We start from the raw sequence: 57,671 nt of genomic DNA on the forward strand, positions 1-57,671 counted from the left end.
GAGTCGACCGGCCGCCCGGAGCTGACCGAGGCCGCGATCGTGGTCTCCGGCGGCCGTGGCGTGAACGGCGCGGAGAACTTCGCGATCATCGAGGCGCTCGCCGACTCCCTCGGCGCGGCCGTGGGCGCCTCGCGCGCCGCGGTGGACGCGGGCTGGTACCCGCACTCCAACCAGGTCGGCCAGACCGGCAAGACCGTCTCGCCGCAGCTGTACATCGCCAACGGCATCTCGGGCGCGATCCAGCACCGGGCCGGTATGCAGACCTCGAAGACGATCGTCGCGGTCAACAAGGACGCCGAGGCGCCGATCTTCGATCTGGTCGACTACGGCATCGTCGGCGACCTGTTCGACGTCGTGCCGCAGCTCACCGAAGAGGTCAAGACCCGCAAGGGCTGAACCTGTTCGGCCGACGACGGCCACCGACGGGGCCGCGTGGTGTTCTGCACCGCGCGGCCCCGTCCGCGTACCGGGACCCGGGAAGATGACCATTGACCTGGACTACGGCGACGGATAACTTCGCTATACGGATTGTTGATTCCGTGAAGTGGAAACATCGAGCGTATGGAGGGTGCACGAATGGGTCAGCAGGAGAAGGTGTCGACGAGCCTCGCGGGCGCGGTCAGCGAGGGCATCAGCGCCTCACTCGCCCCGGTCGACGCGGAGCTCGCGCGCCGGTACCCGGGAGACCCCGGCACCCGTCAGCCGGTCCACACCGTCTACGTCCCCGGTGACGCCTTCGATGCGGGCACCCTGCGCTCCTGGGGCGACCAGGCGCTCGCCCAGCTCGACGAGCACGCCCCGGACGCCGCCTCGTTCGCCGCCGTCCTCGGTCTCTCCGACGAGCTCGCCGAGCCCGTCCACAGCCGCGTACGCGCGAAGCTGGAGCGGGAGCCCATCGAGGACCTGCGCGTGGACTTCGAGGACGGCTACCGGCCCGCCTCCGCCGCCGACGAGGACGAGACGGCCGCGCGGGCCGCGCGCGTCATCGCCGACGCCTACAAGAACGGTACGGCGGCCCCGTACATGGGCATCCGCATGAAGTGCATGGAGGAGGCCGTCCGCGACCGCGGCATCCGCACCCTCGACATCTTCCTCACCGGCCTCATGGAGCACGGCGGCCTGCCCGACGGCCTGGTGCTGACGCTGCCCAAGGTCACGTACCCGGAGCAGGTCACGGCCATGGTCCGGCTCCTCGAAGCATTCGAGAAGCAGCACGGCCTCGACGCAGGACGGCTCGGGTTCGAGATCCAGATCGAGACCAGCCAGTCCATCCTCGCCGCCGACGGCACCGCCGCCGTGGCCCGCATGATCGACGCCGCCGAGGGCCGCGCGACCGGGCTGCACTACGGCACCTTCGACTACAGCGCCTGCCTCGGCGTCTCCGCCGCGTACCAGGCGAGCGACCACCCCGCCGCCGACCACGCGAAGGCCGTCATGCAGGTCGCCGCCGCCGGTACCGGCGTCCGGGTCTCCGACGGCTCCACGAACGTCCTGCCGGTCGGGTCCACCGCGAAGGTCCACGACGCCTGGCGCCTGCACTACGGCCTCACCCGCCGCGCCCTCGCCCGCGCCTACTACCAGGGCTGGGACATGCACCCGGGCCACATCCCGACCCGCTACGCGGCCGTGTTCGCCTTCTACCGCGAGGGCTTCGAGCAGGCCGCCGCGCGCCTCGCCGCCTACGCCAACCAGTCCACCGGCGACATCGCCGACGAGCCCGCCACCGCCAAGGCCCTCGCCGGGTACCTGCTGCGCGGCCTCGACTGCGGCGCTCTCGACAACGGCGAGGTCGCCCGGCGGGCCGGCCTGACCCGGGCCGACCTGGAGGGCTACGCGGCACCGCGCCGCGGCGACCTCACGGTGACGGCCGAGTAGTACGCGCCCACGCCCGCACCCTCACTGCCCTTTCCCGATACCTCCGGGGGAGGGCAGTGGTGCGTGCAGGGTTCAGCGGCGGGCGCCGATCAGGGCGGGCAGTTCGCGCATGTGGTGGAAGACCACGGTGTCCTGGCCCGCGAGCTGTTCGGCCGGGGTGAGTCCACCGGCGTAGCCGAAGGCGCGCATCCCGGCGGAACGCGCGGCCCGGACGCCGTTGCCGCTGTCCTCGACCACCGCGCAGGCCGCAGGGTCGACGCCCATCCGCCGGGCGGCGTGCAGGAAGACGTCGGGGGCGGGCTTGGCGCGCGCGACCTCCGAGGCGCTGAAGATCCGGCCCGCGAAGCGCTCGTACAGGCCGGTGCGGCCCAGGGTGTGGCGCATCTTGTCGTGGGAGCCGCTGGAGGCCACGCAGGTCGGCAGCGTGAGGGCGTCGAGCGCGTCGCCTATCCCCTCGACGGCGACGAGGCGGGCGTCCACTTCCTCGCGGTGGCGTTCCTCGAACCGCTTCGACCACATCGAGGCGGTCTCCTCGCCCAGCCGGTCGGCCACCAGCGCGCGGATGTCGGCGTGCGAGCGCCCGATGAACGTGGCGACGACCTCCTCCGCCGTCAGCGGCCAGCCCAACGCGGCGCCGAGCTCCACCTGTACGCCGACCGCGATGCGCTCGCTGTCGACCAGCACGCCGTCACAGTCGAATATCACCAGTTCGAAGGGTCTGATCATCCCCGCAGCATAGGAGCGGGATCGTCCGCCGGCACCGGCAACGCTCAGACCGCGGGCGGCAGTTCGCCCGAGCCGCGGCGGATCAGGCGCGTCGGCAGCTCGATGCGCTCCGGCAGCAGCGTCGCCCCGTCCAGCTGCCGGAACAGCCGCTCGGCCGCGGTGCGGCCCAACTGCGCGGCGTCCTGCGCCACCACCGTCACGCCCGGCTGGAGCAGATCGCCGAGCTCGATGTCGTCGAAGCCCACCAGGGCCACGGCCCGGTCCAGCTCGGCGAGGACACGGATCACGGTGACGGTCACCCGGTTGTTGCCCGCGAAGATCGCCGTGACCGGGTCGGGACCCTTGAGCATCTCCTCCGCGGCCCGGCGCACGCGCTCGGGATCGGTGACACCCAGGGACATCCAACGGTCCGCCACCGATATCCCGGCGTCCTCCATCGCCGCCCGGTAGCCCCGCAGTCGCTCGGCCGCCGTGTGGATGCGCGGCTGGTCGCCGATGAAGCCGATCCGGCGGTGACCGCCCGCGATCAGATGCGCCACACCGTCACGAGCGCCGCCGAAGCTGTCGGAGAGGACACAGTCCGCGTCGATCCGCCCCGCGGGACGGTCCACGAACACCGTCGCCACCCCGGCCGCGATCTCCGGCTCCAGATACCGGTGGTCGTCCCCGGCCGGGATCACGACCAGACCGTCGACCCGGCGCGCGCACAGGGCGAGCACCAACTCCTGCTCGCGGTCCGGGTCCTCGGCACTCGACCCGTTGATGAGCAGCGCGCCGTGCGCCCGCGCGACCTCCTCCACGGCCCGGCTGAGCGGTCCGTAGAACGGGTCCGCCAGATCCTCCAGGACCAGCCCGATGCTCGCCGTACGACCCTTGCGCAGCACGCGCGCGCTGTCGTTGCGCCGGAAGCCGAGGGCCGCGATGGCCTCCTGCACGCGCCGCTCGGTGTCGGGCGTGACGCCGGCCTCACCATTGACGACACGGGACACCGTCTTGAGGCCCACTCCGGCGCGCGCGGCGACGTCCTTCATGGTCGGGCGATTGCCGTAGCGGTTCTCGGTGCGGCGGGCGGTGCGGTCCACTATGCGCTGTCCTGTCCTGTCGTCGCTGCCGTCGGGGCGGTGGCCCGGAACGGGCGAAGGGCGACCGCTCATCGGGTTCATCATGCTGTACCGGCTGCCGTACGAGCATGTGGCGTCGAGCATAGGGCCTGGACAACGTTGTCAGATGCGGGAGAGACTGTCCACCGCTTTCCTGAGCCTTCCTACAGTGGGCTTCTGTGAACTGCCCCTTCTCCCCTTTCCCGCAGGAGACCAGACTCTGATGCACATGGACCTCGTCGCCGCGCTCGACATCGGCGGCACCAAGATCGCCGGCGCCCTGGTGGACCACCAGGGCCGCATCCTCGCGCGGACCCAGCGACCGACCCCCGCGCAGGAGAACGGCGAGACGGTGATGGGCGCGGTCGAGGCGGTGCTCGCCGAGCTGACGGCGTCCGAGCTGTGGCCGAGGACCGGGGCCGTCGGCATCGGCAGCGCGGGGCCCGTGGACCGCTCGGCGGGCACGGTCAGCCCGGTCAACGTGCCCGGCTGGCGCGAGTTCCCCCTCGTCGAGCGGGTCGCCGCCGCCACCGGCGGGCTGCCCGTCGAGCTGGTCGGCGACGGTGTGGCGATCACGGCGGCGGAACACTGGCAGGGCGCGGCGCGCGGCCACGACAACGCGCTGTGCATGGTCGTGTCCACCGGTGTCGGCGGCGGCCTGATCCTCAACGGCGAACTCCACCCCGGCCCCACCGGCAACGCGGGCCACATCGGCCACATCAGCGTCGACCTTGACGGCGACCCGTGCCCGTGCGGCGCGCGCGGCTGCGTCGAGCGCATCGCCTCGGGCCCCAACATCGCGCGGCGCGCCCTGGCCGACGGCTGGCAGCCTGGGCCGGACGGCGACACGACCGCGGCGGCCGTGGCCGCCGCCGCGAGGGCGGGCGACCCGATCGCGGCGGCCTCCTTCGCGCGCGCCGCGCAGGCCCTCGCGGCCGGGATCGCCGCGACCGCGACGCTCGTCGAGGTGGACATCGCGGTGATCGGCGGAGGCGTGGCGAAGGCGGGCGACGTCCTGTTCGACCCGCTGCGCCGAGCCCTGCGCGACTACGCCACCCTCTCGTTCGTCCAGCGGCTCACCGTCGTCCCCGCCTCGACCGGCACGGACGCCGGGCTCGTGGGGGCCGCCGCGGCGGCGCTGCGGGGCGGGAGCGCGGTCGACGAGGCGCGGCGGCAGGCCGTCTGACCGCAGAGGGGGAGCGGGGCTCTCCGCGCGCCGCTCTACGGGCAGGACTCGCCGAACTTGACGGCCTTGAACGTCACGGGCTGCCCCGTCAGCCTGGTCCCGGCGGCCGGGGTCTGCGAGCACACCTGCCAGTTGGAGTCCAGGAAGACGAAGCGGTCGCTCCCGCCCGCGTCCTTGACGTCGATCGAAGTGGCGGCGTCCAGCGAGGCGCGGGCCGCCTTCACGCTCTTGCCCTTGAAGTCGGGCATCGTGCCGTCGGGCTTGGCCGGAGCCTGTTCGTCCTTCGCCGGGCAGGACTCGTCCGTCTTCACGGCGCCGAGGTCGAGCATCGTCGTCGTGGCCACCGTCGTGCCCGCCGCGACCGACTGGCTGCACACCTTCCAGTTCCGGTCGAACGCCTGCATGCGGCCACGGCCGAGAGCGTCGTGCGAGGTCAGGATGGCGAACCCCGCCGCCTGCGCCTTGTCCTGCGCGGACTGCAGGCCCATGCCGACGAACGTCGGCACGGCCTTTTCCTCACCGGCCGCGGAAGCGCTCGTCGAGGGTGACGCGGGGGCCGAGGCGCTCGGCGAGCGCGTCGGCCCGGAGCTTGCCGTGTCCGAACCGCCGCAGGCGACCAGAGTCGCCGCGGCGGCGGAACATAGCATGACGGTGCTGATGACGCGGGTGCGCACGGATTTCCCCCCGAGTGATGCCGGTACAGGCGGAACACGTTAAGCGGGGGCGTCCCCGAGCGTCATCTCAGGGCCTCCTCCACCGTCGCCGCCGGGCACAGCACCTCGGTGAGCCGGGACATCGCCATGATGCGCAGCGTCAGCCGGTGACGGCACACGACGGTGACCCGCCCGCCCCGTTCCAGCGCTCGGCGATGCGTCCTGACCAGCAGGGTGAGGCCCGAGCAGTCGAAGAACGTGGTCGCGGTGAGGTCGACCGCGACGATCCGGTACGGGCCGGCCGCCACCGCGTCGAGAAGCGGAGCCAGCCGGTGGAGGGCCAGCAGGTCGATGTCCCCGCTGAGTTCGACGACGGCGCAGTCGCCGGTCGTGTGGACCACGGCGGGATGTACGGCGTTGTCGGGATCGGCCGTACCCGCCAGAACGCCACAGCATCCGAGGAGTCCGCAGTGCTCGGAATCTCCGAAGTCGTCGGACAGAAAGTCCTGTTGATTACCTTGCCGCATCGGGCCCCCCGGGCCTGAGCACCTGTCCGATCCCGTGGGGGAGTCGGCCACTCCGGCGCGAACGAAACATCGGTGTGCGAACGAACCACATGGTCGCCGGGGGCTGGGGCGCCTGGTCGGACACCGTATCGGGAGGAGTGAGGTCACGTCGTGCCGTAACGATTCCCGACAGCTCGCATCACTTGATGAGGTGAATTAAATACAAAACGCTTGACACAGAAGGTGTGAGACTGAGGGAAAGTGGGCGACTGGAGGGGTGCTTTGGAGACAGCGCGGGACATGCCGGGGGCGGGGGACGGGGAGGCCGACGAGCGGCCGTTCATCGACACCGCACTCGTACGGAACCTACTCGACCGTCAATTCCCGCAGTGGTCCCGACTGCCGCTCACGCCCGTCGTTCCCGGGGGCTCCGACCACGTCGTCCACCGGCTCGGCGAGGAACTGGCCGTGCGACTGCCCCGGCACTCCGGAGCCATCGGGCAGGCGGAGAAGGAGCGCGACCGGCTGCCCGGCCTCGCGCCGCGCCTGCCGCTCGCCGTGCCCGTCCCCGTGGCGGTGGGACGGCCCGCGCTCGGGTATCCCTGGCCGTGGGCGGTGACCCGGTGGCTGGGCGGCGAGGTCGCGACGGTCGAGGGACTCGGAGACTCCACCGAGGCGGCGCGTGAACTCGCCGCATTCCTGCGGGCGTTGCGGGCGGTGGACCCGCACGCCGCCGGGCCGGCCGAGGCGCGGGAGGCGCTCGCCGACCGGGACACCGCGACCCGGGCCGCCATCGCCCGGGCGGCCCACGCCTTCGACGCCGGGGCGATGACCGCGCTGTGGGACGCGGCCCTCGCCGCCCCGGCCTGGCCCGGGCCGCCCGTGCTGTGCCACGGCGACTTCCACACCGGGAATCTGCTCACCACCGACGGACGGCTCAGCGCGGTCATCGACTTCGGCAGCCTCGGAGCGGGAGACCCCGCCGTCGACCTGATGATCGCCTTCACGCTGCTGTCGCCGCGCTGTGCCGCCGTGTTCCGGTCCGCGCTCGGCGTCGACGACGCGAGCTGGCTGCGCGGGCGCGGCTGGGCCCTGACGACCGGCCTGATCGCATACACGGCGTACGCCGCGGACAGCCCCCGGATCGCCGCCGCCACGACCCGGCAGATCCGGGCGGCGCTGGCGGACGGGCGGCCCTGAGCACGCGCGGGGCCCGCGCCGCAGCGGTGCGCGACGCGCACACCCCGTGTGAATTCCGCGCCGCGACAGCGTGCGCGCACACGGCTGCGCCGACCGTCCGACTGCGCTTGACTGCGAGGGCAGGAAAGACAGCGGAAGGCCGGAAGCGGGGCCGGACGCCGGCCGTCGGGCAGCGGTCGGCGCGACGCCCCCGGTCCTTCCGCGGGCGACTCCGGAGTCTCCCCCCGATGTCCGGAGGCGCACGGGCGACGCGGCTTCGGCCTCCGCCCCTTACGGATGACCCGCCCGCCGTGAGTCGCCGAGACACCCGAGGCGGCGGGCGGGCGCCGTTCGTTCGGCGGACGTTGCCGGGACGGGGGAACCCGTCCGAGGTCCCGCCGATGGCTCCCGTGGGGCCTTCGCGATCGTCGGACCGGCGGACACCGCCACCGGGGCGCGCCCGATATTCGCTGCCGCTGCGGACGATCACAGTGCAGACTCGCCCCATGGAAGACCTGGAGGCGTTCAGAGACGCGGTGGCGCGGTGGGCGGCCGGTGGGCCGGGTGAGCCGGCGCACGAGCTGAGCCGCCGCCTCGGTCTGCGGACGGCGGTGCTGGTCGAGGGGGCCAGCGATCTCGCCGCGGTGGAGACCCTCGCCGCCCGGCGCGGCCGGGACCTGGCCGTCGACGGGGTGTGCGTCGTCGCGATGGGCGGTGCCATGAGCGTCGCCCGCTACGCGGAACTCCTCGGGCCGCCCGGCCTCGGACTGCGTCTGACGGGCCTGTGCGACGAGGGGGAGCGGGACTTCTTCACGCGCGGCCTGGAACGGGCCGGAGCGCCGCCCCGGGACTTCTTCGTGTGCGCCGCCGACCTGGAGGACGAACTGATCCGCGCGCTCGGCACCGGCGCCGTGGAGGACGTCTTCCGGGCCGAGGGCGAACTGCGGTCCTGGCAGATCTTCCTGACCCAGCCCGCCCAGCGCGGCCGCCCCCGCGAGCAGCAGGTCCGGCGCTTCCTCAGCACCAAAAAGGGCCGCAAGATCCGCTACGGCGGACTCCTGGTGGCCGCCCTCGACCCGGCCCGTGTCCCCGCACCGCTCGACGGCCTGCTGACAAGCGTCTGACCAACCGTGCGACCTCCCTCATCAGCGCCGGGTTTCCCCGGCAGGGTGTTGCGGGCAAGCCTCAGGGGGCCGACGGAAGAGGGGGAACCGTGATCGTCTGGGTCAACGGGGCGTCCCGCGCGGGCAAGACCACGGCCGCGCGCGCATTGCTCGACCTGATCCCCAACTGCACGCTCTTCGACCCCGAGGAGATCGACGCCGAGCTGGAGCGGCTGCTGCCGCCCAAGCGGCTCGCCGAGGTCAGCGACCATCAGGACCTGCCGATCTGGCGGCGGCTCGTCGTCGACACGGCGGCGGCCCTCCTCGCCGAACTCGGCGGGGTCCTCGTGGTGCCGATGGGGCTCATGCGCCAGGAGTACCGCGACGAGATCTTCGGTGGGCTCGCCGCCCGGCGGATCCCCGTGTGCCATGTGGTCCTTGCTCCAGGTGAAACGATCCTGCGCAGCCGTGACCCGAGCGGCGAGGCGCCCGCCGACATCGAGCCCTACCGTGCCGCGCTCGCGGGCTGGCTCGCGGCGGACGCCTACCTCGTCGACAACGGCGCGCTGTCCCCGTACGACACCGCCGTGCGCATCGCGGCCGCCGTGCGGACCGGTGAGGCGGCCCCCTGCGACATCGTGCAGACCGCCGAGCCCACCGCCGAGACGGTCGCCGCGGGCGTGCTCCTCTTCGACGACCAGGACCGGGTCCTGCTCGTCGATCCCACCTACAAGCCGGGCTGGGAGTTTCCCGGCGGAGTCGTCGAGCCGGGCGAGGCGCCCGCGCGGGCGGGTATGCGGGAGGTCCTGGAGGAGACCGGCATCCAACTCATCGACGTGCCGAGCCTGTTGGTCATCGACTGGGAGCGGCCGGTGCCTCCGGGCTTCGGCGGTCTGCGGCTGCTCTTCGACGGCGGCCGTCTCGACAGTGACGTGGCGGCTCATGTGCTGCTGCCCGGACCGGAGTTGAGAGGCTGGCGGTTCGTCGACGAGGCCGAGGCGGCCGGACTGCTGCCGCCCGTGCGGTACGAACGGCTGCGCTGGGCCCTCCGCGCCCGCGAGCGCGGCGCGGCGCACTACCTGGAGGCCGGAGTCCCACTCGGCTGAGAGGGTCAGCCGGGCCGGTACATCGCCGCGGCCTCTCTGAGTGCCGTACCCGCACCCTCCGTCAGCGGATCGCCGTGCCCGAAGCAGGCCACCTCGCTCGGCAGCGCGGCGAGCCGGGCGAACGAGGCGACGGCCCGCTTCCGGTCCAGGTTCAGCACGCCCAGGATGATCTGCCCGTCGACCGGGGACGCGGCGATCGCGTCGCCGGTGAACAGCACGCCGTGCCGGGGCAGATGCACCGCGATCGACCCGTCCGTGTGTCCCGGCGAGCCGACGATCCGTGCCCCGTCACCGAAGTCGAGGGTGTCGTCGTCCTCCAACTCCCGCACCACGGACGGCAGATCGGGCTCCGGGAGCGGGGCGGGGAGCTGCGCCAGGGCCTGGGCGTGGAGGGGCCGCTCCCAGTCCTCGTACACCGGCGGCGGCCCCGGCGCCTCACCCCGGACGAACGGCGCGTCCAGCCGGTGCGCGTACACCTCGGCGCCGCTGAGCCGGGCGAACTCGGCGGCGCCGCCCACGTGGTCCTCGTGGAAGTGGGTCAGCACGATGCGCCGCACGTCCTCGGGAGCATGCCCCCACGCACGTACGGCATCGGCGATCGGCAGCCCCGCGCCGGGCGCACCCGCGTCGATCAGGGTGAGCCCGGCGTCGTCCCGCCACAGATAGGCCTGCCCCACGGGGAAGCGCAGCAGCCGCAGCCGCGGGGTGACGTCGAAGGCGTCGATGAGGTCGTAGGTCGTCATGCGGCGACCGTACGAACCCCGGCGGCCGGACCGCGCGCGTCTCGGCCCAGAGCAGATACCCGTTCCGGGCCGGTCAGTTCGCGGCGGCGTACTTCTGGAGGAACAGCGCCTCCGCCACCGAGAGCCGCTCCAACTCCTGCGGCGACACCGACTCGTTGGCCGCGTGGATCTGCGCCTCCGGCTCGCTCAGGCCGATCAGCAGGATCTCCGCCTCCGGGTAGAGCGAGGCGAGCGTGTTGCACAGCGGGATCGAGCCGCCCTGACCGGCGTACTGCATCTCTTGGCCGTCGTACGCCTCCGCCATCGCGTCCGCCAGCGCGGCGTACGCGGGGCTCTCGGTGTTCGCCCGGAACGGCTGGCCCTGGCCGACCTGCTCCACCGACACACGGGCGCCCCACGGCGTGTGCGACTCGATGTGCGCCATCAGCAGCTTCGTCGCCTCGGCGGCGTCCACGCCCGGCGGCACCCGCAGGCTGACCAGCGCGCGGGCGCCGGCCTGCACGGACGGCGTCGCGCCGACGACCGGCGGGCAGTCGATGCCCAGCACGGTCACGGCCGGCCGCGCCCAGATCCGGTCCGCGACCGTGCCGGAGCCGATCAGCTCCACCCCGTCGAGCACCTTGGCGTCGCTGCGGAACGCGTCCTCCTCGTACTGCAGACCGGGCCACGTCTCCGCGGACTCGAGACCGTCGATCGTCGTGGAACCGTCGGCCGCCCGCAGCGAGTCCAGTACGCGGACCAGCGCGGCCAGCGCGTCGGGCGCGGCCCCGCCGAACTGGCCCGAGTGCAGGTTCCCTTCGAGCGTGTCGACCTGGACGCGGACCAGTGTCATCCCGCGCAGCGTCGCCGTCGCCGTCGGCAGGCCCACCCGGAAGTTGCCCGCGTCACCGATGACGATGGTGTCGGCGGTCAGCAGCTCCGGGTGCTGCTCGGCGTAGCGCTCCAGACCGCCGGTGCCCATCTCCTCCGAGCCCTCGGCGATCACCTTGACGCCCACCGGCACCCCGCCGTTCGCCTTCAGCGCGCGGATCGCCAGCAGGTGCAGCAGCACACCGCCCTTGCAGTCGGCGCTGCCACGCCCGTACCAGCGGCCGTCCTCGCGCTCGGTCAGCTCGAAGGGCGGCGTCTCCCACGCCGCCTCGTCCAGCGGCGGCTGCACGTCGTAGTGCGCGTAGAGCAGCACCGTGGGCGCGCCCTCGGGTCCGGGCAGATGGCCGTAGACCGACTGCGTGCCGTCCGGGGTGTCGAGCAGTGCCACGTCCTGGAAGCCCTCGGCGCGCAGGGCGTCCGCGACCCAGTCGGCCGCGCCCTCGCTCTCGCTCTTCGGATACTGCTCGAAGTCCGCCACCGACTTGAAGGCCACCAGCTCGGCCAGCTCCGCCTTGGCGCGGGGCAGCAGGGAGGCGACGGTTCCGGCGATCGGATGCGGCGACATGGGCACGCTCCTCGTAGGTGCGACGTTGTACAGGGGGTATCGAAGATCCTCCCACAGAGGGTCACGGCGCCGCCCGCCGTAGGATGCCTGGGAAACATGCGGCAGGCGGCTGAAAACGGAGCATTGGACCATCGTGAGCAGCGAGAATCCCGAGAACGCGACGGGCAACGACATGGGCGACGAGCGGGACATGAGCGTGTGGGACGTCGTGGTCGTGGGCGCGGGCCCCGCCGGCGCCTCCGCCGCGTACGCGGCCGCGGTCGCCGGACGCCGCGTGCTGCTGTTGGAGAAGGCGGAACTGCCGCGCTACAAGACGTGCGGCGGCGGCATCATCGGCCCGTCCCGCGACTCCCTGCCGCCCGGCTTCGACCTGCCGTTCAAGGACCGGATCAACGCGGTCACGTTCTCGCTGAACGGCAAGTACGCGCGGACGCGCCGCTCGCGCAGCATGCTCTTCGGGCTCATCAACCGCCCGGAGTTCGACGCCCAGCTCGTCGAGCACGCGCAGAAGGCGGGCGCGGAGCTGCGCACCGGTGTCACGGTCACGCGGGTCGAGCAGCACGGTTCCGCCGTGCCCGACCGGCGGACCGTCGCGGTCGTGCTGCAGGACGGCGAGACGGTGTTCGCGCGCGCCGTGGTCGGCGCCGACGGCAGCGCCAGCCGGATAGGAGCGCACGTCGGGGTCAAGATGGACCAGGTCGACCTCGGCCTGGAGGCGGAGATCCCGGTGCCGGAGACCGTCGCCGAGGACTGGCGCGGCCGGGTCCTCATCGACTGGGGCCCGATCCCGGGCAGTTACGGCTGGGTCTTCCCCAAGGGCGACACGCTCACCGTCGGCGTCATCTCGGCGCGCGGCGAAGGCGCCGCCACCAAGAAGTACTTGGAGGACTTCATCGCCCGCCTCGGGCTCGCCGGCTTCGAGCCCGCGATCTCCTCCGGGCACCTGACGCGCTGCCGGGCCGACGACTCCCCGCTGTCGCGCGGGCGGGTCCTGGTCTGCGGCGACGCGGCCGGACTCCTTGAGCCGTGGACCCGCGAGGGCATCTCCTTCGCCCTGCGCTCGGGCCGGCTCGCGGGGGAGTGGGCGGTGCGCGTCGCCGAGTCCCACGACGCGGTGGACGCCCGCCGCCAGGCGCTGAACTACGCGTTCGCCATCAAGGCGGGCCTGGGTGTCGAGATGGCCGTAGGCAAGCGGATGCTGGGCGTGTTCGAGCGCAAGCCGGGCCTGCTGCACGCGGCCCTGACGAGCGTGCGCCCCGCGTGGAACGCGTTCGCGAGGATCACCCGGGGCTCGTCCTCGCTCGGCGAGCTGGTGCGCACGCATCCGATGGCGGGTCGGGCGCTGTCCCGCTTCGAACGCTGACGCTGCCGCCGCCCCCTGCGCCGGGACCGGGTGTGCCGGTCCCGGTCCTGGTGGGCGCGGGCGTCGGTCGGTGTCGGACGTCAGGCGGTGGCGGGCGTCAGTCGGCGACCGTGATCCGGAAGACCGGGTGGTCGGGGGAGGCCGCCGAGATCTCGGCGTCCGACGACTTCGCGGTGACGCCCTTGAAGTACTCGTTGACCTGCCAGCCCCAGCGCTCCAGGTAGGTGCGCAGGACCTCGCGCTTCAGCTCGTCGTCGGCGAGTTCGACGGCCTCGAAGGTGCGGACCTTGCGGCCGACGCGCAGCTCGCCGCCGCCCGCCGCGAGCATGTTCTTCACCCACTGGGAGTGGCCGCGCGCCGACACGAGGTACTGGGCGCCCTCGTACGTGTGCGGGTTCACCGGGATCCGCTGCATCTGGCCGCTCTTGCGGCCGCGCACCGAGAGTTCGGCGGAGCCCGCGAGGCTGAGGCCGCGCCGGGCCAGCCAGCCGATCACCTTGTTGAGGCGGATCGTGGTCGGGCTGCCCTTGAGGTAGTAGGGCTCGGGCTGTGCGCTCATGGTGACCCCCAGGCTGGGTGACGGGAAGCGAGTGCGGGCGGTGCTCCGAAGTGTGAGCACTGCTCTCGCCTGAGAACAGTGTGCACGAGATGGGCGCTCCATAGCAAGAGCAGTGCTCTCGTTTTTGTGCGGCGATCTGGAATGTGTGCACCGCTCCGTCGGCGTGGAAGACTGGACCCATGAGTACGAGCCGCACCACGCAAGGGGCCCGCGCCCGCGCCCGGCAGGAGATCACCGCCGCCATCAAGGACGAGGCGCGCAGACAGCTCGCCGCCGACGGCGCCGTCAAGCTCTCGCTGCGTGCCGTCGCCCGCGAACTCGACATGGTCTCGTCGGCCCTGTACCGCTACTTCCCCAGCCGGGACGAGTTGCTGACCGCGCTCATCATCGACGCCTACGACTCGCTGGGCGAGGCCGCCGAGCGGGCCGACGCCGCCCGGCAGCCGAAGGCGACCGCCGCCGAGCGCTGGGTCACCGTGTGCCGGGCCGTCCGTGAGTGGGCCCTCGCCCGTCCGCACGAGTACACCCTCATCTACGGTTCCCCGGTGCCGGGTTACACCGCCCCGATGGCCACCGTCGAGGCCGCGTCTCGGGTCGGGCTGCTGCTCATCGGCATCGTCCGGGAGGCGTACGAGGGCAAGGGCGTGGCCCTGCCGAAGCTTCCGCCCGCGCTGCGCCCCGAGGCCGAGCGGATCGCCGCCGACATCGCGCCCGACCTGCCGCCCGAGATCATGGCCGCGCTGATCGCCGCGTGGGCGCAGCTGTTCGGGCTCATCGGTTTCGAGCTGTTCGGCCAGTTCAACCGGGTCGTCGAGGACCGGGCCGCCTTCTTCGACCATGCCGCGGCGCAGCTCGCGCACGGTGTGGGGCTCGTGAAGTGACGCCGCTGGAGTCGCGGGCCGACCGCGTACTCCGCGGGGAGTACGGGTGATCACCACGCACGGCTGACGCCCGCGACGGCCCGTGGCCCTTAGCGTGGCCGCATGGACGAGCAGCACGAGCGGGCCGATGGTCCGCTCAGGGCCCGGGGCGGACCACCGTGGCGACGCGGCGGCCCGCCGTCGTGGGCGCCGGGGCCCTCCTGGTGGAACCACCGCGCCGACGGTGGCCGCCTGCCCTGGCGGTCGACGGTCCTCGTCACCGTGATCGTCCTGGCCGGCTCGACCATGGCCGCGCACGGCCGGGCGGGCGACCGTGTCGGCCTCGACGTGTTCGCGTACCTGCTCCTCGTGCTGGCCTCGGTCCAGCTCCTGTGGCGGCAGCGGCACCCGGTCGTGATCGCCTACGGAACGGCGCTGTGCGCCACGGTGTACCTGGCGGCCGGATATCCGTACGGGCCCGTGTTCCTCCCCGTCGCCCTGGGCTGCTTCGCCGCGATCGTCGCGGGGCGCCGGTACGCGGCCTGGGGAGCCGTCGCCCTGCTCTGGGCCGCGCACACGGTGGTCGGGCACTGGCTGTACCGGTATCTGCCGCCGCCCGGGGACGGTCCCGCGGCCTGGGGGCAGGAGGTCGTCGCCGCCGCGTGGGTGCTCGCCGTCGTCGCCGTCGCGGAACTGGTCCGGGTGAAGCGCGAGCAGTGGGCGCAGGCGCGCGTCGAGCGGGAACGGGCGGCGCGGCGGCGGGCCGACGAGGAGCGGCTGCGCATCGCCCGCGAGCTCCACGACGTGCTGGCCCACTCCATCTCCGTCATCAACGTCCAGGCCGGGGTCGGGCTCGCGCTGCTCGACTCCGATCCGGAGCAGGCCCGTACGGCCCTGACCACGATCAAGGCCGCGGGCAAGGAGGCGCTGGGCGAGGTGCGGCAGGTCCTCGACACGCTGCGGGCGCCCGGCGAGGCCCCGCGCGCCCCCGCGCCCGGACTCGACCGGCTGCCCGAACTCGTGGAGCAGGCGGCCGGAGCCGGACTCACCGTCGAGACCGCCACCCGCGGCAAGCGGATGACACCCGCGCCGGGGGCGGACCTCGCCGCCTTCCGGATCGTGCAGGAGGCCCTGACGAACGTCGTACGGCACTCGGAGTCCCGGCGGGCGCACATGCAACTCGATTACGGAAAGGGCGTGTTGACGGTGACCGTCGACGACGACGGGCCCGCGAGCCACGCCGAGGCGGGCGGCAGCGGCAACGGGCTCGCCGGGATGCGCGAGCGCGCCGCCGCCCTCGGTGGCACCATCGAGGCGGGGCCGCGCCCCGACGGCGGCTTCCGGGTCGTCGCCGAACTCCCGCTCGCCCCGCCCGCCCCGCCTTCGGAGGACTCCCGGTGATCCGCGTACTGCTCGCCGACGACCAGTCGCTGGTCCGTGCCGGGTTCCGGGCGCTGCTCGACGCGCAGAGCGACATCGAGGTCGCCGCCGAGGCAGCCGACGGGGAGGAGACCGTCCGCCTGGTGCGCGAGCTGCGCCCCGACGTCGTCCTGATGGACATCCGGATGCCGCTGCTCGACGGGCTCGCGGCGACCCGCCGCATCGGGGAGGACCCGGAACTGGCAGCGGTGAAGGTGGTCGTGCTCACCACTTTCGAGCTCGACGAGTACGTCTTCGAGGCGATCCGCTCCGGTGCCTCCGGCTTCCTCGTCAAGGACACCGAACCGGACGAACTGCTGCGCGCCGTACGGGCCGTGGTGCACGGCGACGCACTGCTGTCGCCGGGCGTGACCCGGCGGCTCGTCGCCGAGTTCGCGGCGCGTTCCAAGGAACCCGCGGGCGCGGTGCCGCTGGCGGGGCTGACCGAGCGGGAGCGGGAGGTGATGGCGCTCGTCGGGATCGGTCTGTCGAACGCGGAGATCGCCCGGCGGCTCGTCGTCAGCCCGCTCACGGCGAAGACCCACGTGAGCCGTGCCATGGTCAAGCTGGGCGCCCGGGACCGGGCCCAACTCGTCGTCCTCGCCTACGAGTCGGGGCTCGTGCGGCCCGGATGGCTCGGCTGATCAGCCGGCTTCCAGTGCCTCGGCCCGGCGCACCAGGGCGGCCGCGATGTCGTCCCAGTCCGGGCCGTGCAGCCACAGGTGGTCGGCGGCGCCGCGCAGCAGCGCGGGCTCGTCCGGCCGTTGGAGCAGTACCAGACGGTGGGCCAGATTCCGGATCCACACCGGGAGATGGCCGTCGACCACCTGCGGGCACAGCTCGTGGAGCATCGTGAGGATCGCCTCCGCGCCGGCGAACGTCAGCTCCTCGACGAAGTAGCGCTCCTGGTGGTCCAGGGCGCAGGCCGGGGTGGGGCGGTACTCGTCGCCGTACAGACAGCGGGCGTGGTCGGTCAGGCTGCTGTGCATGACAGGAGCCTAGGACGGGCGCGGCACGGCAGTCAGGCGGTTATGCGCGGGGGCCGGGTTCGTCCGCGGCCGACCGGCGCCGGTCGAAGCGGGACAGCACCCGTACCACCCGGACGAGAAAGGCCACGGCCGCCACGGTCCCCGCGACCGCGTACACCCCGGTGCGGGCACCGGCCGGCACCATGCCGAGGAAGGCCGGAAGGGCGAGCAGCGCGAACACCGCGCCCGCCGACAGGGCGCCGGTGAACAGCGCGAAGCCGATCTCGACGGTCATCGCGTCCCGCTCGGCCTGCGTGTCCGTGCCGTCCCCATGGTGGCCCCCGTGTGTGTCATGCCGGTCATGGTGGCACAGGCAGGCCCCACGGGCGACGGCGATCGTCCGTCGCCCGTGGGCCGGCTCCCGTGTCAGTCGCGCAGAGCGAGGCGCTGGTCGCCCGCCTCCGCGTCCTTCGCCAGGCCGGTGGCCGGCGCCGATCCGGTGATCACCACGGTCTCCCCGGTACGGCGCGAGCGCAGTCCGGTCAGCGTGACCAGCAGGCCCGACACGGCGATCGCCGTGATCACCACGAGGCCCGGGCGGAAGCTGTCCAGGACGGCCTGCGGCGAGGCCCCCTCTGGGGCGTTCGCGGTGATGACGGCCGTCACCACCGCGAGGAAGATCGCCCCGCCCACCTGTACGGACGTGTTGAGCAGCCCGGAGACCATGCCCTGCTCGTCGTCGTGCACACCGTTCGTGGCCTGGATGTTGAGGGACGGGAAGACCAGGGCGCAGGCCGCGCCGATCAGCAGCATGGTGGGCAGGATGACGGCCGCGTAGACCGGGTCGAGGCTGATGCGCAGGAAGAGCGCGTAGCCGATGACCATGAAGGCGAAGCCGACGGCGATGACCCGCGGTGTGCCGAAACGGTCCACGACCGAGCCGACCTTCGTCGAGGACAGGGCGACGAGCGCGCCCGCCGGCAGGAACGCCAGCGCCATGCTCAGCGCCGACCAGCCCAGCAGCGACTGCAGATACAGCGTGGCCAGGAACTGGAAGCTGACGTAGGAGCCGAAGAACGTCATCGCGCCGAGCTGCGCGCGGACCTGCGACCCGGAGCGCAGCACGCCGAGCCGGATCAGCGGTGACGGCGAGCGCCGTTCGACCCGGACGAAGACGGCGAGGAGGACGGCGACCGCGAGGAACGAGAGCAGGGTGCGGGCCGAACCCCAGCCGGCCTCCGGCGCCTGCACCACCGTGAACACGAGGAGCAGCATCGACAGGGTGCCCAGCGCGGCGCCGGGGATGTCGTAGCCGCGGTGGTTCTCCTCCTTGGCGCTGTGCGGGATCAGCTTCAGGCCGAGCAGCAGCGCGACGACCGCGATCGGCGCGGGCAGCAGCATCGTCAGGCGCCAGCTGGCCTCCGTCAGCAGGCCGGAGAGGACGAGGCCCATGGAGAAGCCGGTGGCGGCGCAGGTGGTGTAGATGGACAGGGCCCGGTTGCGTACGGGGCCCTCGGCGAACGTCGTCGTGATGATGGACAGGCCGGCGGGCGCGGTGAACGCGGCGCTCAGCCCCTTGATGAAGCGGCTCGCGATGAGCAGCGGGCCGGAGTCGACGAGCCCGCCGAGCAGGGAGGCGAGCGCGAAGACGCCGAGGGCGATCAGGAAGACGCGGCGCCGGCCGAGCGGTCGGCCGCGCGGCCGCCGAGCAGCAACAGGCCGCCGTAGCCGAGGATGTAGCCGCTGACGACCCATTGCAGGGTCGCCGTCGACAGGTCCAGCTCCGAGCCGATGGACGGCAGGGCGACGCCGACCATCGAGACGTCGAGCGCGTCCAGGAACATCGCGGCGCAGAGCACGAGCAGCGTGCCCCACAGGCGCGGGGACCAGCGCTCCGACGAGGCCTCGGGGGACGAGGGAGCAGCGGTGAGCGGAGAAGTCATGCGGAGCACAGTACATGCACATGCATTGACTGCACGTGCATTTAATGACGGCGCAACAAAAGGTGCGTTTTCTGCTACCGTGCGGTCATGGCGGCAGGAAAAGCGGAAGCCGGGACATCGGTCGGCCTGGTGGAACAGTGGCGGGACATCCTCTCGCTGCACGCGCGCACGATGTGCGAGCTCGACCGCGAGCTGCACCGGCACGGCCTGGGCGCGAGCGACTTCGAGGTGCTCGACGTGCTCGCGGAGGGCGCGCCGGAGGACGGCGCGTCCGGCTATCGCGTGCAGGAGATCGCCGGCCAGGTGCACCTGAGCCAGAGCGCCCTGTCCCGGCTCATCGGCCGCCTCGAGAAGGACGGCCTCGTGGAGCGCGGCATGTGCAGCGAGGACCGGCGCGGGGTCCGGGTCTGCCTCACGGCCAAGGGGCGGGCCCTGCACACCGAGGTACGGCCGCTGCAGCGGGCCGTGCTGAGCCGGATGCTGGAGACCGGCTCCCCGGAGTGACGGCCCGCCGCCGGCGGATCAGACGCCCGACTGCTCCCGCCAGAACGCGGCGAGGGAGGCGTCCCCGGTGACTTCGGGGAACGGCAGCCGGTTCCACAGCGCCAGGTAGAGCCGCGCGGCCGGACCGGACACCTCGCACTCGGCGGTCCCGGTGGCGCCCCGCTCCGCGGCGGGCGGGTCCTGGGTGATCCGCACCGTCCAGGTGACGTCGGCGTCCACGGCCCGCACCCGCAGCAGGCGTGGCGCCTCCGAGCGCACCCGGCTGCGCTCCCGCGCGTGGAACCCGGTCAGCAGCTCGTCGATGCCGTCGACCGCGAACTCCTCGGTGATCGGGTCGGACGCGTCTGCGGACGGCCGGTCGAGCGCCGACTCGGCGTCGACCCGGTGCACCGTCGTCTCGTGCGCCTGCCGCCGCGCCCAGAACGCCAGCGGCGACGGCGCCGGAAGGAACGCGAAGCACTCCAGATCGAGGGGTGCTTGTGTCAAGGTGTCGACAAGTGTGCTGTGACCCTCGCGGTACCAGGCGAGCAGCCCGTCACCGTCGAGTCCCGGCGGGACGTCCGGCAGTGGGCGGCGTGCCGCGAATCCGTCGGCCAGGAAGCCGGTGGCCCACCGGTGCACCGCTCCCTGATGGCTCAGCAGGTCACGGATCTGCCAGCCCGGGCAGGTGGCGACCTCCGCGCCGACTCCTGCCTTCTCGGCGGCGGCCGCCAGCAACCGGCCTTCTCTGTCCACGACTTGAATGTGTTCGGCGATCTCCATGGGGCGAGTCTGCCCGGTCGCGCGTGCGGCGGCGCGGAATTTTCTTGCGCGGTGCGGTGCGGCTCAGCCGACGGCCACGCGGCGCGTCGCGAATCCGATCGTCGCCGCGACCGCCGCGAGCAGCGCCACGCTCGTCAGGGCGAGCGGCAGCGAGAACCAGTCCGCCATGAACCCGATCGCCGGCGGCCCGAGCAGCATGCCGCCGTAGCCGAGCGTGGACGCGGCGGCGACACCCGTCGGGCCGGCCAGGGCCCCGGCCCGCTCGACCGCGACGGGGAAGAGGTTGGCCAGGCCGAGGCCGGTGACCGCGAAGCCGACGAGAGCGAGCCAGACCGAGGGCGCCAGCGCGCCGAGCAGCATGCCGACGGCGCCGGTCGCACCGCCGAGGACCAGGGTCCGGGTCCGGCCGAGCCGTTCCAGCAGCGTCGTGCCGGTGAGCCGGCCGATGGTCATGGCGAACGCGAAGCACGAGTAACTGGCCGCCGCCACACCCGGATGCGCGTGCAGGTCCTCCTCCATGTGCAGCGCGCTCCAGTCGGCCAGGGCCCCCTCCCCGTACGCCGTGCACAGGGCGATCAGACCGAAGACGACGACGAGCAGCCGGGTGCCCCGGTCCAGCCGGTGCGACGGCGCGGGCTTCCGGGTGTCGGTGCCCGCCGGTATACGTTCCTGAGCGCCGGGGGAGCGGCGGCGCAGCAGCGTCGGTCCGGCCGCGGCCGTGACCACGAGGCCGATCACCATGATCCCCAGCAGATGCCGGGTCGGCGACAGATGCGCGGCGACCAGCCCGCCGAGGCCCGAACCGACCATGCCGCCCAGGCTGAACGCGGCGTGGAAGCTGGGCATCACCGGTCTGTCGAGCGCCGCGACCAGGTCGACCGCGGCGCTGTTCATCGCCACGTTGATGCCGCCGTACGCCGCTCCGAACGCCAGCAGCACGAGACCGAGGGTCGACGGTGAGTGGGTCAGCGGCGGCAGCACGATGGTCAGCGGCAGCAGCACTCCGCAGGCCACCGTCACCTCGTGGTTGCCGAAGCGCCGGCACAGCCGTCCGGTCAGCATCATCGTGATCACGGCACCGGCGGACACCCCGAGCAGGGCCAGGCCCAGTGCGCTCGCCGAGGCCCCGGTCTGCTCCTTGATGGCGGGGATGCGGACCACCCAGCCCGCGAAGATGAAGCCGTCGAGGGCGAAGAAGACCGTGAGGGCGAGGCGCAGACGGGTCAGGGAGGGGAAGCGGGGGCTGTCGGCGCTGACCGTCCCCAGTTTGTTTAGTAGCGGCACAAAGTCAGGTTAGAGGCGGACCCGCCCTCGCGACAAGGGGGGTCGGGGAGGGGGTGGATGCCGGTGCCGGGCATGGCGAAGGCGCGCGGTGCGGAGGTGCACCGCGCGCCCTGGGTGTGCGTCGTGGGTCAGACGGCGACGACCCGGACGCCCGCCTCCTCGAAGCGCTCCAGTGCCGCCCTGTCGGCGGACTCGTCCGTCACGAGGATGTCGACCTGCGCCACGTCGCAGATCCGGGCGAAGGCGCGGTGCCCCAGCTTGCTGGCGTCCGCCGCGACCACGACGCGCTCGGCCCGCTCGCACAGCAGCCGGTTGATCGCGGCCTCCGCCTCGTCGTGCGCGGAGGCGCCGTGCGTGACGTCGAGACCGACGACGCCCAGGACGGCGGTGTCCAGCGTGATCTGGCCGAGGACCCCGTCGGCGAGCGGACCGATCAACTCGTACGACTGCGGGCGCGCGACCCCGCCCGTGAGCACGATCTTGAACTGGGGGCGCACCGCCAGCTCGTTGGCGATGTTCAGCGCGTTCGTGACGATCGTCAGGGCGGGGGTGCCGGAGGCGAGGTCGGGGCGGACCGCGAGCGCCCGCGCCACCTCGGTCGTCGTCGTGCCGCCCGTCAGGCCCACCGCCTCGCCGGGCGTGAGCAGTTCGGCGACCGCCGTGGCGATCCGCTGCTTCTCCGAGGCGTTGCGGGCGGTCTTGTAGCGCAGCGGCAGTTCGTAGCTGACGCCGTGCACGACGGCGCCGCCACGGGTGCGCACCAGCATCTGCTGCTCGGCGAGCTGGTCGAAGTCGCGGCGGATCGTGGCTGCGGACACACCCAGTTCGCCGGCCGCGTCCTCCACGTCGAGGCGGCCGCGCTCGACGAGCAGTTCGAGGAGGGACTTCCAGCGGGCGTCGCGGGACATCCGCGGCCTCCAATCGACGATCGACTCGGTCGCCAAACCCTAGCTGTTGTGTCCACGAATGCTTGATTGTGCTTGAAAGCTGGCTATATCTTGCATGAACACGCAATCGTTGTGGGAGCTCGAAACTTACACAGGGGAGTGGGGCGCGGCATGAGCCATGTCGAGACCGAGTTGAACAGCCAGCCGGAATGCTGGACGCGCGTCGCGGGACTCGCGGAGGGGCACAAGGCGGCGCTGCCGGCCGCCGGGGAGCGGGTCGCGATCGTCGGCTGCGGCACCTCCTGGTTCATGGCGCAGGCGGCCGCCGCGCTGCGCGAGCGGTCCGGTCAGGGGGAGACCGACGCGTTCGCCGCGTCCGAGTTCCCGGCGGGCCGCCGCTACGACCGGGTGATCGCCCTGACCCGCTCCGGCACCACCACCGAGGTCCTCGAACTGCTCGCCGCGCTGCGCGGCACCGTCCGCACCACGGCGATCACCGGCGACCCGGAGACACCGATCCGGACGGCCGCCGACGACCTCGTGGTGCTCGACTTCGCCGACGAGAAGTCCGTGGTGCAGACCCGCTTCGCCACCACGGCCCTCACCCTGCTCCGCGCCCACCTCGGCCTGCACACCGAGCAGGCCGTCGCCGACGCGCGCACCGCACTGGCCGAGCCGCTGCCCGAAGGGCTCGTGGAATGCGGGCAGTTCACCTTCCTGGGGCGAGGCTGGACGGTGGGGCTCGCCAACGAGGCGGCGCTCAAGATGCGCGAGGCGTCCCTGTCCTGGACCGAGGCGTACCCGGCGATGGAGTACCGGCACGGCCCGATCTCCGTCACCACCACCGGCACCGCCACCTGGATGCTCGGCGAGGCGCCCGACGGCCTGGCCGAGCAGGTCGCCGCGACCGGCGCGCTCTGGATCGAGGGCCGCCTCGACCCGCTGGCCGAACTCGTCCGCGCCCAGCGGCTTGCCGTGGCTGTCGCCGCCCGCAGCGCGCTCGACCCCGACCAGCCGCGCCACCTCACCCGCTCCGTGATCCTCGACGCCAACTGACCCTCGTTCTCGCGGACATGAGAGCGGACACGAGAAGGGAGAGGCCGTGCCTCTCGCAGCCACCGGCACCCTCGTCGGTGCGGCGGCGGCCCGGCAGGGGGCCGTCGCCGCGTTCAACGTCATCACGCTCGAACACGTCGAGGCCGTCGTCGCCGGCGCCGAGACGGTCGACGCCCCGGTCATCCTGCAGATCAGCGAGAACGCCGTCCGCTACCGCTACGGCCGCCTCCTGCCGCTGGCCCGCGCCGCGGTCGCCGTCGCCGAGAAGGCCGGCGTGGACGTCGCCCTCCACCTGGACCACGTACAGAGCGACGATCTGCTGCGGCAGGCCGCCGACGCCGGGTTCAGCTCGGTGATGTACGACGCCGCGCATCTGCCCTACGACGAGAACCTCGCCGCGACCCGGGCCGCCGCCGACTGGGGGCACGCCCACGGGCTCTGGGTGGAGGCCGAGTTGGGGGAGGTCGGCGGCAAGGACGGGGCCGCGCCGCTGGACGCGCACGCGCCCGGCGCCCGCACCGACCCCGGGGAGGCCCGCGCCTACGTCTCCGACTCGGGGGTCGACGCGCTGGCCGTCGCGGTCGGTTCCTCGCACGCGATGACGACCCGCACCGCGACCCTCGACCACGATCTGCTCAAGCGGCTCGCCGCGGGGCTCGGCGACCTCGGCGTGCCGCTCGTGCTGCACGGCTCATCGGGCGTGCCCGACGCGGAACTGGCGGCCGCCGTGCGCGGCGGCATCGCCAAGGTCAACGTGGGCACCGCCCTGAACATCGCGATGACCGGCGCCATCCGCGCGTTCCTCGCCGCGCACCCCGACGCCGTCGACTCCCGCAAGTACCTGACCGTGGGCCGGGAGGCGATGGCCCGCACGGTCGGCGCGTTCATCACGGTGCTGCGGGGCTGAGGGGCCGACGGGCGGGCGCCCCGGGCAGAGGTCCTGGTGGCCCCTGCCCGCGGGCGGCCCGGCCCGGCGATACTGCCCGGCATGCCCCTGTCGCTGCATCACATCGTGATCGACGCCCACGACCTGCCCGCCCTCGCCCGCTTCTGGGCGGCCGCGCTGCGCTGGCGGATCCTGTCCGAGCGGGAACGGGAGATCGTGATCGGGCCGGACGAGACCGCTCCCGTCGGCATCTGCTTCATGCCGGTGACCGACCCCAAGAAGGTCAAGAACCGGCTGCACCTGGATCTGACGTCGGCCGCCGACGACCGGGCGGCGGAGATCGAGCGGCTGCTCGCGCTCGGCGCCCGGCACACGGACGTCGGGCAGCGCGGCGACGAGTCCTGGACCGTGCTCGCCGATCCGGAGGGCAATGAGTTCTGCGTGGTCAGGCCGAAGACGACGCTCATCGGCTGACGCGTGCCGTGGGAGATGCCGCTCAGTCGCGCCGGTCCGGCGCCGCCGCCGTCGAGCCGCGGACGACCAGCTCCGGCATGAACACGAACTCGGTGTGCGGCGCGGGCGTTCCGCCGATCTCCTCCAGGACCGCGCGCACCGCCGCCTGGCCCATGGACTGCACCGGCTGACGGATCGTCGTCAGCGGCGGGTCGGTGAACGCGATCAGCGGGGAGTCGTCGAAGCCCACCACGGACACGTCCTCGGGGACCCGGTGGCCGGCCTGGCGGGCGGCGCGGATCGCGCCCAGCGCCATCATGTCGCTGGCGCACACGATGGCCGTGCAACCTTGCGCAAGAAGGGCCGCGGCCGCCGCCTGCCCGCCCTCCATCGTGTAGAGGGAGTGCTGGACCAGCTCCTCGCTCTGCTCCGCCGTGAGGCCCAACTGCTCGGCCATGCCCGACTGGAAGCCCTCGATCTTGCGCTGCACGGGCACGAACCGGCGCGGGCCGACGGCCAGGCCGATCCGGGTGTGGCCGAGCGAGGCGAGATGCTGCACGGAGAGCCGGGTCGCGGCCCGGTCGTCGGTGGACACGAAGGGCGCCTTGATCTGCGCCGAGAAGCCGTTGACGAGCACGAACGGGATGCCCTGGCCGCGCAGTTGGTCGTAGCGCTGGGTGTCGGCCGTGGTGTCGGCGTGCAGCCCGGACACGTAGATGATCCCGGAGACGCTGCGCTCCACGAGCATCTCGGTCAGCTCGTCCTCGGTGGACCCGCCCGGGGTCTGGGTGGCGAGCACCGGGGTGTAGCCCTGGCGGGTCAGCGCCTGGCCGATGACCTGGGCGAGCGCCGGGAAGATGGGGTTGTCCAGCTCCGGCGTGATCAGGCCGACCAGGCCCGCGCTGCGGGTGCGGAGCCGGGGAGGCCGCTCGTAACCGAGCACGTCGAGTGCGGCCATGACGGATTCGCGGGTGCCGGAGGCCACGCCTGGCTTGCCGTTGAGCACGCGGCTGACTGTGGCTTCGCTGACCCCCGCCTGGGCTGCAATGTCGGAAAGCCGCGCGGTCATGGCATTGGACTGTACCGGTTGCCTGCTCGAATGCCCACCGACAGGGAGAAACCGCTGCCCGCAACTTTCTTGGAAGAGGTTGCAAGGAGGTGCGGGGGCGTGAACCGGCCGTGACGGCCGTCCAACAGGGCTCCTTGCGGCGATACTTGCAGACCTTTGACGGGTTTATGTCCAGGTCTGCGGGCGGGCGTCAAGAGATTCTCCGGCAACCTTCAGGACACGGCGATGTAACGATGACCTCATCTTGCAGAAATTTCTCGCAAGGTCTTTCGCCGCGCTTTCCACGCTGTTACGTTCACGTCGCCCGGCGGCCGCAGCGGAGCGTCCGGCAGGTCGGTCAGGGGAAGCGGTCGGGACCGTGTCCCCGCCCACTCACGGGCTTTCACTCTCTAGGAGATCTCATGCGGCGTGGCATAGCGGCCACCGCGGTGGTGGCGTCCCTCGCACTCGCGGCGACGGCCTGCGGCGGTGGCGACGACGACGGCGGCAAGTCCTCGGGGCCGGTCACCATCACGTGGTGGGACACGTCGAACGCCACGAACGAGTCGCCCACGTACAAGGCCCTGATCTCGGACTTCGAGAAGGCCCACAAGGACATCAAGGTCAAGTACGTCAACGTGCCGTTCGACCAGGCGCAGAACAAGTTCGACACCGCCGCCGGTGCCAGCGGCGCCCCGGACGTGCTGCGCGCCGAGGTCGGCTGGACGCCCGCCTTCGCGAAGAAGAGCTACCTGCTGCCGCTGGACGGCACCGAGGCCCTCGCCGACAAGGACAAGTTCAAGCCGAACCTGATCAAGCAGGCCCAGTACGAGGGCAAGACCTACGGCGTTCCGCTGGTCACCGACACCCTCGGCCTCGTCTACAACAAGGCCCTCTTCAAGAAGGCCGGCATCACCGAGGCGCCCACCACCTGGGACCAGCTGAAGAAGGACGCCGCCACCATCAAGGCGAAGACCGGCGTCGACGGCTACTTCGGCTCCGAGAAGGGCTACTACTTCCAGTCCTTCCTGCTGGGTGAGGGCACCGACACCGTCGACGCCTCCGCCAAGAAGATCACCCTGGACTCGGCCGCGGGGCAGAAGGCCGGCAAGACCTGGCTGAGCACCTTCGACGGCAAGGGCCTGCACAAGGCCGACGTCACCGCCGACTCGTACGCCCACCGCCAGGACGCCTTCGTCAACGGCAAGGCCGCCATGACGATCGAGGGTCCGTGGGAGGTCACCAACTTCTACAAGGGCTCCGCGTTCAAGGACAAGGCGAACCTCGGCGTCGCCACCGTCCCGGCCGGCTCCTCCGGCAAGGCGGGCGCCCCGACCGGCGGCCACAACCTGTCGGTGTACGCGGGCTCGGACAAGGCCCACCAGGCTGCGTCCCTGAAGTTCGTCCAGTGGATGACGTCGGCGAAGACGCAGACGCAGATCGCGCTGAAGAACGCCACGCTGCCCACGCGTGACGACGCCTACACCGCCGAGGTCACCGCGGACCCGGGCCTGGCCGGCTACCAGAAGGTGCTGGCCGCCGCGTCGCCGCGCCCCGAGCTGCCCGAGTACAGCTCGCTGTGGGGCCCGCTCGACACCGAGCTGCCGAAGGTCGCCAGCGGCAAGGAGAGCCTGGACAAGATGTTCTCCTCCGTCACCACCCAGTACGGCAAGCTCCTGCCCGACGGCTTCACCAAGTAACCGAGCTCGCCCCTGATCAGGTGCCGCGGTCCCACCCACCTGCCCGCCCCGCGCGTGGGACCGCGGCACCCGCAGTCCGTTTCACCCCGAAGCCGTGTACCAGCCGCAGACCAGAAGGTGTTCCCCATGACTGTCGCCGTCGAGCGCCCGGCCGCCTCCAGCGGAGGTGACCGCGGCCGGCGTCCGGGCCTCATGACCCGGCTCAAGAACGGTTACCAGAAGCACTGGTACGCGTACGCCATGATCGCCCCGGTGGTGATCGTGCTCGCGCTGATCGTGCTCTACCCCCTGGTCCGCGGCTTCTACCTGACGCTCACCGACGCCGACAGCCTCAACTCGGCCCGCACCATCGGCGTCAACCACATCGACGCCACCTACAAGTTCATCGGCCTCGACAACTACGCCGACATCCTGTGGGGACCCACCTCCTACGACCGTTTCTGGTCGCACTTCATCTGGACGATCGTCTGGACGGCGTCCTGCGTCACCCTGCACTACGTGATCGGGCTCGGTCTCGCGCTGCTGCTCAACCAGAAGGACCTGCGCGGCCGCACCGCCTACCGGCTGATGCTGATCCTGCCGTGGGCCGTGCCGACCTTCGTCACCGTCTTCGCCTGGCGGTTCATGCTCGCCGACTCCGGCGTCATCAACACCACGCTCGACGCCATGAGCCTGCCCTCGCCGTCCTGGCTGGAGGACCCGCTCTTCCAGCAGATCGCCGCGATCCTCGTCAACACCTGGTGCGGTGTGCCGTTCATGATGGTCTCGCTGCTCGGCGGACTGCAGTCCATCGACTCCACGCTCTACGAGGCCGCCGAGATGGACGGCGCGAGCGCCTGGCAGCAGTTCCGCAACGTGACCCTGCCCGGACTGCGCTCGGTCAGCTCCACGGTGGTCCTGCTCGGCATCATCTGGACGTTCAACCAGTTCGCCATCATCTTCCTGCTCTTCGGCAACACCGCGCCGGACGCGCAGATCCTCGTCACCTGGGCCTACTACCTCGGCTTCGGCCAGACGCCGCGCGACTACGCCCAGTCCGCCACCTACGGCGTCCTGCTCCTGTCCCTTCTCATCGTCTTCACCTCCGTCTACCGCCGCTGGCTGAACCGCAATGACGTTCAAGCCGCCATCTGACGCCGCAGGAGCAGCCACCGCCATGAGCACCGAGACCCTGACGAAGACCACCGTCCCCGAACCGGCCGCGGCCCTGTCGCGTGTCAACGCGCCCCGGCGCGGCCGGCGCAGCCGCAAGGCGTCGCTGGCCACCCACGCCGTCCTCATCGTGGCGAGCCTCGTCGCGCTGTTCCCGATCGCCTGGCTGGTGTTCCTCTCCCTCGGCCCGGACAAGGACGACTACCTCCACCCGTCGCGGATCCTCGACACGGCGACACTGAGCAACTACTCGTTCGTGCTGGGCCAGACCAACTTCCTGAAGTGGCTGGGCAACACGCTCATCGTGTCCCTCGGCACCACCGTGATCGGCGTCCTGGTCGCCGCCACCAGCGGCTACGCGGTCTCCCGGATGCGCTTCCCGGGCTACCGGAAGTTCATGTGGGTCCTGCTGGTCACGCAGATGTTCCCCGTCGCGGTCCTCATGGTCCCGATGTACGCGATCCTCTCGGACCTCGGCCTCATCGACACCTTCGCCGGTCTGATCATCGTCTACCTGACGACCGCCGTGCCGTACTGCGCCTGGCTGATGAAGGGCTACTTCGACACGATCCCCCTGGAGATCGACGAAGCGGGCCGGGTCGACGGACTCTCCCCGTTCGGTACGTTCTTCCGGCTCATCCTGCCGCTCGCCCGGCCGGGACTCGCCGTCGCCGCGTTCTACACCATGATCACGGCATGGAGCGAGGTCGCCTTCGCCACCACCTTCATGCTCGACGACCAGAAGTACACCCTCGCGGTGGGACTGCAGAGCTTCATCAGCGAGCATGACGCGCAGCGCCAGTACATGGCCGCGACGGCCGTGCTGATCGCCGTGCCGATCTCCGCCGTCTTCTACCTCGTCCAGAAGAACCTGGTCACCGGTCTGACGGCCGGTGGCACCAAGGGCTGAACCGGCCCGTACCACCGACCAGTTGTCCAGCCCCTCACGTCTCAAGGACACCATGAGCCAGCACTCCACGGACCCGTCGTCCGTGTCTCTGCCGTCCGCCATCTCGACCCGCGAGGCCGCCGACTGGTGGCGGGACGCGGTGATCTACCAGGTGTATCCGCGCAGTTTCGCCGACAGTGACGCCGACGGCACGGGTGACCTGGAGGGCATCCGGCGCCGTCTGCCGTACCTGAAGGAGCTGGGAGCGGACGCCGTGTGGCTGTCGCCGTTCTACGCCTCGCCGCAGGCGGACGGTGGTTACGACGTCGCGGACTACCGGGCGGTCGACCCGATGTACGGGACCTTGCTCGATGCCGATGCGGTGATCCGGGACGCGCATGCGCTGGGTCTGCGGATCATCGTGGACCTGGTGCCGAACCATTCCTCGGACCAGCACGAGTGGTTCAAGCGGTCGGTGGCGGAGGGCCCGGGTTCGCCGCTGCGGGAGCGCTACCACTTCCGCCCCGGCAAGGGCGAGAGCGGTGAACTGCCCCCGAACGACTGGGAGTCCATCTTCGGCGGCCCGGCCTGGACCCGGCTGGCGGACGGCGACTGGTACCTGCACCTGTTCGCGCCGGAGCAGCCCGACCTCAACTGGGAGCACCCGGCGGTCGCGGACGAGTTCCGGTCGATCCTCAGGTTCTGGCTCGACATGGGCGTGGACGGCTTCCGGATCGACGTGGCCCACGGCCTCGTCAAGGCCGAGGGTCTCCCGGACCTCGGCGGCGGCGACCAGTTGAAGCTGCTGGGCAACGATGTCATGCCGTTCTTCGACCAGGACGGTGTGCACGCGATCTACCGCTCCTGGCGCACGATCCTGGACGAGTACGACGGCGAGCGGATCTTCGTCGCGGAGGCGTGGACGCCGACCGTCGAACGCACGGCCAACTACGTCCGGCCCGACGAACTCCACCAGGCCTTCAACTTCCAGTACCTGGGCGCCCCGTGGGAAGCGGACGAGCTGCGGAAGATCATCGACACGTCCCTGGACGCGATGCGCCCGGTGGGTGCCCCGGCGACCTGGGTGCTGTCCAACCACGACGTGACTAGGCACGCCACCCGGTACGCCAACCCGCCCGGCCTGGGCACCCAGATCCGCACGGCGGGCGACCGCGAACTCGGCCTGCGCCGAGCCCGCGCCGCCACGCTGCTGATGCTGGCGCTGCCTGGGTCCGCGTACATCTACCAGGGCGAGGAACTCGGCCTGCCGGACGTCACGGACCTGCCCGACGAGGTGCGCCAGGACCCGTCCTTCTTCCGCGCGCAGGGCCAGGACGGCTTCCGCGACGGATGCCGGGTGCCGATCCCGTGGACGCGGACCGGAACCTCGTACGGCTTCGGAGACGGCGGCAGCTGGCTGCCGCAGCCCGACAGCTGGGGCGAGCTGAGCGTGGAGGCGCAGACCGGGCAGAAGGGCTCCACGCTGGAGCTGTACCGGACCGCGCTGACGCTGCGCCGGGCGCAGACCGGGCTCGGCGCCGGCGCCGAGGTGACATGGCGGGAGGACGCGCCCGCCGGGGTGCTGCACTTCGAGCGCCCCGGGTTCGCCTGCACCGTCAACACCACCGGCGCCGCCGTGCGCATCCCCGCGCCCGGCACCGTGCTGCTCGCCTCCGGCCCGGTCACCGTCGACGACGGCACGATCGAGCTGCCCGCGGACTGCACCGTCTGGTGGGCCGCGTGACGATCCCGATGCCGCGGGGCGCCGAGAACGGCGGCGCCCCGCGGCTCCACGACATCGCCGGCCAGGCCCAGGTCAGCGAGGCCACGGTCAGTCGCGTCCTCAACGGCAAACCCGGCGTCGCGGCGGCCACCCGGCAGAAGGTGCTCGCCGCGCTCGACGTGCTCGGCTACGAACGTCCGGTGCGCCTGCGCCGCCGCAGCGCCGGACTCATCGGGCTCGTCATCCCCGAGCTGACCAACCCGATCTTCCCGGCGTTCGCGCAGGTCATCGAGCAGGTCCTGGCCGGTTACGGATACACGCCCGTGCTCTGCACCCAGATGCCGGGCGGCGCCACCGAGGACGAACTCGTGGAGCAGCTGGAGGAGCGCGGTGTCAACGGCATCGTGTTCCTGTCCGGGCTGCACGCCGACACCACGGCGGACGCCGCCCGCTACGTCCGGCTGACCGAGCGCAAGGTGCCGTACGTCCTCATCAACGGCTTCAACGAGCACATCAACGCGCCGTTCGTGTCGCCCGACGACCGCTCGGCGGCCCGGATGGCCGTGCGCCACCTCGTCGACCTCGGGCACGAACACATCGGCCTGGCCATCGGCCCGACCCGGTTCGTGCCCTCGCGGCGCAAGGCCGAAGGATTCGTCGCCGCGCTGCACAGCCTGCTCGGCCTGCCGCGCGAAGAGGCCGAGACGCTGATCCAGCGCACCCTGTTCACCGTCGAGGGCGGCCACGCGGCCGGCGGCGCCCTGCTCGATCTCGGCTGCACCGGCATCGTCTGCGGCAGCGACCCCATGGCGCTCGGCGTCATCAGGGCGGTGCGCGAACGCGGCCTCGACGTGCCGCGCGACATCTCCGTGACCGGGTTCGACGACTCGCCGCTGATTCCCTTCACGGACCCGCCGCTGACCACGGTGCGCCAGCCCGTACAGGCCATGGCGACGGCGGCGGTCGGCGCCCTCCTGGAGGAGATCGGCGGAACGCCCGTACAGCGCACGGAGTTCGTCTTCCAGCCCGAGCTGGTGGTGCGGGGATCGACCGCACAGCGGGCGCGACGCACCGCCTGACCCGCGGGCGCCGGGTGCCGCCGGTCCGGACGCCGGGCGCGTGGGACCCGGCGCGGCCGGGCCCCCGGCGCCGGACCGGAAGCGTGGTTGAACGTAACACCGCTGGAATGTTTGCGTAAGTCCTTGCAAGCATAATCCGCGGTTTTCACCGGTGAGTTGAGAAGGCTCTGTCCAAAGGGTTGACCGTGATGACGGTCCCTCATACGGTCAGCCCGCAATCACTTGCAGCAAGATTCAACGATCCCCCCTCAGCTCGCTCACGGGCATGGCGCGTTGCCCTTCGAATCAGGAGGAACCATGGCCAGAAAGTCCGTGGCTGCCGCACTCGCCGTTCTGGCGGGGGCCGCTGCCGCCGTCACGGCCCCGGCCCCCGCTCAGGCCGCCGCGCCCGGCACGAAGGACGTCACCGCGGTGCTGTTCGAGTGGAACTTCGCCTCCGTGGCGAAGGAGTGCACGAACACGCTGGGCCCGGCCGGATACGGCTACGTCCAGGTCTCACCGCCGCAGGAGCACATCCAGGGCTCCCAGTGGTGGACGTCGTACCAGCCCGTCAGCTACAAGATCGCGGGCCGGCTCGGTGACCGGGCCGCCTTCAAGAGCATGGTCGACACCTGTCACGCGGCCGGTGTGAAGGTCGTCGCCGACTCCGTCATCAACCACATGTCGGCCGGTTCGGGCACCGGCACCGGCGGCTCCTCGTACACCAAGTACAACTACCCGGGCGTCTACTCGTCCGCCGACATGGACAACTGCACGGCGACGATCAGCAACTACCAGGACCGCACCAACGTCCAGGAGTGCGAACTCGTCGGCCTCGCCGACCTCGACACCGGCGAGGAGCACGTCCGTGCCACCATCGCCGGTTACCTGAACGACCTGCTCTCCCTCGGCGTCGACGGCTTCCGCATCGACGCCGCCAAGCACATGGCGGCGGCCGACCTCGCGAACATCAAGTCGCGGCTGACGAACCCGGACGCGTACTGGAAGCAGGAGGCCATCTACGGCGCCGGGGAGGCCGTCTCGCCGAGCGAGTACCTCGGCACCGGCGACGTCCAGGAGTTCCGCTACGCCCGCGACCTCAAGCGCGTCTTCACCGGCGAGAACCTCGCCTCCCTGAAGAACTTCGGCGAGTCCTGGGGCTACATGTCCTCGGGCAAGTCGGCCGTGTTCGTCGACAACCACGACACCGAGCGCGGCGGCGACACCCTCAACTACAAGAACGGCGCCACCTACACCCTCGCCGGCGTCTTCATGCTGGCCTGGCCGTACGGCTCACCCGACGTGCACTCCGGCTACGAGTGGACCGACAAGGACGCGGGCCCGCCCAACTCCGGTGCCGTCAGCGCCTGTTACACCGACGGCTGGAAGTGCCAGCACGCCTGGCGGGAGATCGCGAGCATGGTCGCCTGGCGCAACACCGCCCGCGGCGAGGCCGTCACCGACTGGTGGGACAACGGCGCGAACCAGATCGCCTTCGGCCGCGGCGCCAAGGCGTACGTCGCCATCAACCACGAGTCGTCCTCGCTCACCCGCACCTTCCAGACGTCGCTGCCCGCCGGCGACTACTGCGACGTGCAGAGCGGCAAGGGCGTCACCGTGAACGGCTCCGGCCAGTTCACCGCCACCCTCGCCTCGAACACCGCGCTCGCCCTGCACGTCGGCGCGAAGACCTGCGGCAGCGGCTCCACGACCGACCCCGACCCGGCGACCGGCGCCTCCTTCAGCGTCAACGCCACCACGTCGTGGGGCGAGAACATCTACGTCACCGGCAACAAGGACCAGCTGGGCAACTGGAACACCGGCAACGCCCTGAAGCTGGACCCGGCCGCGTACCCGGTCTGGAAGCTCGACGTCGCCCTGCCCGCCGGTACCTCCTTCGAGTACAAGTACCTCCGCAAGGACGCGAGCGGCAACGTCACCTGGGAGAGCGGCGCCAACCGCACCGCCACCGTCTCCTCCTCCGGCGCCGTCGCCCTTTCCGACACCTGGCGCAGCTGACCCCCACCGCTCGGCCGACCACCCGGCGCCCCGCCTCCCCGCAGGCGCCGGGCGGTCGGCCGCGCCCCCGCACGACCCGGCACAGCCACAAGCACAGTCCAGAAGGGCCCTCAAAGGTGAACCGAAGAAGCGGCGCGCACGGCGCGTCACGGAGGAAGGCGGCAGCGGCCGCGGCCGTCGCCGCACTGCTCGCCACCGCGCTGCACACCGCCACCTCGGCATCGGCGGCGCCCGCCCCGCCGAAACCCCCGTCCGACGCGAAACTGGCCGCCGAGCCCGCCCGCCACGACGCGACGAAGGAGCAGTTCTACTTCGTGCTGCCCGACCGCTTCGCCAACGGCGAGCGCGGCAACGACAAGGGCGGACTGACCGGCAGCCGTACGTCCACCGGGTACGACCCCACCGACAAGGGTTTCTACCAGGGCGGCGACCTCAAGGGCCTGACCAAGAAGCTCGACTACATCAAGGACCTCGGCACCACCGCGATCTGGATGGCGCCGATCTTCAAGAACAAGCCCGTCCAGGGCGAGGGCAAGGACGCCTCGGCCGGCTACCACGGCTACTGGATCACCGACTTCACCCGGGTCGACCCGCACTTCGGCACCAACAAGGACCTCGAGACCCTCATCGCCAAGGCCCACGCCAAGGGCATGAAGGTCTTCTTCGACGTCATCACGAACCACACCGCCGACACCGTCGACTACACGGAGAAGAAGTACAGCTACCGCCCGAAGGGCGCCTTCCCGTACCTCGACACCGAGGGCCGCCCCTTCGACGACAGCCGGGGCATGGCGAAGGTCGACGCCGACGCGTTCCCGTACACGCCGAAGAACACGGGCGAGATGGTCCCGTCCTGGCTCAACGACCCGACGATGTACCACAACCGCGGCGACTCCACCTGGGAAGGGGAGTCCGCCACGTACGGCGACTTCAACGGCCTGGACGACCTGTGGACCGAGCGCCCCGAGGTCGTGAAGGGCATGCGGGACATCTATCAGAAGTGGGTCCACGACTTCGACATCGACGGTTTCCGCATCGACACCGTCAAACACGTCGACCTGGACTTCTGGACCCAGTGGGCGACGGCCCTCGACGCCTACGCGGCGAAGCAGGGGCGCGACGACTTCTTCATGTTCGGCGAGGTCTACTCCGCCGACACCGACGTCACCTCGCCCTACGTGACCCGCGGCCGTCTCGACGCCACCCTCGACTTCCCGTTCCAGGACGCGGCCCGCGCCTACGCCTCCCAGGGCGCGTCCGCCGACAAGCTCGCGAAGGTCTTCGCCGACGACTACAAGTACGCGACCGACAAGGCGAACGCCTACGAGCAGGTCACGTTCCTCGGCAACCACGACATGGGCCGCATCGGCACCTTCCTGAAGTCCGACAACCCGAAGGCGTCCGACGCCGAACTGCTGCAACGCGACAAACTGGCCAACGAGTTGATGTTCCTCTCGCGCGGCAACCCCGTCGTCTACTACGGCGACGAGCAGGGCTTCACCGGCGCCGGCGGAGACAAGGACGCCCGCCAGACGATGTTCGGCTCGAAGGTCGACGACTACCTCGACGACGACGAGATCGGCACCGACCGCACCCACGCCGACGACGCCTACGACACCACGCACCCGCTGTACACGTCGATCGCCGCACTGTCGAAGCTGCGCAGGGCCAACCCGGCGCTGACCGACGGCACGCAGAAGGAGCTGTACACCGAGGACTCGGTGTACGCCTTCTCCCGGACGGGCGACGACGACCGCGAGTACGTCGTCGCGGTCAACAACGCCACCGAGGCGAAGACGGTGTCGCTCCCCGTCGAATCCGCGAAGTTCACTGCCCTGTACGGGAGTTCGGGCAAGGAGACCGCGCGCGACGGCCGGATCACCGTGACGGTGCCGCCGCTGTCCTCCCTGGTGCTGCGCGCCGAGGGCAGGCTCCCGGTGCCGACGGCGAAGCCCACCCTGTCGCTCGCGGCACCGGCCGCCGGTGCCACCGGCACCGTCACGCTCTCCGCCGACCCGGGGAGGACCGCATCGGCCCGCGTGGTGTTCGCCGCGCAGGTCGGCAATGGCACGTGGCGCACCCTCGGCTCCGTCGACCACGCCCCGTACAAGATCACCCAGTACGTGCCGGAGACGGTGTCCGCCGGAACGGCCCTGCGGTACAAGGCCGTTGTGGTGGACCGCGCCGGGCGCACCGCGAGCGCCCTCGCCGGCACGACGGCCGGGCAGGCTCCCGCGGCGGAGAAGCCGAGCGCCGTCGACCGGGACTACGCGGTCGTCCACTACAAGCGCGCGGACGGCGACTACGCGGGCTGGAACCTCAAGTCCGGCGACACGACCGGCGAGTTCGTCGGGCGCGACGCCTACGGCGCCTTCGCCTGGGTGAAGGTTCCCGACGGTGCCGGGTCGCTCTCGTACACGGTCGAGAAGTCCGGCACCGCCGACGGCGACCGGCGGACGATCGACCTGGCGCAGACCGGCGAGGTCTGGGTCGAGCAGGGCAAGGAAGGACAGGAGACCGCGCGGCCCGACGGGGTGTACCCGGCTCCCGACAAGTCCAAGGCGATCATCCACGTGCACCGCGCCGACGGCGACTACGACGGCTGGGGACTGCACACCTGGACCGGCGCGGCCCAGGGGACCGACTGGTCGAAGCCGCTCCAGCCGACCGGCAAGGACGCCTACGGCGTGACCTTCGAGGTGCCTCTCGCCGACGGCGCGACCTCGCTCAGCTACATCTTCCACAAGGGCGACGAGAAGGACATCCCCACCGACCGCTCCCTGGACCTGGCCACGTACGGCCACGAGGTGTGGCTGAACGCCGGCGACAGCGACTACCTGCTGCCGTCGGTGGGATCCGCACCCGATCCGGACCTCACCAAGGCCGAGGCGCAGTGGATCGACGCGAACACCGTGGTCGTCCCCGGCTCCGTCGACGCCAAGGCGGCCGCGTCCAGCCAGCTCGTGTACGCGCGCAACGGCGGCATCACCGTCGAGGACGGTGCGCTCAGCAGCGAGGGCCGCTGGCTCCGCCTGACACCGGCCACCCTGACGGACGCTCAGAAGACCGCGTACCCGCACCTGAAGGAGTACACGGCGTTCACCGTCGACCCGCGCGACCGGGACCGGGTGCGCCAGGCCCTCGACGGGCAGATCGTGTTCACCCAGCGCATCGCGAACGGCGCTCTCGTCGCCGCGACCGGCGTGCAGACCCAGGGCATTCTCGACGACCTGTACGGAGACAAGGCCGAACAGGCATCGCTGGGACCGGTGTTCAAGAGCGGCAAGGTCACCCTGTCCGTATGGGCACCGACCGCGCACGGCGTCACCCTCGAACTCGGCGGCAAGAAGCTCCCCATGCGGCGCGACGACGCCACCGGCGTCTGGTCCGCCACCGGCTCGGCGGCGTCCTGGAAGGGCAAGGAGTACCGGTACGCCGTGACGGTGTGGGCGCCCGGCGCCCAGAAGATCGTCACCAACGAGGTCACCGACCCCTACTCGGTCGCCCTGACCACCGACTCCGAGCGCAGCCTCGTCGTCGACCTCGACGACACGTCCCTCGCCCCCAAGGGCTGGTCGACCCTGACCAAGCCCAAGGCCGTCGCCATGAAGGACGCCCAGATCCAGGAACTCCACATCCGTGACTTCTCCGTCGAGGACAAGACCGCGGCCAAGGACCACCGCGGCACCTATCTGGCCTTCACCGACAAGAACAGCGACGGCTCGAAGCACCTGAGGAAACTGGCGGCATCAGGAACGTCGTACGTGCACCTGCTGCCCGCCTTCGACATCGCCACCGTCCCCGAGAAGAAGTCCGGACAGGCCACGCCCGACTGCGATCTGCCCTCCTACGCGGCCGACAGCGAGCGGCAGCAGGAATGCGTGGGGAAGACCGCCGCCAAGGACGCGTACAACTGGGGATACGACCCCTACCACTACACGGTCCCCGAGGGCTCCTACGCCACCGACCCCGACGGCACCGCCCGCACCGTGCAGTTCCGGCAGATGGTCAAGTCCCTCAACGACGACGGCCTGCGCGTCGTCATGGACGTCGTCTACAACCACACGGCCGGCAGCGGCCAGAGCAAGACCTCCGTCCTCGACAAGATCGTGCCCGGCTACTACCAGCGGCTCCTGGCCGACGGCTCCGTCGCCAACTCCACCTGCTGCTCCAACACGGCACCCGAGAACACGATGATGGGCAAGCTCGTCGTCGACTCCGTCGTCACCTGGGCCAAGGAGTACAAGGTCGACGGCTTCCGCTTCGACCTGATGGGCCACCACCCCAAGGCCAACATCCTGGCCGTCCGCAAGGCCCTCGACGCGCTCACCCCGAAGAAGGACGGCGTCGACGGCAAGAAGATCATCCTCTACGGGGAGGGCTGGAACTTCGGCGAGGTCGCCGACGACGCCCGCTTCGTGCAGGCCACGCAGAAGAACATGGCGGGCACCGGCATCGCCACCTTCAACGACCGCTCCCGCGACGCCCTGCGCGGCGGCTCCCCGTTCGACGAGGACCCCGGCGTCCAGGGCTTCGCCACCGGCCTCTACACCGACCCCAACTCCAGCAAGGCGAACGGCACCACGGCCGAGCAGAAGGCCCGCCTCCTGCACTACCAGGACCTCATCAAGGTCGGCCTGTCCGGGAACCTCGCCGACTACGAGTTCACCGACACCGACGGGAAGAAGGTGAAGGGGTCCGGCGTCGACTACAACGGCGCGGCCGCCGGCTACGCGGACGCTCCCGGCGACGCCCTCTCCTACGCGGACGCCCACGACAACGAATCGCTCTACGACGCCCTCACCTACAAGCTGCCCGCGTCGACGAGCACCGCCGACCGCTCCCGTATGCAGGTCCTCGCCATGGCGACGGCCGCGCTCGCGCAGGGCCCGGCGCTCTCCCAGGCCGGGACCGACCTGCTGCGCTCCAAGTCCCTCGACCGCAACTCGTTCGACAGCGGTGACTGGTTCAACGCGATCCACTGGGACTGCCGGGCCGGGAACGGCTTCGGGCGCGGACTGCCCATGGCGGCCGACAACGAGTCCAAGTGGCCGTACGCGAAACCGCTGTTGACGTCCGTTGCGGTACCCGACTGCGCGGCGATCAACGGGACATCGGCCGCGTACCAGGACCTGCTGAAGATCCGCACGGACGAGTCCGCCTTCCATCTGTCCACCGCGGGACAGGTCCAGAAGGAGCTCTCCTTCCCGCTCTCCGGCAAGGACGAGACCCCCGGCGTCATCACCGCCCGCCTCGGCGACCTCGTGATCGTGTTCAACGCGACCCCGAAGACGCAGCGGCAGACGGTGAGGGACCTCGCGGGGACGGGCTACCGCCTCCACCCGACGCAGGCGGGCGGCTCCGATGCCGTCGTCAAGTCCGCCGCGTACGAGAAGAGTTCGGGCACCTTCGACGTGCCCGCCCGCACGGTCGCGGTGTTCACCCGCTGACCCGCACCCGGTCGTTCCCCGCGTGGCGCGCGCGGGGAACGACCGGACCCGGCCGCAGTGTCGCGGCCCCGACCAAGGAGTTGTCATGCACCTTTCTGAACGGCGGCGTGCGCGCCACAGACACCGCCACGACCCCGCGCGTCTCGTCCTCGCGCTGATCGCCGCGATGGTGGCCACCCTGCTGCCCGGCCTGCCGCTCACGGGCGCCACGGCACATGCCGCCGAGGCGAACACGGCCACCGTGTACTACGCGACGGCCACCGCCAACTGGTCGACGTACAAGCTGCATTGGGCGCCCACCGGCGGCAGCTGGACCACCGTGCCGGGCGTCACCATGGAGGCCGCCTGCACCGGCTGGGTGAAGAAGACCGTCGACCTCGGCAGCGCCACGTCCTGGCAGGCCACCTTCAACGACGGCAACGGCACCTGGGACAACAACGGCGGGAAGAACTACCAGCTCGGCACCGGCCTGATCACCGTCCAGGGCGGCACCGTCGCCCACAGCGACCCGTGCGCGGACACGGCACCTGCCGACGGCACGTCCGCCACCGTCTACTACGACACGACCACCACCAACTGGTCCGTCACCAATCTGCACTGGGCGCCCACGGGCGGCAGCTGGACCACGGTCCCGGGCATTGGCATGGAGGCCGCCTGCACGGGCTGGGTGAAACGGACCGTCGATCTCGGCACCGCCACGTCCTGGCAGGCCACCTTCAACAACGGCAACGGCACCTGGGACAACAACAACGGCGCCAACTACCAACTCGGGGCCGGGCTCAACACCGTCAAGGGCGGGACCGTCACCAAGAGCGCCAAGGACCCGTGCGCGGCCACCGCCCCCGACACCACCGCCCCCTCCGCACCGGGAAAGGTGACCGCGACCGCGTCCGGCACCTCCATCGTGCTCACCTGGGACGCGGCGAGCGACGACACGGGCGTGACCGGCTATCAGATCACCCGCACCGGCGGGACGAAGGGCACCTCCGTCATCTCCGCCACGTCAACCGTGTACTCCGACACGGGACTTGAGGAGAAGACCGCGTACGCCTACACGGTCAAGGCGCTGGACGCGGCGGGCAACACCTCGGCCGCGAGCGCCGAGGCGAAGGCCACCACCGGTGAGAAGGCGGCGCAGACCACCGGCACCCCGCTCGGCGGCGACCCCCGCAAGGACCCGATCTACTTCGTGCTCACCGCCCGCTTCTACGACGGCGACAGTACGAACAACCGTGGCGGCAGCCAGCACGTGAAGACCGGCAACGCGGCGGGCGGCGACCCCATGTTCCGCGGCGACTTCAAGGGACTCGTGCAGAAGCTCGACTACGTCAAGGGTCTCGGCTTCTCGGCGATCTGGATCACCCCGGTCGTCCTCAACCGCTCCGACTACGACTACCACGGCTACCACGGATACGACTTCTACAAGGTCGACCCGCGCCTCGAATCCGCCGGCGCCTCCTACCAGGACCTCATCGACGCCGCCCACGCCAAGGGCATGAAGATCTACCAGGACGTCGTCTACAACCACTCGTCGCGCTGGGGCGCCAAGGGCCTGTTCACCCCGACCGTGTACGGCGTCCGCGACAGCCAGTGGAGCTGGTACTACGACGAGAAGCAGGACGGCTTCGAGTACGACGGTCTCACCGTGGAGCCCGTCTCCGGCAAGTCCTACTACAACGGCGACCTGTGGTCGACGGCCGAACCGTCCGGCAACACGTGTCTCAACTGGGGCAGGGCCACCGGAGCCAAGAGCCCCGAGGGCTACACGATCTACAACTGCCAGTGGCCGAGCCCCACGTCGGGCATGTTCCCGAAGTCGCTCTACCACACCTGCTGGCTCGGCAACTGGGAGGGCGAGGACTCCCGCTCCTGCTGGCTGCACGAGGACCTCGCCGACTTCAACACCGAGAACACCCAGGTGCAGAACTACCTGATCGGCGCCTACGACAAGTACATCGACATGGGCGTCGACGGCTTCCGCGTCGACACCGCCGTCCACATCCCGCGCGTCACCTGGAACCGCCGCTTCCTGCCCGCCATCCAGGAACGCGTGACGCAGCAGTTCGGCGCCCGGAAGGCACAGGACTTCTTCGTCTTCGGCGAGGTCGGAGCCTTCGTCAACGACAAGTGGAACCGCGGCTCGGCGAACCACTCCGCGCAGTTCTTCACCTGGAAGGAGCGCAAGGAGTACTCCGCCGACGACGAGAAGGCGTCCCTCGAACAGTACGACTACGAGGAGCAGCTGGGCACCGGCAACCAGCCGACGTCCACCAACGCCTTCCTCGACGGGAACAGCTACCACGCCCCCGACCACAGCAGGTTCTCCGGCATGAACATCATCGACATGCGCATGCACATGAACTTCGGCGACGCCTCCAACGCCTACAACAACGGCAAGGACTCCGACGACTCCACCAACGACGCCACGTACAACGTCGTCTACGTCGACAGTCACGACTACGGGCCGAACAAGAGCGCCGAACGCTACGCGGGCGGCACCGACGCCTGGGCCGAGAACATGTCGCTGATGTGGACGTTCCGCGGCATCCCGACGCTGTACTACGGCTCGGAGATCGAGTTCCAGAAGGGCAAGAAGATCGACTGCGGCACGACCTGCCCCCTGGCGGACACCGGCCGCGCCTACTACGGCGACAAGATCGAGGGCAGCGTCACCGCCTCCGACTTCGGTACGGTCTCCAGCGCGTCCGGGGCCGTCGCCGCGACCCTCGACCAGCCCCTGGTCAAGCACCTCCAGCGGCTCAACCGGATCCGCCGCGCGGTCCCCGCCATCCAGATGGGCCAGTACTCGACCGCCGACATCTCCGGGAACATGGCGTTCAAGCGCCGCTACACCGACCCGGCGACCGGCGTGGACAGCTTCGCGCTCGTCACCGTCACCGACGGCGCGACGTACAGGAACATCCCGAACGGCACCTACAAGGACGCCGTCACCGGCGACGTGCGCACCGTCACCGACGGCACCCTGACCACGGCGGCCCCCGGCAAGGGCAACCTGCGGGTCTACGTCCTCGACCTGGCCGGCAAGAACGCCGCGCCCGGCAAGGTAGGGGCGGCGGGTCCGTACCTGAAGTAGCCCGACCGGCGCGGGAAGCGGCCCTTCCCGCGCCGGAGCCGCCCGATCCGCCGCCCACGCCTTCTGTGACTGACGTCAACTGCTGTACTAGCGTGGGCGGATGACGCCGGATCAGGGGCCGGACAGGCCGTGGCGGGTGCGGATCGACGACCGGCACGGAACCCCTTGCGGGGCGGGCGTGCTGCTCGACGGACGGTCCGTGCTGACCTGCGCACACGTCGTCCAGCAGGCCGAGGCCCACCCTGCCGCGGGCCCGTCCGCACACCTTCGGGTCCGCAGCGCCGTCGCTGCGCCCGAGTGGCGGCGCACCGCCCGCGTCGTCGAGGACGCCTGGGCCTTCGAGAACGGCACACGGCGCGGCGACGTCGCACTGCTCCGCCTGGACGAGCCGGTGGACCACGCCGGACACACGGAACTGTGGAAGGTACCCATCTCGGGCGGCCGGGTCCGGGTGTACGGCTTCCCCGCCTTCGAGCCGTACGGCATCGGGGTCGACGCCGAACTCGCCGGATCGGGCGGCCGGGCCGGCGAATGGGGACTGCTCAACCGCGTCCACGAAGGGCGGCCGTGGATCCAGCCCGGCTACTCCGGCGCGGGCGTGATGGCCCTCGACGGCGCGTTCGCCGGCCAGGTCATCGGCATCGTCGTCGCCGACTACGTCGACGAGAACGGCAGAGCCGCCTGGATGGTCCCGGTCGACACCATGCAGACGTACCTGGGGCGGCGGATCGCACCGCACGTACGGGGCGTCGGCATCGAGGTGCCCTCGCGCGGCGACCCCGCGGCGGACCTCGACGACCCGCTGCAACTCGCCCTGACCCAGGAGCTGGCCCGGCTCCTCACCAGCGGCTGGGCGGGCGTCGCCCTCGTCGCCACCGGGCGGCGGACCGGCCCCGGCTCCTCCTGGCTGGTCCGCCTCACCCAGACCTCCCGCGCGCCCGGCCCCGACGGCGGCGCGCCCCGGGGCACCGCGCTGCCGTTCGGCGCCGTCGACGCGGCCTACGACGCCCGAGGCAAGACCGCGGGGGAGGTGTGCGCCTATCTCGCCCACCGCTTCGGCTTCGACCCGGACCGTGAACGCGAGCCGGCCCCACTGGTGCACCGGCTGCTGCGTCGCAGACCGCCCGCCTTCGTCATCGTGGACGGCATCGACGGCGCGGAGGACCCCGACCGCCTCCTGCGCGACCTGCTGATCCCGCTCGCCCGCGACGCCCGCACCCGTGGCCTGCGCCTCGTCCTCGGCGTCGAGGGCGACCCGCCCGACGACCTGCCCTACCAGGTGCACCTGGACCCGACCCCGCTGCCGGGCGGCGCCCCGCGCCCGGTCACCGAGGAGCAGGCGCGGGAGGCGGTCGCCCGGCTGGCACGGGCCGAGGCCGAAGCGCTGCGCGTCGAGCGGACGACGGCGCGCCGCTTCCTGGCACCGCCCCGCCTGCCGCACGGCCGGGCACCCCGCCTCGCGGTGCGGCTCGCCGTCGCCCGCGCCACCTTCCCGCACGCCGAGATCGCCGCCATCGCGGCGCGGGCCGCGGCAGCCGTCACGGACGCCGACGCCTACGTGAGGGAGGTGCGCGGGATGGACGCCGCGCACGAGGACCTCACCGTCCGCCTGGAGCTGTACCGCGCACTCGCCGAGGAGCACTTCGGCGCCGCGGACCCCGAACTCGGCGCGCTGTTCACCGCGGCGGACCGCGCCCTGCGGACCGCCCCCGTCGACCTCGCGGCCGCCGGCCGGCGGGTCCCGCGCTACGTCGCGGCCGTCAACCGCCGCATCGCCGAAGGATGAGGCCATGACCCGATGCAACCGCCCCGGATGCGGGCGCGGCACCCTCGACGCGGACGGCTACTGCCCGGCCTGCGGCCGCAAGGCGCTGCCGCCCGCCCGGGCCGCAGGGGCGAGCACCGGCGTCGCCCAGGTGCGGCCCGACCCCTGGTACGGACTCGCGCTCGTCGACGACACCCGGCTCCCCGACGGCCCCGGCGCCGCCCCGGCACGGGAGCCTCGGCCGGAGAGCGGCCCCGTCGCGGAGGAACACCGCTACTGCCACAACCCCGGCTGCGGCCGGCCCGTCGGACGCAGTGTGGACGGCAGCCCCGGACGGATCTTCGGGTTCTGCGCCCGGTGCGGCACCCGCTTCGACTTCACCCACGTCGCGGGCCTCCTCATCGCCGGCCGCTACGAGGTGCGCCGACTGCTCGGCCAGGGCTCGTACGGCGTCGCCTACCTCGCGTACGACCGCAACCTCAAGACCGACGTCGTCCTGAAGGAACTGCGCACCGCACTGGCCGCTTCCGACCGGGAACGCGACGTCCTCGTCGGCCTGCGGCACGACGCCATCGTCCGCATCCTCGGCTACGAGGAGGAGCACGACCGCACCTACCTGGTCCTCGAATACCTGCCGGGCCAGGCACTGCAAGCGGCCCCCGGCGACCGGCTCGCGACGTTCCTCGCCCACGGCCTGCGCCTGCTCCAGGCCCTCGACTACCTGCACGCGCGCGGCCTGCTGCACTGCGACGTCAAACCGCTGAACATCATCCGCTTCGCGGAGACCGCGCCCTCCGGCGCCCTCGACCGGGTCCGGCTCATCGACTTCGGCGCGGTGCGCTCGGTCACCGACACGGCGCCGCTCTCCGAGTACACCGAGCGGTACGCACCGCCCCCGGGCGACGCCGAGTACACCGACGGACCCACCCCCGGCTTCGACCTGTACGGCCTCGGCATGACCCTCGCGGAGACCTCCCACGAGCTGACCAAGGAATCCTCCGCCCCCGGCGTGCAGTCCCTCCGGCTGCTCCTGGACCGGTCCGTGCACAGCGGCGGGCCCCGACAGCGGTTCACGTCGGCACGGCAGTTCGGCGAGCAGCTCAGCGGAGTCGTCCGCCAGGTCGTGGCGGCGCCCGAGACCGGCCGCCGCGTCACCCGCGCCTCCGCGCTGTTCGGCCCGATGCCCGAGGCGCTGCACGGCGGCATCGGCGCGCCCCGGCCCCTCGGCGACTGGGTGCGGGCGACGGTGGAGCGGCCCGCCCCCGACGGCCCGGTGCGGCTGACGCTGCCGCCTCTCTTCCGGGCTCCCGGGCCGTGGGAGGTGGCGGCGGCCCTGCCGATGCCGGTCCACGACCCCGACGACACCGACGTCACCACCACGGTGCAGGGCGAACTGGACGTGTGCCGCAAGCTGTTGCGGGCCGGTGAACCCGCGGACGCGGCGGCGGTCCTCGACCGGGTACCGCTGCCCGCCGACCACTGGCTCACCCACTGGTACCGCGGACTCATCGCCCTGCGCGACGACGAACTGGCCCGGTCCACCTCGCACTTCACCCAGGTGCGCGCCGCGCTCCCCGGCGAACTCGTCCCGCAGCTCGTGCTCGGCCTGTGCGCCGAACGCTCCGGAGACGCCGCCCTCGCCACCACGCACTACAGCACCGTCCTCACCACCAGCCCCGCCCTCGGCGCGGCCGGGTTCGGCCTCGCCAGGATCACCCACCGCGCCGACGGGCCGGCCGCGGCGGCCGGCATCGTCGAAGGACTGGCGCAGGAGTTCCGCTTCGCGCGCGAGGCCCACATCGCGGGCTTCCGGCTCTCGCTGGAGCGGCCGGAAGCGGCGGTGCCCCGGATCCCGGCGGGCCTCGGACTCGTCGAGGCCGAACGGGCCTCCCTGGCCGCCGAGTCGGCGTACGCCGAGTACCTGCGCACCGAGGACCGCCTCGCCCTCTCCGACGCGATCCGCGGCCTCGCCCGGCACTGCCCGAACGAGCGGGACTTCTACGCCCTGGTCGACCTCGCCAACGAGCTGCGCCCCGATCGGAAGTGGCCCTGGTACGCAGGGACCAGACCACGGACCCATGCAAAAGGCAACAATGAGCGGCACTTCCGTTCCGCAACGTGAACGGACGGGCTACGCTCCCTTGGTCCGCACAGGACACACACGACACAGGCGGCCGATGGCCGTGACGAGGGAGTCGTGAGAGACCGATGGGGGACTTACCACGTGCGGCGCTGGACTTCACCATGGAGCTGCACGCACCGGGGGACCTGAGCCGCGACGCCGAGCGCGCCGACGCGCTCATCACCGTGCACGCCCGCGGTCCGGACGCCGCCGAGGCCGGAGCCGGGAGCGCGCCGGCCACCGCCGAAGTACTCATCATGGACCGGTCGTTGTCCATGTCGGGACCGGGCAGGCTCGACGAGGCCAAGCGCGCCGTGTGCGCGGCGATCGACACCCTGCGCGACGGGACCCTGTTCGCCGTCGTCGCGGGCGACCACGAGGCCCGCGTCGTGCACCCGCCCGACTGCCGCCGCCCGCTCCCCGCCGACGAGGCCCGCAGACGCGAGGCCAAGGCCGCCGTACGCGCCGTGCGCGCCCAGGGCGGCACCAGGATCGGCAGCTGGCTGGAGTGCGCCCGCCGCCTCTTCGACGCCGCCGCCGTCGACGGCGTACGGCACGCGGTGCTCTACACCGACGGCAAGGACGAGCACGAGACCCGTGAACAGCTCGACGCCGTCCTCGACTCCTGCACCGACCGGTTCGTCTGCGACGTACGCGGTCTCGGCGGCGACTGGGAGTACCGCGAACTCCACCGCATCGCGCAGGCGTTGCACGGCTCGTCCGCGGCCGTCCTCGACATCACGGACCTCACGGCCGACTTCCAGGCCCTCATGAGCGAGGCCCGGCGCGTCGTCGTCCCCCGCGTCTATCTCGGCCTGCGCTTCAGCGAGCTGTTCACCCTGGACAGGGTGCGCCAGACCGCCCCCGTGGAAGCCGACCTCACCGGTCAGCAGCAGCCGTACGAGGAGGGGTTCCACATTCCGCTCGGTGCCTGGTCGCCCGGGCTGCGCCAGTACCAGCTCACCTTGCGCCTCGACCCCGCCCGGGTACCTCTCGACACGGATCTGCGGGCCGCCTGGATCACTCTGCACGCCGAACGGAGCGGCTCGGCGGGGCGGGTGGCGCTGATGCCGACCGTCCCCTTGGACGTACGGCGACGGTCGGTGCCGGCCGGCCCGGCGACCGGATCCCCCGAACTCACCCGGGTGGAGCGGATCCGCGCCCTGGGCATGGCGATGCGCGCCTGCACCGACGCCTACGCCTCCGGCGACCTCGGCCGCGCCGACCGGGAGTTGAGGACGGCGCTCGACCTGGCCGGCGAACTCGGCCAGACACAGAAGGCGGCGGAGCTGCGGGCCGTCGCGGAGCGGAACGCGGACGGCCGGCTGGTCCTGCGGCGCACGGTGACACGCGCGGAGATGCAGCGCCTGGCCCTCGACTCCACCCGGACCGGTGTCCCGACCGGTGTGCCGCGCGGGGCCCTGTCCGATGCCGACCCCGGAGTTCCGCCGGTCGACTCCGTCACCGCCGGTCCGGCCGACGGCCCCGCACACTGCCCGCACTGCCGGGCGGTCCTGCCGACGCCCGGCGCCAGGTTCTGCGAGGCGTGCGGCCGGAGCGTCGACGGCGGAAGCCGCGCATGACCGCCACGGCCACCGGGACCACGGCGCGTGGTCGGCGCGCCCTGATCGCCGAGACCTGGCGGTCCCTGCGCACCGCGCACCCCGTCCGGATCCTGCGTCTCCTGCGCGCGGGTCTGCTGGCGACCGTGTGCGCGACCGCCGTCGTCTATCTCGTGACAGCCACCCAGGGCGGACAGGAGGTCACCACCGTCCGGCACAGCAAGGCGGCCGGCGACCAGCTCCAGGAGGCGGGCAAGGCGGTCGGTGCGGCGGACCGGGCCCTGGACGAGGCGGTCGGAACCGGCCAGATCCAACTGACCGGACCGGGCGCGGAGTTCGCCAACACCACCGCGCGCATCGGAACCCTGCTCACCGCCGCCACCCAGGGCAACGCGGCAGGGGCGACCGGACGCGCCCAGTTCCAGTTCGTCCAGGGCAAGCTCCTCATCTGCCAGCAGCTGATCAACACGGCGGTGAGCGACTACTCGCACAGCGGCCCGGCCGGCGTCGAGAGCGCCCGCGCCACGCTGACGGCAGCACGCCTGCGCGACCCCGGCACCGGCCGGGAGGTCCCGGGCACCGGCGGTCTGCGCGCCTCCATCGAGGACCTCCAGGACCTCCAGAACGCCGGTCTGGCCCGCCAGCGCGACGCGGGCTGGCTCGATCCCGTCCAGCTCTGGGGCCTCGCCCTCGCTCCGCCGCTCCTGATGCTGATCCTGTGCTGCGCCACCGCACGGATCCTCGCGGTCCACTTCCGCCGCCCGGTCAACGGATATCTGGTCGCCACCCTCGCCGTCACCCTGGCGGTCACCGGCGTCTCGGTGGGACTGACCCTGTGGGACGAGGCGCGCCTCGCCCTCCACCCGGCCGCCGGCCATCCGGTCACCATGACGCTCGTCCTCCTCGCGCTCGTCGGCGCCGGTGTCCTCAACCACCTCGCCCACCGGTCCCGCCTCGCCGAGTACAGGTACCCGCGCCCATGACAACGCCCGGACGGCGCACGGCCGTTGCCCGACTGGTCCAACTCCTCACCGCCCTGGCCCTGTTGGCGGTCCTGACCGCCTGCGCGGGCTCCGGAGACCGGCATGTGACGGTGATGGTGCCCTGGACCGCGCAGGACGAGTTCGGCGCCTTCTACTCCGTCGTCGAGGACTTCGAGCACGACACCGGCATCCAGGTCGACGTCCAGGTCACCCGCGCGCTCACCCAACAGCTCGACGCCGCCGTCGCCGCCGACGCCCCGCCCGACCTCGCCGTCCTGCCGAGCCCCGCCGCGATCGCCCACTACGTGCGCGGCTCGGCGCCCGACCTCGAACCGCTCGACGCGAGGACCGTCGACCCGGGCGCGTACCTGGAGCCGTTCCGGGGTCTGGCCCAGGTCGACGGCGCCACCTACGCCGTCCCGGTCAAGATCGACGTCAAGAGCCTCGTCTGGTACGACACCGAGACCACGGACACGCCCCGCACCCGGTCGACCGACGCGCTGCACACCTTCGTCAGAGAAGGCCGCCTCGACTGGTGTCTCGGCCTCGCCTCCGGCCCGACCTCCGGGTGGCCAGGCGCCGACTGGATCGCCGACATCGTGCTCGCCGACGCGGGCACCCGGGCGTACGCGAGCTGGGCCGCGGGCCGCCTGCCGTGGACCGACTCCGCGATCACCCGCGCCTGGACCCGGTGGCGCGACCTCGTGGGCACGGCCACGCTCAAGAAGGCATCCGAAGCCGGCTTCACCGAGGCGACCCAGGCCATGGCCGCGAGGAAACCGGACTGCCGGCTCGCCCACGGCGCACGCTCCGCCCTCGCGGCCGCACTCCGGAAGGAACCCCGCTTCGACTTCGTCGCGCCCGCCGCCCACGCCCCGCTGGAGGTCTCGGGCGACTTCATCGGCATGTTCACGGACGACAACCCCGCCGCACGCGATTTCGTCCACTACCTGTCCGGCGCGCGGGCCCAGCAGACCTGGGTCGACGCGGCGGGCTCGGCCGCGTTCTCCGCCCGGACCGACGGCATCGTCTACCGCAACGCCGTCCAGCAGCGGATCGCCGCACTGCTGAAACCCGCCTCCGGCCACCCGCTCTGCTTCGGCGCCGCCGACATGATGAGCCCCGACACCGCCGCCGCCTTCTACCGGGCCGTCCTCGACTACGCCGACGAGGGCGGGGACGTATCGAAGCTGATGGACCGCCTGCAACAGGTCCAGACGAGCCTCGGCGCCGAACAGGTGCCCCAGGGAGACATCTGCTCCGGCCCCGGCTGACCGTTCCGAACCCATCCGTTCACCGCCTCCCGAGGAGTCCCGTGTCGTCAGAAGCCGTGCAGTTCGTACTCGCCGACGGAGAGACCACCGTCCTCGTCTCCGCGCCCCGCCAGGGCTCCGGCACCGTCGGAACCGGCGACGGGCTGCGCCGCGCCCAGCGGTCGCTGCGCACCGCCCTCGCCCCGATCACCTCCGCCGCCGCCGAGGTGATCTCCGAGTTCCGCGCCCACGCCGAGCGCCCCGACGAGATCGAGGTCTCCTTCGGCGTGACCCTCGACGCGTCGCTCGGCGCCATCATCAGCACCGCCAAGGCCAGCACCCACCTCGACGTCCGCCTACGCTGGAACGGATCGAGAGACGCCGCCCCCGGAGCGTAGGGGCGCGAGAAAGGCAGGTGGGGACGTAGTGAGCGGTCTGTTCCCGCGGGAGCGGCGCGAGGTCGCCCCGGGCGCCGTCCACCTCCCCGACTGGCTGGACCCGGCACGCCAGCGCGACCTGCTCACCGCCTGCCGTGCCTGGGCCCGGCCGCCCGCCGGCCTGCGCACGGTCCGCACCCCCGGCGGCGGACGGATGAGCGCGCGCCAGGTCGGGCTCGGCTGGCACTGGACGCCGCGCGGCTACACCCGCACCGCCGTCGACGGGGACGGCGCCCCCGTCAAACCCATGCCGAAGGAACTGGCCGAGCTCGGCGCACGGGCCGTCTCCGACGCCTTCGGACGATCGCCCGACGCCGTGTACGACATCGCGCTCATCAACTACTACGACGAGCAGGCCCGGATGGGCATGCACCAGGACCGCGACGAGACGTCCGAGGAGCCGGTCGTCTCGCTCAGCCTCGGCGACACCTGCGTCTTCCGGTTCGGGAACACGCGGACACGGACGAAGCCGTACACGGACGTCGACCTGCACAGCGGCGACCTGTTCGTCTTCGGCGGCCCGGCACGCCTCGCCTTCCACGGCGTGCCCCGCGTCCACCCGGGCACCGCCCCCGCCGGGCTCGGCCTGCGCGGGCGGCTCAACATCACGCTACGCGTCAGCGGCCTGTGACCACACGGAGTGAGGGAACGGCCGTTCACCGGCTACCATTCCAGACCGTGATCAGGGCGAGGAGTTGCTGATGGGCGGCAGGGCGGCCTCCGGAACCGGGAGCCAGACGACGGGCACGGGCACCGCGCGGCCACCGCGTCTGGAGCGGGGCCGCAGCGCCCTCGGTCCCGCGCTCGAACTCGTCCACACCGGACGCGCGCCGACCCGCGCCGTCCTCACCGCCGAACTCGGCGTGACCCGTGCCACGGCGGGCGCGGTCGCCGCCGAACTGGAAGCCCTCGGACTGATCAGGATCGACGCCCGGCCGAGCGCCGCCGCCGGCTCCCAGGGCCGCCCCTCGCACCGCCTCTCGGTCGCCGAGGACGGCCCGGCCGCGCTCGCGGCGCAGGTCCACTCGGACGGCTACCGGGTGGCGCTCGTCGGGCTCGGCGGCCGGGTCGTCGCCACCACACCGGGCTGCGCGATCATCGACCCCGATCCGGCGGACGTCCTGCGTGCCGTGGTGGAGGCCGGAGTTCGGCTCCTGGAGACCAGCGGCCGGGTCTGCGTCGGCGCGGGCCTCGCCGTCCCCTCGGCCGTCGCCGAACCCGACGGCACCGCCCTCAACCCGCTGCACCTGGCCTGGCCCGTCGGCTCGCCGGTCCGCGAGATCTTCGCCGACTGCGTGCGCGAGGCCGGCCTGGACATCCCCGCGTTCGCCGCGAACGACGTCAACCTGGGCGCGCTCGCCGAGCACCGGCACGGCGCGGGACGCGGTGCCCGCGACCTGCTCTGCGTCGCCACCGGACACCGCGGCGTCGGCGGCGCCCTCGTCCTCGACGGGCATCTGCACACCGGCAGTTCGGGACTGGCCCTGGAGGTCGGCCACCTCACCGTCAACCCGGAGGGCCGCCCCTGCCACTGCGGCAGCCGCGGCTGCCTGGACGTCGAGACCGACCCGCTCGCCTTCCTCACCGCGGCGGGCCGCACCCCCGACGCCGACGGCTCGCTGCTGAACCAGGCGCGCGAACTGCTGCTCACGGCGAAGGACGACCCCGCCGTCCGCACCGCCACCGAGGCACTCGTCGACCGGCTCGGCCTGGGACTCGCGGGTCTCGTCAACCTCCTCAACCCGGACCGGATCATCCTCGGCGGCCTGCACCGCGCCCTCCTGGACGCCGCCCCCGAACGCCTGCGCGCCGTCGTGGCCGACCGCAGTCTGTGGGGCCGCAGCGGAGGCGTCCCCATCCTGGCCTGCACGCTCGACCACAACAGCCTGGTGGGAGCCGCCGAGCTGGCCTGGCAGCCGGTGCTCGACGACCCGCTCGGAGCCCTCACCGCGAAGTGACCGGCGCGGCCGGGAAAGACGGCGCCGGCCCCGATCCGCTCAGCGCCACTCCACAGCGAAGGCCGCCGCCGGATTGGTGACGAGCACCTGCTCGACGACGTCCTTGCCCAGGGCCTCGGTGAGCCGCGGACGCACCCGGCGCAGCAGGTACGGCATCCCGGGCCCGCCGCTCACCGACCGCGCCCCGGCGGTCGTCGTGTCGCCGCCGAGCAGCAGCCGGTGTGCGAACCCGGCCTCGGCGAGCGCCGCCATCGCGTCCGGCATCCGCCAGTCCGTCGCGTGGTTGGCCCGCGACGGCCCGTCGAAGGCCAGATAAGCACCCGAACGCGCTGCGTCGCGCTGGACCACGAAGTCGGGGGAGCGGTTCAGATGACCGAGCAGAATCCGGTGCGCCGGCACCTCCAACTCCTCGCAGAGCAGGTCGAGTACGACCAGCGCGCCCGTCCCCAGCTCATGATGGACCGCGATCGGCGCCCCGGTCGCGTGATGCGCCTCGGCCGCGGCGCGCATGGTCCAGCGGGCGTGCGCGTCCAGCGCGTGGAAGCCGCCCGCCACCTTGATCAGCCCGGCCCGCACACCGCTGCCGCCGATGCCCTCGGTCAGCTCGCGCACGAACAGCTCGGCCAGATCGGTCTTCCGCGCGGCGAGCAACTCCGGTGCGTAGTGCGCGGATTGGTGCATCCCCGTCGCGGCGACGATCCGCACACCGGTCGCCTCCGCGAGGGCGGGCAGCTCCGCGGCCCGCCGCCCGAGCCCGTACGGCGTCCACTGCACGACGGTGCCGCCGCCCACGGCCGCGTACGCGGCCAGCTCCTGCCGCGCCAGTCCGACGTCGTCCAACTCCTGCCCGGACAGCAGCGGACTGCGGAAGAACAGGTGGTCATGGGCGTCGACCACGCCCAACTGCCCCGGAGCGATGTCTCCCTGGACACCGCGCACGACCGCCGATGCGGAGTTCACCACTGGTTTCCCTTCGGAAGCCGGTCACGCTCGGGCTGCGAGACGTGCAGAACCTGAAAGATGTCACCGGACGTACCAGGTGCACCGGGCTCCGCGTGCTCCCGGACGGAGAACCTCAGCAGCTCCCAGGTACGGGGATCGATCCCGGCGGCAGCGAACAACACCCCCTCCTCGGCAGCCAGTTCGGCCGTCTCGCGCGTCAGGCCAGCCACCAGAGCGGGCAGCGAGGAAGTCTCCGTGATCGGCTTCCGCTCGCGCACGGCGACCCGGGCCCGCGCGTCCGGCGCGACCCCCTCCGCGTACGCGACTCCGTTCCAGTGCTGCACGACGGGCCGCCCGAAGTCCCGCACGATGCCCTGGAAACCGGCGCCCCACAAGAAGGAGTTCATCCCCGACTCGGTGTTCCAGAGGTAGAACGGCGCGTACTGGTTCACCGGCGAACCCAGCACACCGCGCTCCCGCATCAGATACGTCTTGACGCCGAGCCCGGGGAAGTCGTCGAGCAAGTGCCCCTTGCTCGCGACCCGTTCACGGATGATGTCCATGTCGTAGTCGGCGGGGAGTGTGATCTCGTACTGCATCGCGTGCACGGTCGTACGCCTCTCAGTCCGCGGGGTGGGCATCGGCGTCGTCGACGTGCGTACCCCAGCAGGTCGTCGTCCCGTCCTCGGCGGCCTCGACCGCGGCCAGATGCGTCATGAACGTCCCGGGTCCGGCGCCGTGCCAGTGCCACTCGTCCGGCTCGATCCAGACCGTGTCGCCCGCCCGGATCACCTCCACCGCACCGGCCTTGCGCTGCACCCGGCCCTCGCCCTCCAGGACGTGCAGCACCTGGCCGTGCGGATGGGTGTGCCAGGCGGTGTGCGCGCCGGGCGCGAAGTGGACGTTGAACAGGCGCAGCCGGGACGGAGCGGCGGGCGCCGCGATCTCGTCCAGCCAGACCGTGCCCGTGAAGTTCTCGGCCGGCCCCTGCCGCGAGTCGGGGCGGTTGCGGGTGATGTGCACGGGGAGTCCTCAGGCCGTCGGGGCAGGGGAAGGGGGAGCGGGGGAGGGCTTCAGGAGGGAGAGCAGACCGCGTACGCCCGCGTCGAAGGCGTCCGTCCCGCCGGAGGCACGCGCCAGGACGTATCCGCCCTGCACCGTCGCCACGACGGCCGCCGCGATCTCGCGCGGCACCAGATGCGAGGCGAACTCGCCGCTGTCCACGCCCTCTTGGACGACATCGGCGAGCCGGGCCCTCACGTACGCGATCGTCTCCTCGACCGGGCCGTGCAGCTCGTCGTCGGCGATCACGTCCGGGTCCATCGTCAGCCGCCCGACCGGGCAGCCGCGCAGCACGTCACGCTCGCGCAGCAGGTAGGCCGCGACGCGGTCGTACGCCGGACCGTCCGCGTCGAGCAGCCGGTCGACGGTCGCCCGCATCTCCTCGCCGGTGCGGCGGATCGCGGCGAGCGCCAGGTCCTGCTTGCCGGTGAAGTGGTGGTACATGCTGCCCTGCCCGACGCCCGCACGCTGCAGGATCGCCTTCGGGCTCGTGCCCACGTAACCGCGCTCCCACAGCAGCTCGCGCGTGGTCTCGATCAGCCGTTCCTGAGTGCTCATGAGCGTACCGTACATACTAGTAGTTACAGAGGGCAAGGTCCGGCCGCGGTGGAGCGGCCGTACTCCTGCGGGGGTACGCCTACGACCGCCGGCCGTACGACGACGCGGACCCCCTCCCGGCGGGAGGCTCGAACCATCACGAGAACACCCAAGGGAGACGATTCCGATGCAGACCCTCGCGCAGTTCGGTCCCGGCGGCGGTCCGGGCCCCTGGTTCCTGCTCTTCCCGCTGGTCTGGGCGGCCGTGGCGGTCGCCGTCGTCACGCTGCTGCGCCGCACCGTATGGCGCGGACGCCGCGGTCCGTGGCGCCCCGGACCCGCGGTCGACGAGCGGTCGCCGATCGCCGTGCTGGGCCGCCGGTTCGCGGCCGGAGAGATCGACGAGGACGAGTACTGGCGCCGGCTCTCCGTCCTCAACGAGGAGTTCGGGCGCACCGCCGCCGGCGGCAAGGGCGCGGCGCTCTGACCGCTCGCGACGCGACGACAGTGGGCCCGGCCGCCACGGCCGGGCCCACCCGTCGGCAGGGTGTCAGTGGCGGGGGCCGCCCCGCCCGGACTTGCCCTCGCCGGGCATGCCGCGCTCGCTCTTCGGGTCGTCGTACTCGATCCGCTCCTTGCGCACGGTGTCGGAGACCTCCTTGGTCTCCGTCACCTTCTCCGTCTCCAGACGGACGCGCTCCACCGGCACGGTCTCCTTGCTGACGACGGCACGCTCGGCGTGCAGCGTCACCTCGGTCTCCGCCTCGCCGATCGTGGCGCGCTTCGCGTCGGCCTCGGTGATCGGCTCACGCACCACGCGGACCTCTTCGTGGGACAGCGGAACCGACGTGGTCACGTCCTCGGTCTCGACCACCTTGCGCAGGTGCGCGTGGCCGACCTCCTGGTTCTCGACGCCGACGCGGAGCCGTTCCTCGGAGCGGATGAGCTCCGTCTCCGTCTCCTTCTCCGGGACGTCGGCGGCGCCGCGCATCGCGGGCTCGCGGGCACCGGCGGCGTGCCGTCCTGTGGACTCGCCGGTGGCGTAGCCGGAGGCCGCGCCGGCGGCTCCCGCCGCACCGGCCGTGCCCCGGAGGTCCGGAGCGGCGGCCGGACGCTCGGGACGGTTCCCGCCGGTACCGGCGGTGGGCCTGGTCAGCCCGTAGTGCGCGTACAGCTCCTGCTGCTCGGCCTCGCTCAGGTGCTGGTCGGCGTCGACGCGGGGCGCGTCCTTGACGGCCTCCTTGGTGTACATCACCTGGAGCCGCTCGTCGGTGCGGGACGCTCCGCTGAGCGGAACGAAGGTCTCCTTCATACCGAAGAGGCCGGTCTTGACCGTCGCCCAGCCCGGCTTGCCGGTCCGGTCGTCCAGGTAGACCCGCTCGACGCTGCCGATCTTCTCCCCGGTGCGGTCGTACGCGGTGAGCCCGACAAGGGCATCGGGGTTGTTGATCTCGCCCTGCGTCATGCGTGATCACTCCCTCCGGGACATGGGGGCGGCTGGGCGCCACCGGCTTGACCATGTGCCTTGTCTCCATGGCGCGTGGAATCCGGAGGGCGCGCAACAAGGGGCTTCACTTGCTGTAGCGAAAAGATCCGGGGGGACGCCGTTCGGGCCGTGATTGCGGGCCGGGAGACGCAGGCGGGTGATCCTCCCCGCGTAGGCCGAACGGGTGAACCGGGCTCCTGTGCGCGGGTGACGCCGAAGGGTGCGGAGCGTCGACACGCCCGCCCTCACTCCAGGCGAAAGCACCCGCTCGTCCGCCGGGTCGAGCCCGGCGGACGAGCGGGTGCTGAGTCGACGCGGAGGCCCGGTCGGGCCCGGCGGACGAGGCCGGGCGCCCCAGGAGGGCGCCCGGCAAGTGATCACCGCCCGGTCAGCCTGCGACGGCCGACCGGGCGGGAGCATGCTGGGGCGCTTCGGCGCGGAGCGCGGCCGCTGTCGCGTACACCGGGACCGTGGGCAGCGCCACCGCGGGCGACGGCACGGACAGGGCGAACCACACGACCTTGCCGCCGTCGAGGTGCGGCCTGACCCCCCAGCTCTCGCTCACCGAGGCGACCATCGCGAGCCCCCGCCCGCAGGTCGCGAGCGCCTCCGCGTCACGCACCTCCGGAAGCCGGGGGTCGTGGTCGCGCACCGACAGGGTGAGGCAGTTGCGGAAGAGCTCGATCTCCACGGTGCACAGCTTGTCCGGCTCGGCGTGCCGGTGGACGTTGGTGAGGAGCTCGGTGATCCCGAGCGCCGCCAGGTCGATCAATGGATCCAGATGCCAGTAGCGCAACTGCGCCGATACGATTCTGCGGACCTGGCCGATCCGCGACGGCAGGGCTTGAAGCTCCACCGTGCAATGCCTGCTCGGC

Annotated in this window: 51 protein-coding genes and 1 pseudogene (1 of these 52 running past the window's edge); 31 read left to right on the forward strand and 21 right to left on the reverse strand. The window is 71.9% G+C overall.

From position 1 onward, the window contains the following. Positions 1–396, forward strand: a 396-nt coding sequence (locus tag K377_RS28825) for an electron transfer flavoprotein subunit alpha/FixB family protein (protein WP_146614766.1), incomplete at its 5' end; no start/stop codon positions are given. 180 nt (positions 397–576) lie between these two features. Continuing rightward, positions 577–1,875: a DUF6986 family protein gene (locus K377_RS28830; RefSeq protein WP_111666496.1), complete on the forward strand. Its 1,299-nt coding sequence runs from the start codon at positions 577–579 to the stop codon at positions 1,873–1,875. Between the two features lie 72 nt (positions 1,876–1,947). Here the strand turns inward: K377_RS28830 and K377_RS28835 are convergent, their stop codons facing one another. After that, positions 1,948–2,601, reverse strand: coding sequence for an HAD family phosphatase (locus K377_RS28835; RefSeq protein ID WP_111666497.1), 654 nt, complete (start codon positions 2,599–2,601; stop codon positions 1,948–1,950). A 44-nt stretch (positions 2,602–2,645) separates the two neighbouring features. Beyond that, positions 2,646–3,755 (reverse strand): LacI family DNA-binding transcriptional regulator, encoded by a 1,110-nt coding sequence (locus K377_RS28840; protein WP_111666684.1) that lies wholly within the window; start codon positions 3,753–3,755, stop codon positions 2,646–2,648. Between the two features lie 169 nt (positions 3,756–3,924). On the opposite strand from K377_RS28840, the gene K377_RS28845 reads away from it, so the two are divergent. Then, positions 3,925–4,887 (forward strand): ROK family protein, encoded by a 963-nt coding sequence (locus tag K377_RS28845; protein WP_111666498.1) that lies wholly within the window; start codon positions 3,925–3,927, stop codon positions 4,885–4,887. A 35-nt stretch (positions 4,888–4,922) separates the two neighbouring features. Here K377_RS28845 and K377_RS28850 read toward each other — a convergent pair whose 3' ends face one another. From K377_RS28850 to K377_RS28855, 3 genes are all read right to left on the reverse strand, one after another. Next, the gene (locus tag K377_RS28850) at positions 4,923–5,393 is read right to left on the reverse strand and encodes a PASTA domain-containing protein (protein ID WP_375605970.1); all 471 of its coding nucleotides are present in this window, start codon (positions 5,391–5,393) and stop codon (positions 4,923–4,925) included. 10 nt (positions 5,394–5,403) lie between these two features. Further along, positions 5,404–5,529, reverse strand: a complete 126-nt coding sequence (locus tag K377_RS42860; RefSeq protein WP_375605971.1) for a hypothetical protein — start codon at positions 5,527–5,529, stop codon at positions 5,404–5,406. Between the two features lie 94 nt (positions 5,530–5,623). Beyond that, positions 5,624–5,941, reverse strand: coding sequence for an STAS domain-containing protein (locus tag K377_RS28855; RefSeq protein WP_258395152.1), 318 nt, complete (start codon positions 5,939–5,941; stop codon positions 5,624–5,626). Between the two features lie 405 nt (positions 5,942–6,346). Between K377_RS28855 and K377_RS28860 the strand changes: the two genes are divergently transcribed. From K377_RS28860 to K377_RS28870, 3 genes are all read left to right on the forward strand, one after another. Beyond that, entirely contained in the window at positions 6,347–7,246 is a 900-nt protein-coding gene (locus K377_RS28860; protein ID WP_111666500.1) for an aminoglycoside phosphotransferase family protein, read from the forward strand. A 485-nt stretch (positions 7,247–7,731) separates the two neighbouring features. After that, positions 7,732–8,349, forward strand: coding sequence for a TOPRIM nucleotidyl transferase/hydrolase domain-containing protein (locus tag K377_RS28865; protein ID WP_111666501.1), 618 nt, complete (start codon positions 7,732–7,734; stop codon positions 8,347–8,349). A gap of 89 nt (positions 8,350–8,438) precedes the next feature. Next, positions 8,439–9,434 (forward strand): NUDIX domain-containing protein, encoded by a 996-nt coding sequence (locus K377_RS28870; protein ID WP_111666502.1) that lies wholly within the window; start codon positions 8,439–8,441, stop codon positions 9,432–9,434. Between the two features lie 5 nt (positions 9,435–9,439). Here the strand turns inward: K377_RS28870 and K377_RS28875 are convergent, their stop codons facing one another. Then, positions 9,440–10,177, reverse strand: a complete 738-nt coding sequence (locus tag K377_RS28875; protein ID WP_202455852.1) for an MBL fold metallo-hydrolase — start codon at positions 10,175–10,177, stop codon at positions 9,440–9,442. A 73-nt stretch (positions 10,178–10,250) separates the two neighbouring features. Further along, positions 10,251–11,612, reverse strand: coding sequence for a dipeptidase (locus K377_RS28880; protein ID WP_111666503.1), 1,362 nt, complete (start codon positions 11,610–11,612; stop codon positions 10,251–10,253). 172 nt (positions 11,613–11,784) lie between these two features. On the opposite strand from K377_RS28880, the gene K377_RS28885 reads away from it, so the two are divergent. Beyond that, entirely contained in the window at positions 11,785–12,975 is a 1,191-nt protein-coding gene (locus K377_RS28885) for a geranylgeranyl reductase family protein (protein WP_111666687.1), read from the forward strand. Between the two features lie 97 nt (positions 12,976–13,072). Here K377_RS28885 and K377_RS28890 read toward each other — a convergent pair whose 3' ends face one another. Next, positions 13,073–13,534, reverse strand: coding sequence for a nitroreductase family deazaflavin-dependent oxidoreductase (locus K377_RS28890; RefSeq protein WP_111666504.1), 462 nt, complete (start codon positions 13,532–13,534; stop codon positions 13,073–13,075). A 179-nt stretch (positions 13,535–13,713) separates the two neighbouring features. On the opposite strand from K377_RS28890, the gene K377_RS28895 reads away from it, so the two are divergent. The 3 genes from K377_RS28895 to K377_RS28905 all read left to right on the forward strand — a co-directional run bounded on the left by K377_RS28895 (position 13,714) and on the right by K377_RS28905 (position 16,457). Further along, complete coding sequence (locus K377_RS28895; protein ID WP_111666505.1) at positions 13,714–14,415, forward strand: TetR/AcrR family transcriptional regulator; 702 nt, start codon at positions 13,714–13,716, stop codon at positions 14,413–14,415. A gap of 102 nt (positions 14,416–14,517) precedes the next feature. Further along, positions 14,518–15,795 carry a sensor histidine kinase gene (locus tag K377_RS28900; protein ID WP_111666506.1) on the forward strand — a complete coding sequence of 426 codons (1,278 nt, stop codon included), beginning with the start codon at positions 14,518–14,520 and terminating at the stop codon, positions 15,793–15,795. After that, complete coding sequence (locus K377_RS28905; RefSeq protein ID WP_111666507.1) at positions 15,792–16,457, forward strand: response regulator transcription factor; 666 nt, start codon at positions 15,792–15,794, stop codon at positions 16,455–16,457. Before K377_RS28900 ends, K377_RS28905 begins: the two co-directional genes overlap by 4 nt. On the opposite strand, the gene K377_RS28910 is transcribed toward K377_RS28905, so the two are convergent. The 3 genes and pseudogenes from K377_RS28910 to K377_RS28920 form a co-directional block, all read right to left on the reverse strand. Beyond that, a complete protein-coding gene (locus tag K377_RS28910) occupies positions 16,458–16,802 on the reverse strand; it encodes a hypothetical protein (protein WP_111666508.1) in 345 nt (114 codons plus the stop codon). It abuts the gene before it with no gap. A 40-nt stretch (positions 16,803–16,842) separates the two neighbouring features. After that, positions 16,843–17,076 carry a DUF6332 family protein gene (locus K377_RS42865; protein ID WP_161195171.1) on the reverse strand — a complete coding sequence of 78 codons (234 nt, stop codon included), beginning with the start codon at positions 17,074–17,076 and terminating at the stop codon, positions 16,843–16,845. Positions 17,077–17,207: 131 nt separating this feature from the next. Next, positions 17,208–18,724: pseudogene (locus K377_RS28920) on the reverse strand (MFS transporter). 87 nt (positions 18,725–18,811) lie between these two features. On the opposite strand from K377_RS28920, the gene K377_RS28925 reads away from it, so the two are divergent. Beyond that, positions 18,812–19,228, forward strand: a complete 417-nt coding sequence (locus K377_RS28925; protein ID WP_111666510.1) for a MarR family winged helix-turn-helix transcriptional regulator — start codon at positions 18,812–18,814, stop codon at positions 19,226–19,228. 18 nt (positions 19,229–19,246) lie between these two features. Here K377_RS28925 and K377_RS28930 read toward each other — a convergent pair whose 3' ends face one another. From K377_RS28930 to K377_RS28940, 3 genes are all read right to left on the reverse strand, one after another. After that, the gene (locus tag K377_RS28930) at positions 19,247–19,990 is read right to left on the reverse strand and encodes a maleylpyruvate isomerase family mycothiol-dependent enzyme (RefSeq protein WP_111666511.1); all 744 of its coding nucleotides are present in this window, start codon (positions 19,988–19,990) and stop codon (positions 19,247–19,249) included. Positions 19,991–20,053: 63 nt separating this feature from the next. After that, positions 20,054–21,274 carry an MFS transporter gene (locus tag K377_RS28935; protein WP_111666512.1) on the reverse strand — a complete coding sequence of 407 codons (1,221 nt, stop codon included), beginning with the start codon at positions 21,272–21,274 and terminating at the stop codon, positions 20,054–20,056. Between the two features lie 128 nt (positions 21,275–21,402). After that, positions 21,403–22,182 (reverse strand): DeoR/GlpR family DNA-binding transcription regulator, encoded by a 780-nt coding sequence (locus tag K377_RS28940; RefSeq protein ID WP_111666513.1) that lies wholly within the window; start codon positions 22,180–22,182, stop codon positions 21,403–21,405. A gap of 150 nt (positions 22,183–22,332) precedes the next feature. Between K377_RS28940 and K377_RS28945 the strand changes: the two genes are divergently transcribed. The 3 genes from K377_RS28945 (at position 22,333) to K377_RS28955 (ending at position 24,577) form a co-directional block, all read left to right on the forward strand. After that, complete coding sequence (locus K377_RS28945) at positions 22,333–23,217, forward strand: SIS domain-containing protein (RefSeq protein ID WP_111666514.1); 885 nt, start codon at positions 22,333–22,335, stop codon at positions 23,215–23,217. A 46-nt stretch (positions 23,218–23,263) separates the two neighbouring features. Then, positions 23,264–24,124, forward strand: coding sequence for a class II fructose-bisphosphate aldolase (locus K377_RS28950; RefSeq protein ID WP_111666515.1), 861 nt, complete (start codon positions 23,264–23,266; stop codon positions 24,122–24,124). Between the two features lie 81 nt (positions 24,125–24,205). Beyond that, a complete protein-coding gene (locus tag K377_RS28955; RefSeq protein WP_111666516.1) occupies positions 24,206–24,577 on the forward strand; it encodes a VOC family protein in 372 nt (123 codons plus the stop codon). Between the two features lie 22 nt (positions 24,578–24,599). Here K377_RS28955 and K377_RS28960 read toward each other — a convergent pair whose 3' ends face one another. Continuing rightward, entirely contained in the window at positions 24,600–25,625 is a 1,026-nt protein-coding gene (locus tag K377_RS28960; RefSeq protein WP_111666517.1) for a LacI family DNA-binding transcriptional regulator, read from the reverse strand. A 401-nt stretch (positions 25,626–26,026) separates the two neighbouring features. On the opposite strand from K377_RS28960, the gene K377_RS28965 reads away from it, so the two are divergent. The 16 genes from K377_RS28965 (at position 26,027) to K377_RS29035 (ending at position 52,769) form a co-directional block, all read left to right on the forward strand. Next, on the forward strand, positions 26,027–27,304 hold the full coding sequence (locus K377_RS28965) for an extracellular solute-binding protein (protein WP_111666518.1): 1,278 nt from the start codon (positions 26,027–26,029) through the stop codon (positions 27,302–27,304). Between the two features lie 126 nt (positions 27,305–27,430). Continuing rightward, on the forward strand, positions 27,431–28,438 hold the full coding sequence (locus K377_RS28970) for a carbohydrate ABC transporter permease (protein ID WP_111666519.1): 1,008 nt from the start codon (positions 27,431–27,433) through the stop codon (positions 28,436–28,438). Between the two features lie 22 nt (positions 28,439–28,460). Then, the gene (locus K377_RS28975; RefSeq protein WP_111666520.1) at positions 28,461–29,366 is read left to right on the forward strand and encodes a sugar ABC transporter permease; all 906 of its coding nucleotides are present in this window, start codon (positions 28,461–28,463) and stop codon (positions 29,364–29,366) included. A 52-nt stretch (positions 29,367–29,418) separates the two neighbouring features. Beyond that, a complete protein-coding gene (locus K377_RS28980) occupies positions 29,419–31,089 on the forward strand; it encodes a glycoside hydrolase family 13 protein (RefSeq protein ID WP_111666521.1) in 1,671 nt (556 codons plus the stop codon). Between the two features lie 8 nt (positions 31,090–31,097). After that, positions 31,098–32,147 (forward strand): LacI family DNA-binding transcriptional regulator, encoded by a 1,050-nt coding sequence (locus tag K377_RS28985; protein WP_111666688.1) that lies wholly within the window; start codon positions 31,098–31,100, stop codon positions 32,145–32,147. Between the two features lie 297 nt (positions 32,148–32,444). Next, positions 32,445–34,145: a carbohydrate-binding module family 20 domain-containing protein gene (locus K377_RS28990; RefSeq protein ID WP_111666522.1), complete on the forward strand. Its 1,701-nt coding sequence runs from the start codon at positions 32,445–32,447 to the stop codon at positions 34,143–34,145. Positions 34,146–34,261: 116 nt separating this feature from the next. Then, the gene (gene pulA / locus K377_RS28995) at positions 34,262–39,595 is read left to right on the forward strand and encodes a pullulanase-type alpha-1,6-glucosidase (protein WP_111666523.1); all 5,334 of its coding nucleotides are present in this window, start codon (positions 34,262–34,264) and stop codon (positions 39,593–39,595) included. A gap of 85 nt (positions 39,596–39,680) precedes the next feature. Further along, a complete protein-coding gene (locus K377_RS29000; protein WP_111666524.1) occupies positions 39,681–42,689 on the forward strand; it encodes a carbohydrate binding domain-containing protein in 3,009 nt (1,002 codons plus the stop codon). 100 nt (positions 42,690–42,789) lie between these two features. Then, the gene (locus K377_RS29005; RefSeq protein ID WP_111666525.1) at positions 42,790–44,475 is read left to right on the forward strand and encodes a serine protease; all 1,686 of its coding nucleotides are present in this window, start codon (positions 42,790–42,792) and stop codon (positions 44,473–44,475) included. A gap of 4 nt (positions 44,476–44,479) precedes the next feature. After that, positions 44,480–46,576 carry a tetratricopeptide repeat protein gene (locus K377_RS29010; RefSeq protein ID WP_111666526.1) on the forward strand — a complete coding sequence of 699 codons (2,097 nt, stop codon included), beginning with the start codon at positions 44,480–44,482 and terminating at the stop codon, positions 46,574–46,576. 86 nt (positions 46,577–46,662) lie between these two features. Continuing rightward, entirely contained in the window at positions 46,663–48,159 is a 1,497-nt protein-coding gene (locus K377_RS29015) for a VWA domain-containing protein (protein WP_111666527.1), read from the forward strand. After that, the gene (locus K377_RS41395; RefSeq protein WP_146614767.1) at positions 48,156–49,121 is read left to right on the forward strand and encodes a hypothetical protein; all 966 of its coding nucleotides are present in this window, start codon (positions 48,156–48,158) and stop codon (positions 49,119–49,121) included. The genes K377_RS29015 and K377_RS41395 overlap by 4 nt, the downstream gene beginning before the upstream one ends. Then, complete coding sequence (locus tag K377_RS41400; RefSeq protein ID WP_146614768.1) at positions 49,118–50,395, forward strand: extracellular solute-binding protein; 1,278 nt, start codon at positions 49,118–49,120, stop codon at positions 50,393–50,395. Before K377_RS41395 ends, K377_RS41400 begins: the two co-directional genes overlap by 4 nt. 41 nt (positions 50,396–50,436) lie before the next feature. After that, on the forward strand, positions 50,437–50,772 hold the full coding sequence (locus K377_RS29025; RefSeq protein ID WP_146614769.1) for a CU044_2847 family protein: 336 nt from the start codon (positions 50,437–50,439) through the stop codon (positions 50,770–50,772). A gap of 28 nt (positions 50,773–50,800) precedes the next feature. Next, on the forward strand, positions 50,801–51,442 hold the full coding sequence (locus tag K377_RS29030) for an alpha-ketoglutarate-dependent dioxygenase AlkB (protein ID WP_111666529.1): 642 nt from the start codon (positions 50,801–50,803) through the stop codon (positions 51,440–51,442). A 70-nt stretch (positions 51,443–51,512) separates the two neighbouring features. Beyond that, positions 51,513–52,769 (forward strand): ROK family protein, encoded by a 1,257-nt coding sequence (locus K377_RS29035; protein WP_237551938.1) that lies wholly within the window; start codon positions 51,513–51,515, stop codon positions 52,767–52,769. Between the two features lie 39 nt (positions 52,770–52,808). Here the strand turns inward: K377_RS29035 and K377_RS29040 are convergent, their stop codons facing one another. Genes K377_RS29040 through K377_RS29055 form a run of 4 tightly spaced genes read right to left on the reverse strand, consistent with a single transcriptional unit; the run spans position 52,809 to position 55,346 of the window. Continuing rightward, the gene (locus K377_RS29040) at positions 52,809–53,729 is read right to left on the reverse strand and encodes a phosphotriesterase (RefSeq protein WP_111666690.1); all 921 of its coding nucleotides are present in this window, start codon (positions 53,727–53,729) and stop codon (positions 52,809–52,811) included. After that, complete coding sequence (locus tag K377_RS29045; RefSeq protein ID WP_111666530.1) at positions 53,726–54,319, reverse strand: DUF4865 family protein; 594 nt, start codon at positions 54,317–54,319, stop codon at positions 53,726–53,728. Before K377_RS29045 ends, K377_RS29040 begins: the two co-directional genes overlap by 4 nt. A 13-nt stretch (positions 54,320–54,332) precedes the next feature. Beyond that, entirely contained in the window at positions 54,333–54,734 is a 402-nt protein-coding gene (locus K377_RS29050) for a cupin domain-containing protein (RefSeq protein ID WP_111666531.1), read from the reverse strand. 9 nt (positions 54,735–54,743) lie between these two features. After that, positions 54,744–55,346, reverse strand: a complete 603-nt coding sequence (locus K377_RS29055; protein WP_111666532.1) for a TetR/AcrR family transcriptional regulator — start codon at positions 55,344–55,346, stop codon at positions 54,744–54,746. A 151-nt stretch (positions 55,347–55,497) separates the two neighbouring features. Between K377_RS29055 and K377_RS29060 the strand changes: the two genes are divergently transcribed. Further along, the gene (locus tag K377_RS29060; RefSeq protein ID WP_111666533.1) at positions 55,498–55,797 is read left to right on the forward strand and encodes an SHOCT domain-containing protein; all 300 of its coding nucleotides are present in this window, start codon (positions 55,498–55,500) and stop codon (positions 55,795–55,797) included. Between the two features lie 63 nt (positions 55,798–55,860). On the opposite strand, the gene K377_RS29065 is transcribed toward K377_RS29060, so the two are convergent. Then, entirely contained in the window at positions 55,861–56,775 is a 915-nt protein-coding gene (locus K377_RS29065) for a PRC and DUF2382 domain-containing protein (RefSeq protein ID WP_111666534.1), read from the reverse strand. Between the two features lie 409 nt (positions 56,776–57,184). Beyond that, positions 57,185–57,671: the 3' portion of an ATP-binding protein gene (locus K377_RS29070; protein WP_111666535.1), read on the reverse strand. The gene runs 11 nt beyond the window's last position; only the last 487 of its 498 coding nucleotides appear in the window; its start codon lies beyond the right edge, outside the window; the stop codon is at positions 57,185–57,187.

Origin of the sequence: Streptomyces sp. PsTaAH-137, from assembly GCF_003259365.1 — a bacterium.
Taxonomy (GTDB): domain Bacteria; phylum Actinomycetota; class Actinomycetes; order Streptomycetales; family Streptomycetaceae; genus Streptomyces.

Bases quoted from the DNA above. Each gene is read 5' to 3' on its own strand.
- K377_RS29060 (WP_111666533.1), top strand. From the start codon at position 55,498: ATGCAGACCCTCGCGCAGTTCGGTCCCGGCGGCGGTCCGGGCCCCTGG.
- K377_RS41400 (WP_146614768.1), top strand. From the start codon at position 49,118: ATGACAACGCCCGGACGGCGCACGGCCGTTGCCCGACTGGTCCAACTC.
- K377_RS28990 (WP_111666522.1), top strand. From the start codon at position 32,445: ATGGCCAGAAAGTCCGTGGCTGCCGCACTCGCCGTTCTGGCGGGGGCC.
- K377_RS42865 (WP_161195171.1), bottom strand. From the start codon at position 17,076: ATGACCGTCGAGATCGGCTTCGCGCTGTTCACCGGCGCCCTGTCGGCG.
- K377_RS42860 (WP_375605971.1), bottom strand. From the start codon at position 5,529: ATGTTCCGCCGCCGCGGCGACTCTGGTCGCCTGCGGCGGTTCGGACAC.
- K377_RS28910 (WP_111666508.1), bottom strand. From the start codon at position 16,802: ATGCACAGCAGCCTGACCGACCACGCCCGCTGTCTGTACGGCGACGAG.
- K377_RS28960 (WP_111666517.1), bottom strand. From the start codon at position 25,625: ATGACCGCGCGGCTTTCCGACATTGCAGCCCAGGCGGGGGTCAGCGAA.
- K377_RS28930 (WP_111666511.1), bottom strand. From the start codon at position 19,990: ATGGAGATCGCCGAACACATTCAAGTCGTGGACAGAGAAGGCCGGTTG.
- K377_RS28900 (WP_111666506.1), top strand. From the start codon at position 14,518: ATGGACGAGCAGCACGAGCGGGCCGATGGTCCGCTCAGGGCCCGGGGC.
- K377_RS28925 (WP_111666510.1), top strand. From the start codon at position 18,812: ATGGCGGCAGGAAAAGCGGAAGCCGGGACATCGGTCGGCCTGGTGGAA.
- K377_RS28975 (WP_111666520.1), top strand. From the start codon at position 28,461: ATGAGCACCGAGACCCTGACGAAGACCACCGTCCCCGAACCGGCCGCG.
- K377_RS28985 (WP_111666688.1), top strand. From the start codon at position 31,098: ATGCCGCGGGGCGCCGAGAACGGCGGCGCCCCGCGGCTCCACGACATC.
- K377_RS28980 (WP_111666521.1), top strand. From the start codon at position 29,419: ATGAGCCAGCACTCCACGGACCCGTCGTCCGTGTCTCTGCCGTCCGCC.
- K377_RS29035 (WP_237551938.1), top strand. From the start codon at position 51,513: ATGGGCGGCAGGGCGGCCTCCGGAACCGGGAGCCAGACGACGGGCACG.
- K377_RS28955 (WP_111666516.1), top strand. From the start codon at position 24,206: ATGCCCCTGTCGCTGCATCACATCGTGATCGACGCCCACGACCTGCCC.
- K377_RS28835 (WP_111666497.1), bottom strand. From the start codon at position 2,601: ATGATCAGACCCTTCGAACTGGTGATATTCGACTGTGACGGCGTGCTG.
- K377_RS28840 (WP_111666684.1), bottom strand. From the start codon at position 3,755: ATGAGCGGTCGCCCTTCGCCCGTTCCGGGCCACCGCCCCGACGGCAGC.
- K377_RS28875 (WP_202455852.1), bottom strand. From the start codon at position 10,177: ATGACGACCTACGACCTCATCGACGCCTTCGACGTCACCCCGCGGCTG.
- K377_RS29065 (WP_111666534.1), bottom strand. From the start codon at position 56,775: ATGACGCAGGGCGAGATCAACAACCCCGATGCCCTTGTCGGGCTCACC.
- K377_RS28830 (WP_111666496.1), top strand. From the start codon at position 577: ATGGGTCAGCAGGAGAAGGTGTCGACGAGCCTCGCGGGCGCGGTCAGC.
- K377_RS29010 (WP_111666526.1), top strand. From the start codon at position 44,480: ATGACCCGATGCAACCGCCCCGGATGCGGGCGCGGCACCCTCGACGCG.
- K377_RS28965 (WP_111666518.1), top strand. From the start codon at position 26,027: ATGCGGCGTGGCATAGCGGCCACCGCGGTGGTGGCGTCCCTCGCACTC.
- K377_RS29000 (WP_111666524.1), top strand. From the start codon at position 39,681: ATGCACCTTTCTGAACGGCGGCGTGCGCGCCACAGACACCGCCACGAC.
- K377_RS41395 (WP_146614767.1), top strand. From the start codon at position 48,156: ATGACCGCCACGGCCACCGGGACCACGGCGCGTGGTCGGCGCGCCCTG.
- K377_RS28865 (WP_111666501.1), top strand. From the start codon at position 7,732: ATGGAAGACCTGGAGGCGTTCAGAGACGCGGTGGCGCGGTGGGCGGCC.
- K377_RS29005 (WP_111666525.1), top strand. From the start codon at position 42,790: ATGACGCCGGATCAGGGGCCGGACAGGCCGTGGCGGGTGCGGATCGAC.
- K377_RS29015 (WP_111666527.1), top strand. From the start codon at position 46,663: ATGGGGGACTTACCACGTGCGGCGCTGGACTTCACCATGGAGCTGCAC.
- K377_RS28880 (WP_111666503.1), bottom strand. From the start codon at position 11,612: ATGTCGCCGCATCCGATCGCCGGAACCGTCGCCTCCCTGCTGCCCCGC.
- K377_RS28940 (WP_111666513.1), bottom strand. From the start codon at position 22,182: ATGTCCCGCGACGCCCGCTGGAAGTCCCTCCTCGAACTGCTCGTCGAG.
- K377_RS28860 (WP_111666500.1), top strand. From the start codon at position 6,347: ATGCCGGGGGCGGGGGACGGGGAGGCCGACGAGCGGCCGTTCATCGAC.
- K377_RS29055 (WP_111666532.1), bottom strand. From the start codon at position 55,346: ATGTACGGTACGCTCATGAGCACTCAGGAACGGCTGATCGAGACCACG.
- K377_RS28895 (WP_111666505.1), top strand. From the start codon at position 13,714: ATGAGTACGAGCCGCACCACGCAAGGGGCCCGCGCCCGCGCCCGGCAG.
- K377_RS28970 (WP_111666519.1), top strand. From the start codon at position 27,431: ATGACTGTCGCCGTCGAGCGCCCGGCCGCCTCCAGCGGAGGTGACCGC.
- K377_RS28845 (WP_111666498.1), top strand. From the start codon at position 3,925: ATGCACATGGACCTCGTCGCCGCGCTCGACATCGGCGGCACCAAGATC.
- K377_RS28945 (WP_111666514.1), top strand. From the start codon at position 22,333: ATGAGCCATGTCGAGACCGAGTTGAACAGCCAGCCGGAATGCTGGACG.
- K377_RS28885 (WP_111666687.1), top strand. From the start codon at position 11,785: ATGGGCGACGAGCGGGACATGAGCGTGTGGGACGTCGTGGTCGTGGGC.
- K377_RS28890 (WP_111666504.1), bottom strand. From the start codon at position 13,534: ATGAGCGCACAGCCCGAGCCCTACTACCTCAAGGGCAGCCCGACCACG.